General features: G+C 63.6%; 57 protein-coding genes, 3 tRNA genes and 1 pseudogene (2 of these 61 only partly in view). 34 read left to right on the forward strand and 27 right to left on the reverse strand.

Annotated features, from left to right (window positions below):
• From ACKWRH_RS24800 to ACKWRH_RS24825, 6 genes are all read right to left on the reverse strand, one after another.
• Positions 1-235 carry the 5' end (the start) of a NuoB/complex I 20 kDa subunit family protein gene (locus tag ACKWRH_RS24800; protein WP_061847881.1) on the reverse strand. The gene continues 353 nt to the left of window position 1, outside the view, so 235 of the gene's 588 nt are visible here — the first part of the coding sequence; its start codon is at positions 233-235; the stop codon falls past the left edge of the window.
• Entirely contained in the window at positions 226-591 is a 366-nt protein-coding gene (locus tag ACKWRH_RS24805) for an NADH-quinone oxidoreductase subunit A (protein ID WP_007603535.1), read from the reverse strand. The genes ACKWRH_RS24800 and ACKWRH_RS24805 overlap by 10 nt, the downstream gene beginning before the upstream one ends.
• A 248-nt stretch (positions 592-839) precedes the next feature.
• The gene (locus ACKWRH_RS24810) at positions 840-1,070 is read right to left on the reverse strand and encodes a hypothetical protein (RefSeq protein ID WP_445215656.1); all 231 of its coding nucleotides are present in this window, start codon (positions 1,068-1,070) and stop codon (positions 840-842) included.
• Positions 1,070-2,206 carry a PepSY-associated TM helix domain-containing protein gene (locus tag ACKWRH_RS24815; RefSeq protein WP_445215657.1) on the reverse strand — a complete coding sequence of 379 codons (1,137 nt, stop codon included), beginning with the start codon at positions 2,204-2,206 and terminating at the stop codon, positions 1,070-1,072. Before ACKWRH_RS24815 ends, ACKWRH_RS24810 begins: the two co-directional genes overlap by 1 nt.
• A gap of 22 nt (positions 2,207-2,228) precedes the next feature.
• A complete protein-coding gene (locus tag ACKWRH_RS24820; RefSeq protein ID WP_445215658.1) occupies positions 2,229-4,481 on the reverse strand; it encodes a TonB-dependent siderophore receptor in 2,253 nt (750 codons plus the stop codon).
• 175 nt (positions 4,482-4,656) lie between these two features.
• On the reverse strand, positions 4,657-5,172 hold the full coding sequence (locus ACKWRH_RS24825) for a MarR family winged helix-turn-helix transcriptional regulator (RefSeq protein WP_254120056.1): 516 nt from the start codon (positions 5,170-5,172) through the stop codon (positions 4,657-4,659).
• Positions 5,173-5,356: 184 nt separating this feature from the next.
• On the opposite strand from ACKWRH_RS24825, the gene ACKWRH_RS24830 reads away from it, so the two are divergent.
• From ACKWRH_RS24830 to pepT, 6 genes are all read left to right on the forward strand, one after another.
• Positions 5,357-6,547: a Rieske 2Fe-2S domain-containing protein gene (locus ACKWRH_RS24830; RefSeq protein WP_445215659.1), complete on the forward strand. Its 1,191-nt coding sequence runs from the start codon at positions 5,357-5,359 to the stop codon at positions 6,545-6,547.
• 120 nt (positions 6,548-6,667) lie between these two features.
• Complete coding sequence (locus tag ACKWRH_RS24835; RefSeq protein ID WP_445215660.1) at positions 6,668-7,963, forward strand: spinster family MFS transporter; 1,296 nt, start codon at positions 6,668-6,670, stop codon at positions 7,961-7,963.
• Positions 7,964-8,105: 142 nt separating this feature from the next.
• Positions 8,106-8,309: a hypothetical protein gene (locus tag ACKWRH_RS24840; protein ID WP_445215661.1), complete on the forward strand. Its 204-nt coding sequence runs from the start codon at positions 8,106-8,108 to the stop codon at positions 8,307-8,309.
• 157 nt (positions 8,310-8,466) lie between these two features.
• Positions 8,467-8,543, forward strand: a tRNA-Asp gene (locus tag ACKWRH_RS24845).
• Between the two features lie 185 nt (positions 8,544-8,728).
• On the forward strand, positions 8,729-9,043 hold the full coding sequence (locus ACKWRH_RS24850) for an HU family DNA-binding protein (RefSeq protein ID WP_028149043.1): 315 nt from the start codon (positions 8,729-8,731) through the stop codon (positions 9,041-9,043).
• A gap of 120 nt (positions 9,044-9,163) precedes the next feature.
• The gene (pepT, locus tag ACKWRH_RS24855; protein ID WP_445215662.1) at positions 9,164-10,414 is read left to right on the forward strand and encodes a peptidase T; all 1,251 of its coding nucleotides are present in this window, start codon (positions 9,164-9,166) and stop codon (positions 10,412-10,414) included.
• 67 nt (positions 10,415-10,481) lie between these two features.
• Here pepT and ACKWRH_RS24860 read toward each other — a convergent pair.
• Both ACKWRH_RS24860 and ACKWRH_RS24865 read right to left on the reverse strand, forming a co-directional pair.
• Positions 10,482-11,362, reverse strand: a pseudogene (locus ACKWRH_RS24860) (hypothetical protein).
• A 280-nt stretch (positions 11,363-11,642) separates the two neighbouring features.
• The gene (locus tag ACKWRH_RS24865) at positions 11,643-12,359 is read right to left on the reverse strand and encodes a cation transporter (RefSeq protein WP_445215663.1); all 717 of its coding nucleotides are present in this window, start codon (positions 12,357-12,359) and stop codon (positions 11,643-11,645) included.
• Between the two features lie 187 nt (positions 12,360-12,546).
• Here ACKWRH_RS24865 and ACKWRH_RS24870 point away from each other — a divergent pair, with 187 nt between their 5' ends.
• The 5 genes from ACKWRH_RS24870 to ACKWRH_RS24890 are packed head-to-tail and all read left to right on the forward strand — an operon-like array spanning position 12,547 to position 19,401.
• On the forward strand, positions 12,547-12,909 hold the full coding sequence (locus ACKWRH_RS24870; RefSeq protein ID WP_445215664.1) for a hypothetical protein: 363 nt from the start codon (positions 12,547-12,549) through the stop codon (positions 12,907-12,909).
• A 55-nt stretch (positions 12,910-12,964) separates the two neighbouring features.
• The gene (gene ihpA / locus ACKWRH_RS24875) at positions 12,965-14,239 is read left to right on the forward strand and encodes a divalent metal ion exporter subunit IhpA (RefSeq protein WP_445215665.1); all 1,275 of its coding nucleotides are present in this window, start codon (positions 12,965-12,967) and stop codon (positions 14,237-14,239) included.
• Positions 14,236-15,213, forward strand: coding sequence for a divalent metal ion exporter adaptor subunit IhpB (gene ihpB / locus ACKWRH_RS24880; protein WP_445215666.1), 978 nt, complete (start codon positions 14,236-14,238; stop codon positions 15,211-15,213). Before ihpA ends, ihpB begins: the two co-directional genes overlap by 4 nt.
• On the forward strand, positions 15,206-18,424 hold the full coding sequence (locus ACKWRH_RS24885; protein WP_445215667.1) for an efflux RND transporter permease subunit: 3,219 nt from the start codon (positions 15,206-15,208) through the stop codon (positions 18,422-18,424). The genes ihpB and ACKWRH_RS24885 overlap by 8 nt, the downstream gene beginning before the upstream one ends.
• 2 nt (positions 18,425-18,426) lie before the next feature.
• Positions 18,427-19,401 carry a cation diffusion facilitator family transporter gene (locus ACKWRH_RS24890; RefSeq protein ID WP_445215668.1) on the forward strand — a complete coding sequence of 325 codons (975 nt, stop codon included), beginning with the start codon at positions 18,427-18,429 and terminating at the stop codon, positions 19,399-19,401.
• Positions 19,402-19,524: 123 nt separating this feature from the next.
• On the opposite strand, the gene ACKWRH_RS24895 is transcribed toward ACKWRH_RS24890, so the two are convergent.
• Entirely contained in the window at positions 19,525-20,385 is an 861-nt protein-coding gene (locus tag ACKWRH_RS24895) for a methyltransferase domain-containing protein (protein ID WP_445215669.1), read from the reverse strand.
• A gap of 179 nt (positions 20,386-20,564) precedes the next feature.
• Positions 20,565-20,756: a hypothetical protein gene (locus tag ACKWRH_RS24900; protein ID WP_445215670.1), complete on the reverse strand. Its 192-nt coding sequence runs from the start codon at positions 20,754-20,756 to the stop codon at positions 20,565-20,567.
• A 663-nt stretch (positions 20,757-21,419) separates the two neighbouring features.
• Between ACKWRH_RS24900 and ACKWRH_RS24905 the strand changes: the two genes are divergently transcribed.
• From ACKWRH_RS24905 to ACKWRH_RS24980, 16 genes are all read left to right on the forward strand, one after another.
• The gene (locus ACKWRH_RS24905; protein WP_445215671.1) at positions 21,420-22,883 is read left to right on the forward strand and encodes a tyrosine-type recombinase/integrase; all 1,464 of its coding nucleotides are present in this window, start codon (positions 21,420-21,422) and stop codon (positions 22,881-22,883) included.
• Between the two features lie 2 nt (positions 22,884-22,885).
• Positions 22,886-23,314: a hypothetical protein gene (locus tag ACKWRH_RS24910; protein WP_445215672.1), complete on the forward strand. Its 429-nt coding sequence runs from the start codon at positions 22,886-22,888 to the stop codon at positions 23,312-23,314.
• Between the two features lie 87 nt (positions 23,315-23,401).
• Positions 23,402-23,602: a helix-turn-helix transcriptional regulator gene (locus tag ACKWRH_RS24915; RefSeq protein WP_445215673.1), complete on the forward strand. Its 201-nt coding sequence runs from the start codon at positions 23,402-23,404 to the stop codon at positions 23,600-23,602.
• A gap of 38 nt (positions 23,603-23,640) precedes the next feature.
• A complete protein-coding gene (locus ACKWRH_RS24920) occupies positions 23,641-23,988 on the forward strand; it encodes a hypothetical protein (RefSeq protein ID WP_445215674.1) in 348 nt (115 codons plus the stop codon).
• Positions 23,985-24,269, forward strand: a complete 285-nt coding sequence (locus ACKWRH_RS24925; protein ID WP_445215675.1) for a transcriptional coactivator p15/PC4 family protein — start codon at positions 23,985-23,987, stop codon at positions 24,267-24,269. Before ACKWRH_RS24920 ends, ACKWRH_RS24925 begins: the two co-directional genes overlap by 4 nt.
• On the forward strand, positions 24,262-25,152 hold the full coding sequence (locus tag ACKWRH_RS24930; protein ID WP_445215676.1) for a toprim domain-containing protein: 891 nt from the start codon (positions 24,262-24,264) through the stop codon (positions 25,150-25,152). Before ACKWRH_RS24925 ends, ACKWRH_RS24930 begins: the two co-directional genes overlap by 8 nt.
• A complete protein-coding gene (locus tag ACKWRH_RS24935) occupies positions 25,149-26,345 on the forward strand; it encodes an AAA family ATPase (RefSeq protein ID WP_445215677.1) in 1,197 nt (398 codons plus the stop codon). Before ACKWRH_RS24930 ends, ACKWRH_RS24935 begins: the two co-directional genes overlap by 4 nt.
• A gap of 625 nt (positions 26,346-26,970) precedes the next feature.
• On the forward strand, positions 26,971-27,129 hold the full coding sequence (locus ACKWRH_RS24940; RefSeq protein WP_445215678.1) for a hypothetical protein: 159 nt from the start codon (positions 26,971-26,973) through the stop codon (positions 27,127-27,129).
• On the forward strand, positions 27,129-27,749 hold the full coding sequence (locus tag ACKWRH_RS24945) for a hypothetical protein (protein ID WP_445215679.1): 621 nt from the start codon (positions 27,129-27,131) through the stop codon (positions 27,747-27,749). The genes ACKWRH_RS24940 and ACKWRH_RS24945 overlap by 1 nt, the downstream gene beginning before the upstream one ends.
• Positions 27,742-29,268, forward strand: coding sequence for a terminase large subunit domain-containing protein (locus ACKWRH_RS24950; RefSeq protein ID WP_445215680.1), 1,527 nt, complete (start codon positions 27,742-27,744; stop codon positions 29,266-29,268). Before ACKWRH_RS24945 ends, ACKWRH_RS24950 begins: the two co-directional genes overlap by 8 nt.
• Before the next feature lie 9 nt (positions 29,269-29,277).
• Positions 29,278-29,505: a helix-turn-helix domain-containing protein gene (locus tag ACKWRH_RS24955; protein WP_445215681.1), complete on the forward strand. Its 228-nt coding sequence runs from the start codon at positions 29,278-29,280 to the stop codon at positions 29,503-29,505.
• Between the two features lie 80 nt (positions 29,506-29,585).
• Positions 29,586-29,747 carry a hypothetical protein gene (locus ACKWRH_RS24960; RefSeq protein WP_445215682.1) on the forward strand — a complete coding sequence of 54 codons (162 nt, stop codon included), beginning with the start codon at positions 29,586-29,588 and terminating at the stop codon, positions 29,745-29,747.
• A 211-nt stretch (positions 29,748-29,958) separates the two neighbouring features.
• On the forward strand, positions 29,959-30,507 hold the full coding sequence (locus ACKWRH_RS24965; protein ID WP_445215683.1) for a hypothetical protein: 549 nt from the start codon (positions 29,959-29,961) through the stop codon (positions 30,505-30,507).
• The gene (locus ACKWRH_RS24970; protein WP_445215684.1) at positions 30,504-31,154 is read left to right on the forward strand and encodes a hypothetical protein; all 651 of its coding nucleotides are present in this window, start codon (positions 30,504-30,506) and stop codon (positions 31,152-31,154) included. Before ACKWRH_RS24965 ends, ACKWRH_RS24970 begins: the two co-directional genes overlap by 4 nt.
• A 4-nt stretch (positions 31,155-31,158) precedes the next feature.
• Complete coding sequence (locus ACKWRH_RS24975) at positions 31,159-31,629, forward strand: hypothetical protein (RefSeq protein WP_445215685.1); 471 nt, start codon at positions 31,159-31,161, stop codon at positions 31,627-31,629.
• On the forward strand, positions 31,626-31,871 hold the full coding sequence (locus tag ACKWRH_RS24980; RefSeq protein WP_445215686.1) for a hypothetical protein: 246 nt from the start codon (positions 31,626-31,628) through the stop codon (positions 31,869-31,871). The genes ACKWRH_RS24975 and ACKWRH_RS24980 overlap by 4 nt, the downstream gene beginning before the upstream one ends.
• A 147-nt stretch (positions 31,872-32,018) precedes the next feature.
• Here the strand turns inward: ACKWRH_RS24980 and ACKWRH_RS24985 are convergent, their stop codons facing one another.
• Both ACKWRH_RS24985 and ACKWRH_RS24990 read right to left on the reverse strand, forming a co-directional pair.
• Positions 32,019-33,044: a type I restriction endonuclease subunit R gene (locus ACKWRH_RS24985; protein WP_445215687.1), complete on the reverse strand. Its 1,026-nt coding sequence runs from the start codon at positions 33,042-33,044 to the stop codon at positions 32,019-32,021.
• 43 nt (positions 33,045-33,087) lie between these two features.
• On the reverse strand, positions 33,088-33,570 hold the full coding sequence (locus ACKWRH_RS24990) for a hypothetical protein (RefSeq protein WP_445215688.1): 483 nt from the start codon (positions 33,568-33,570) through the stop codon (positions 33,088-33,090).
• 579 nt (positions 33,571-34,149) lie between these two features.
• Between ACKWRH_RS24990 and ACKWRH_RS24995 the strand changes: the two genes are divergently transcribed.
• The 3 genes from ACKWRH_RS24995 to ACKWRH_RS25005 all read left to right on the forward strand — a co-directional run bounded on the left by ACKWRH_RS24995 (position 34,150) and on the right by ACKWRH_RS25005 (position 36,411).
• Complete coding sequence (locus ACKWRH_RS24995) at positions 34,150-34,566, forward strand: hypothetical protein (RefSeq protein ID WP_445215689.1); 417 nt, start codon at positions 34,150-34,152, stop codon at positions 34,564-34,566.
• A complete protein-coding gene (locus ACKWRH_RS25000; protein WP_445215690.1) occupies positions 34,563-34,769 on the forward strand; it encodes a hypothetical protein in 207 nt (68 codons plus the stop codon). The genes ACKWRH_RS24995 and ACKWRH_RS25000 overlap by 4 nt, the downstream gene beginning before the upstream one ends.
• A 1,039-nt stretch (positions 34,770-35,808) precedes the next feature.
• Positions 35,809-36,411 carry a hypothetical protein gene (locus ACKWRH_RS25005; RefSeq protein ID WP_445215691.1) on the forward strand — a complete coding sequence of 201 codons (603 nt, stop codon included), beginning with the start codon at positions 35,809-35,811 and terminating at the stop codon, positions 36,409-36,411.
• A gap of 175 nt (positions 36,412-36,586) precedes the next feature.
• Here ACKWRH_RS25005 and ACKWRH_RS25010 read toward each other — a convergent pair whose 3' ends face one another.
• The 9 genes from ACKWRH_RS25010 to ACKWRH_RS25050 all read right to left on the reverse strand — a co-directional run bounded on the left by ACKWRH_RS25010 (position 36,587) and on the right by ACKWRH_RS25050 (position 44,961).
• The gene (locus ACKWRH_RS25010; protein WP_445215692.1) at positions 36,587-36,832 is read right to left on the reverse strand and encodes a hypothetical protein; all 246 of its coding nucleotides are present in this window, start codon (positions 36,830-36,832) and stop codon (positions 36,587-36,589) included.
• Positions 36,825-36,977, reverse strand: coding sequence for a hypothetical protein (locus tag ACKWRH_RS25015; protein ID WP_445215693.1), 153 nt, complete (start codon positions 36,975-36,977; stop codon positions 36,825-36,827). Before ACKWRH_RS25015 ends, ACKWRH_RS25010 begins: the two co-directional genes overlap by 8 nt.
• Before the next feature lie 232 nt (positions 36,978-37,209).
• A tRNA-Val gene (locus ACKWRH_RS25020) sits at positions 37,210-37,285 on the reverse strand.
• A gap of 165 nt (positions 37,286-37,450) precedes the next feature.
• A complete protein-coding gene (locus tag ACKWRH_RS25025) occupies positions 37,451-37,855 on the reverse strand; it encodes a GFA family protein (RefSeq protein WP_445215694.1) in 405 nt (134 codons plus the stop codon).
• A 70-nt stretch (positions 37,856-37,925) separates the two neighbouring features.
• A complete protein-coding gene (lon, locus tag ACKWRH_RS25030) occupies positions 37,926-40,349 on the reverse strand; it encodes an endopeptidase La (protein WP_445215695.1) in 2,424 nt (807 codons plus the stop codon).
• 324 nt (positions 40,350-40,673) lie between these two features.
• Complete coding sequence (clpX, locus tag ACKWRH_RS25035; protein WP_014494834.1) at positions 40,674-41,945, reverse strand: ATP-dependent Clp protease ATP-binding subunit ClpX; 1,272 nt, start codon at positions 41,943-41,945, stop codon at positions 40,674-40,676.
• A gap of 460 nt (positions 41,946-42,405) precedes the next feature.
• A complete protein-coding gene (locus ACKWRH_RS25040) occupies positions 42,406-43,038 on the reverse strand; it encodes an ATP-dependent Clp protease proteolytic subunit (RefSeq protein WP_014494833.1) in 633 nt (210 codons plus the stop codon).
• A gap of 302 nt (positions 43,039-43,340) precedes the next feature.
• Complete coding sequence (gene tig / locus ACKWRH_RS25045) at positions 43,341-44,702, reverse strand: trigger factor (RefSeq protein WP_445215696.1); 1,362 nt, start codon at positions 44,700-44,702, stop codon at positions 43,341-43,343.
• 174 nt (positions 44,703-44,876) lie between these two features.
• Positions 44,877-44,961 (reverse strand) — tRNA-Leu (locus ACKWRH_RS25050).
• Between the two features lie 154 nt (positions 44,962-45,115).
• Between ACKWRH_RS25050 and ACKWRH_RS25055 the strand changes: the two genes are divergently transcribed.
• Positions 45,116-46,468, forward strand: coding sequence for a multicopper oxidase family protein (locus tag ACKWRH_RS25055; RefSeq protein WP_445215697.1), 1,353 nt, complete (start codon positions 45,116-45,118; stop codon positions 46,466-46,468).
• 4 nt (positions 46,469-46,472) lie between these two features.
• Here the strand turns inward: ACKWRH_RS25055 and ACKWRH_RS25060 are convergent, their stop codons facing one another.
• Both ACKWRH_RS25060 and ACKWRH_RS25065 read right to left on the reverse strand, forming a co-directional pair.
• Entirely contained in the window at positions 46,473-46,910 is a 438-nt protein-coding gene (locus tag ACKWRH_RS25060; protein ID WP_445215698.1) for a GNAT family N-acetyltransferase, read from the reverse strand.
• Entirely contained in the window at positions 46,910-48,409 is a 1,500-nt protein-coding gene (locus ACKWRH_RS25065; protein ID WP_445215699.1) for an NAD(P)H-hydrate dehydratase, read from the reverse strand. The genes ACKWRH_RS25060 and ACKWRH_RS25065 overlap by 1 nt, the downstream gene beginning before the upstream one ends.
• A 383-nt stretch (positions 48,410-48,792) precedes the next feature.
• On the opposite strand from ACKWRH_RS25065, the gene ACKWRH_RS25070 reads away from it, so the two are divergent.
• A complete protein-coding gene (locus ACKWRH_RS25070) occupies positions 48,793-49,131 on the forward strand; it encodes a P-II family nitrogen regulator (RefSeq protein ID WP_007603495.1) in 339 nt (112 codons plus the stop codon).
• Between the two features lie 152 nt (positions 49,132-49,283).
• On the forward strand, positions 49,284-50,693 hold the full coding sequence (gene glnA, locus ACKWRH_RS25075) for a type I glutamate--ammonia ligase (RefSeq protein WP_445215700.1): 1,410 nt from the start codon (positions 49,284-49,286) through the stop codon (positions 50,691-50,693).
• Positions 50,694-50,806: 113 nt separating this feature from the next.
• Here the strand turns inward: glnA and ACKWRH_RS25080 are convergent, their stop codons facing one another.
• From ACKWRH_RS25080 to ACKWRH_RS25095, 4 genes are all read right to left on the reverse strand, one after another.
• On the reverse strand, positions 50,807-51,895 hold the full coding sequence (locus ACKWRH_RS25080; protein WP_445215701.1) for an asparaginase: 1,089 nt from the start codon (positions 51,893-51,895) through the stop codon (positions 50,807-50,809).
• A gap of 131 nt (positions 51,896-52,026) precedes the next feature.
• Entirely contained in the window at positions 52,027-52,788 is a 762-nt protein-coding gene (locus ACKWRH_RS25085) for a slipin family protein (protein ID WP_445215702.1), read from the reverse strand.
• The gene (locus ACKWRH_RS25090) at positions 52,785-54,188 is read right to left on the reverse strand and encodes an NfeD family protein (RefSeq protein ID WP_445215703.1); all 1,404 of its coding nucleotides are present in this window, start codon (positions 54,186-54,188) and stop codon (positions 52,785-52,787) included. The genes ACKWRH_RS25085 and ACKWRH_RS25090 overlap by 4 nt, the downstream gene beginning before the upstream one ends.
• A 173-nt stretch (positions 54,189-54,361) precedes the next feature.
• On the reverse strand, positions 54,362-54,619 hold the full coding sequence (locus tag ACKWRH_RS25095; RefSeq protein WP_212483336.1) for a tautomerase family protein: 258 nt from the start codon (positions 54,617-54,619) through the stop codon (positions 54,362-54,364).
• 152 nt (positions 54,620-54,771) lie between these two features.
• Between ACKWRH_RS25095 and ACKWRH_RS25100 the strand changes: the two genes are divergently transcribed.
• On the forward strand, positions 54,772-55,395 hold the 5' portion of the coding sequence (locus ACKWRH_RS25100; protein WP_445215704.1) for a GlxA family transcriptional regulator. 354 nt of this gene lie beyond the right edge of the window; the window shows 624 of its 978 coding nt (coding positions 1-624); its start codon is at positions 54,772-54,774; its stop codon lies off the right edge, out of view.

The following is a 55,395-nucleotide window of genomic DNA, read 5'->3' on the forward strand; positions in this document are numbered from 1 at the left end:
TCTCAACCGCGCAGCAGGCGAGACCGAAGGTCATCCACATCAGCGAGCCGGTACGGGCCCAGGTGATGAGGTCGTCGGTCGCGGCCACGAAGAAGCCCTTGTCGGACAACTCGGAGTTGACCTCGAGGAAAAACGGATCGTTGGCGCCGACCGGCCTGCCGGTCGACGGATCAAGGATGCCCTTGGGGGCCGGCGCGACGACCGGACCTGTGGACGATGCAGGGTTCAATCCCATTCCAGTGCTCCTTTCTTCCATTCATAGGCGAACCCGACCGTGAGCACGCCGAGGAACACCACCATGGACCAGAAGCCGGTCGCGCCAAGCTTGCCGAACGCCACCGCCCAGGGAAACAGGAACGCCACCTCGAGGTCGAAGATGATGAAGAGGATGGCGACCAGGTAGAAGCGGACGTCGAACTTCATGCGAGCGTCGTCGAACGCGTTGAAACCGCACTCATATGCCGACAGCTTTTCCGGGTCCGGCTGCTGGAACGCCACGATGAAGGGCGCGATCAGCAGCACAAGGCCAATGAGACCCGCTACCCCTATAAAGACGACGAGTGGAAGATAGTTCTGCAGAATGCCGCTCATTGACGAGCCCTTTTTCCCGCAGCCTCGGGACAGCCACGGATTCGTCCAGTTTGGAATTGTTCTGAGCCTTAGCGCAGTGCACCAATGGGCGCAAGACACGCTCTTTTTAGGCCCTTTGCCGCCCCCAGAACGATAGAAATCCCGGAATCACCCCGCGGCTGGTATGGAGCAGATCGCTAATCCCAGCAAGGGCGGCCACAGTTTTGCAGGGCAGCCGTTCGAAGATTGCGGCACACGGGCAGAGGCCGCTATTTGCCGCGTATCGTCCGCGAAAATTGCCCGGTTTTCTGGGTGCGGCAGCGCACCCAAACCCAGACAATGACCAGCACCGGGGCTCCCACCGTCACCCAGGCGACATACTGGCCCAGCGTTCCCCAGAGCAGCGCGGCCAGCAGGCCGGTGATGGTCGCGGCCGCGAGCAGGATGGGTGCCGCAAAGACACGTATCCACAGGCGCGAACGGTCAGAGGAGCCATGCATCACGACGGGACCGGGGTCCGTCTGGCGAATGCGTTGGCTCTGGCCGGCGCACGCTTGCGCCGCCGCGCCAGCCAGAGATAGAGGCCGCTGCCGATCACAACGATCGTGAGAATGTCGAGCACGGCCCAGATCACCTTGAGCGGGATCCCGCCATAGTCGCCGAAATGCAGCGGCTGCGAAATCAGGAGCGCCTGCAGGTAGACCGGCAGCGCCCGGCTGTCGGCGACCTCCCCTGTTTCGCCGTCGAGCAGGACCGGCTTGAGGAGCCGCGCCGTCAGCGCCGTGTCGCCGCGCATGAAGGCGGCGAAGTGGTGCGAGGAGGTGAAGGGCGTGCCCGGGAACGCGATGAAGGCGACCTCCATGCCGGGAGCCGTCTGTCTGGCACGCGCGACGACGTCGTCGAGCGAAGCCAGATGCGATGGCGGCGACTTGCCGGCATAGGGCGCGACCATGCTGGCGAGCTCGGTTGCCTTCCACTGGTTGAGCATCAGCTCGGCCCAGGTGTTGACGACGCCGGTCAGCCCAACCACCAGCGCCCAGGCCACCGTCACGACGCCGATCAGATTGTGCCAGTCGAGCCAGCGCACGCGGCGCGAGGCATGATCGCGAATGGTGGCGAAGCGCTGCCGGCGGGTGAACGGCCAGTACAGCACCACGCCGGAGATGATGGCGATGGCGAACAGCAGGCCCATCCCGCCGAGGAACAGTTTTCCGGGCTGGCCGGCGAACATGTCGGTATGCAGCTTGAGCATGATCAGCATCGGCCCGACGCCGACCGGTCCGAGCAGCTTGGTCGACACCGCATCGAACGCGCGCACGGTCGTGTTGTCAGGCAGCCCGTCGACGGCGCTGTTGGTGAACGCCGTCACGATCCCGGGCTCGTCCTTGTCCCAGGAGATATATTGCAGCACCCGGCCGGGATCGGCGGCGAGCGCGGCGTCGGCGACGGCTTGCGTCGTCGCACGCGCCGCGCCCGCATGAGCTTGGGGCTGGGGGGCATAGCCCATGAGCTCATCGATCTCGTGATGGAAGATCAGCGGCAGGCCGGTCAGGCAGAGCAGCAGCAGGAAGACGGTCGAGATCAGGCTGGTCCAGGTGTGGACCACGGACCACAGCCTGACCGTGCGCGCCTTCACAAAGCCCTCCCCTCGCCTGCGCCTACCACTTGTAGGAGACGCTGGCGGTGACGCGCCGGCGGTCGCCATAGAAGCAGGACGAGGCCGCCGCGCAGCTCGCGACGTAGATCTTGTCGGTCAAATTGATCACGTTGATGGCCGTGCGCCAGTTCTGCCATTCGTAATGGACCGCGAGATCGCCGAGCACCACCCCGGGAACCTCGAGGGTGTTGGCGGGGTCGGCCCAGGAGGAGCCGACATAGCGCACGCCGCCGCCGAAACCAAATCCTTCGAGCGGCCCGTCCTTGAAGGTGTAGTCCGCCCAGCCCGAAACCAGCAGCTCGGGGGTATTGGTCGGCGTCTTGCCGACCAGCGCCGGATTGAGGTCCCTGCTGGTGAAGAGATGGTACGCCGTGAAGGCGCCGATGAACTTCAGCTCCTTCGTGGCATTGGCCACCGCTTCGAGCTCGATGCCGCGCGAGGTCACCTCGCCGGTCTGGTTCTGCAGCGTGGTGATGACCGGATCGGTGGTCGGCACGTTCTGACGCTTCAGATCGAACAATGAGGCGGTGAAGTAGCCGTCAAATCCCTTGGGCGCGACCTTCACGCCGATCTCGGCCTGCTGGCCGGTCTCCGGCTGGAACAGCTGGTTTTGCGCGTTGAGGCCGATGATCGGGTTGAAGCTCGTTGCGTAGGAGATATAGGGCGCGATGCCGTTGTCGAAATTGTAGATCAGGCCGGCGCGACCGCTGAACTGGCTGTCATTGTTGCTGGCGAGCGTCGCCCCCGTGTCGCGGGCGGCCTGCGTCGTCTCGACCCAATCGTTGCGGCCGCTCAGCACCAGCGTGAAGTTGCCGAGCTTCATCTGGTCCTGGAGATAGGTGCCGGCCTGCTTCTGCGTGATCAGGAAGTTGCGGAACGGAGGGCCCGTGAGCGGGATGTTGATGCCATAGACGGGATTCAATACGTTGATCGGAGGAACGGTGCCGAAGTTGAAGGCCTGATAGTCGTCGATCTGATAGCCCTTCAGATCGACCCCGAACAGCATCGTGTGCCTGACAGGACCGGTGTTGAAGCGATATTCCAGCTGGTTGTCGAGATCGGCCTGGTTGGCGGTATCCTTCGCATACCAATTGTAGCGACCGAGAGAGGCCGCATTGATATTGTCCCAGCCGTTGCCGATGTAACCGCGATAGGTCAGGTCGATATGCGCAAATCGCGCATTCTGCCGGAACGTTAGATCGTCGGTGAGATTGCGTTCGAACTGATAGCCGAGCATCTCCTGCTCGCGCGTGAACTTGTCGACGCTGGGATCGCCAGCGAAGAAGCTGGTCGGGATCTTGCCGAACGGCGCGTTCGTCACCGTGCCCTGGTAAGGCAGGAAGTTGATGCCGCGGGTGTCGGTCTTCGACGCCGAAGCAAGCACCGTGAAGGTGGTGTCGGCATCCGGCTTCCAAGTGAAAGACGGCGCGATGAAGTAGTTGTTGTCGGGCGTGAAGTTGACCTGGGTCGGGCCGTTCTGCACCTGGCCGACGACGCGGTAGAACAGCTTGCCGTTTTCGGGCTGCGTCGCGACTGGGCCGCCGACATCGAAGCCGACATAGGCGTTGCCGAAATTGTTGACCCCGGTTTCGACGTAGCGGATCGGCTCCGTCGGCGGCATCTTGCTGATGACGTTGACGATGCCGCTCGGGCTCGATCCGCCGTAAAGCACTGCCGACGGACCGCGCAGCACCTCCACGCGCTCCATGTTGAACGGCGGAAGCCTCCAGCTCGCATACGCCGTGTAGAACAGCTGCATGCCGTCGAGGAACAGTCCGATGTCGTCGGACTTGAAGCCACGGATCAGCCACCAGTCGTTGCGGGTGTCTGCACCAAAGGTCCCGGCGCGCACGCCCGCGGTGTAGCGCAGGACCTCGTCGAGCTTGTTAGGCTTCTGGTCGCGGATCTGGTCTGCGCCGATCACAGAGACCGACTGCGGCGTCTGCATGATCGGCGTGTTGGTCTTGGTGCCGGACGAGCTGCGGTTGGCAACATAGCCGTTCACCGGACCGCGCGGCGTCTCGACAAAGCCGACATTGCGCTGTTGAACCGGCCTGCGGCTGGCGGCGGACTGCACCGACGGCCGCGCCGCGCGGCGCACGGCGGCAGCAGGCGCGCGGCGGCGTGTTTCCGGCGCGTCGACGGTCACCGACGGCAGATTTTGCGCGCCACTTTGCGTCGACGATTGCGCAAGCGATGCCTGCGGCACCAATACGAAAGCGGACGCGGTCGCCAGGACGGCTGTCCGCAGCATATGAAGACTGTTCAACGCGCACCCCAATATGTCTGTTTTGCTGCGTCATGCCGTCGTTCCCCCAACGACAAGCGCTTGCGATGACGCTTAGGTGAGCGCGCGCGAATTCCCTAATTGAAAGGTTCTTAGAAGGACTCTTAGAAGCGATCCAATATTTCTGGAGATCGCTGCGAGATCAGCGCGGAACTTTCTCGGCTTCGAGCATCTTTTCGGCTGTCGCCGTGAGACGGTCGATCTGCGCCAGCAGCGTCTCGAACTCGTCCTTGCTCAACTGTTCCAGCAATTGCCGATTGCGCTCCTGCGCGCCTTCGACGATCGCATCATGCGCGGCGAGCCCTGCCGCGGTCAGCGAGACCAGCACCTCGCGGCTGTCCTTCGGGTTTGCCGATTTCGCGATCAGCTTGCGCGAGACGAGTTCCGCGAGCGCGCGGCTGATCTGGCCCTTGTCCTGCCCGACGGCTTCGGCGAGCCGCGCCACGCTCATCGGCGGACGGCGGCCGAGCGAGGCGACAAGACCGAACTCGACCGAGGACAATCCGGCGAGGCGCTTGTAGCGGAGGATCGCGCCGCGCTTGAGCAAATTGGCGAGCACCATCAGCCGCGACGACAGCATCACGGTGATCGGCGCCGGCGAGTGACTTTCGTCCGCATCGGGCGACGCATGCCCGTCCCTGCTCGATGTCTGGCTCATGATCCACCTCTGCCAAGAAAGCCAGGGCGTGCCAAGTCTTGGTAGCGCAACCTCCCCAACCACTTCCGAATGCGATTAAGAGGCATTTTGAAAGATCGTTGACATTGTCATCGATCTGCCTTTGACTGAGCCAACACGCGAAGATGACCGGGTCACCAAGGCCCGGCGACGCGGGAGGAACCGTATGACCATGACCCAGCGGGATCGCGATCTCGGCACCGGCTATGCAATGAAGCCGGCGCACACGCGCACCGAGCTCACCTCGGTTACGCGCGGCACGCCGATGGGTGAGTTGCTGCGCCGCTACTGGCATCCGGTCGGGCTTGTCAGCGACGCCACCGACACGCCGAAAAAGGTGCGCGCGCTCGGCGAGGATTTGATCCTGTTCCGCGACAAGCACGGCCGCGTCGGCCTCTTGCACGCCCGCTGCTGCCATCGCGGCACCACGCTCTATTATGGCAAGGTCGAGGAAGACGGCATCCGCTGCTGCTATCACGGCTGGAAGTTCGACACCGAGGGCCATTGCCTGGAGCAGCCCTGCGAGCCCGATGGCGGACAGTTCAAGGACAAGGTGCGCCAGCCCTGGTACCCGGTCGAAGAGCGCTACGGGCTGATTTTCGCCTATATGGGCCCTGCCGAGAAACGCCCGGTGCTGCCGGTTTACGAGTGCCTCGAAAACATGGACGACGGCGAGTTCGTCGAGGCCGACGATTCCTCGATCGGCGGTGGCGGGCCTGCGGTCATCCCCTGCAACTGGCTCCAGCATTTCGAGAACGTGGTCGATCCCTATCACGTGCCGGTGCTGCACGGCTCGTTCTCGGGTCCCCAATTCACCAACATGATGGCCTCGATGCCGGAAGTGACGTTCGACAAGACACCGCGCGGCATCGCCGTGCGCTCGATCCGCAAGCAGGACGACGGCAAGGTGTTCTATCGCGTCACCGAGGCCGCCCTCCCCACGCTCCGTGTCGTGCCGAACCCGCGAGTGGCGCAGTTCGCCCGGGTCGAGTCGATCGGCTGGACCCTGCCGATCGACGACACGTCGTTCCGCATCTACGTCGCCGGCCGCGTCAAGACATCAGGCGACATCGGCCGCATGCGCTCAAAATTCAACGGAAAGTTCTGGTGGGACATGACCGAGCAGGAGCACCAGCAATTCCCGGGCGACTACGAGGCCCAGGTCGGCCAGGGCCCGCAGACCATCCACTCCGAGGAGCATTTCGGCCAGAGCGACCGCGGCATCCTGATGATCCGGCGCATGCTCGGCGAGCAACTGGAGGCGATGGAAGCAGACCGCGATCCGATCGGCGTGTCGTTCGACGCAAGTGCTGCGCCAGTCGAATTCGAAGCGGGGAATTACATCCGCGAAGGCTGAGTTTTTGTTTGGCGCGTTTTCTTCACGCGGACCGGTATCCACTTCGCTCGAAAACGCTCTCGACCAGCCTCACGAAGGGCTGTACCGGCAACGATAACAAAGACAAGTTGGGGGGATGCGATGGTCGATGTGACGTCACAAGTGTCGGTGCAAACGACTGCGGCGGCAAAGCCGCCGGCGCGGCGCTATTACGTGCTGGGCCTGCTCACCATCATCTATGCGCTGAACTTCCTCGACCGCACGATCTTCAACGTCCTGATCGAGCCGATCAAGAAGGAGTTTCAGCTCAGCGACACCATGATGGGCCTGCTCGCAGGCTTCGGCTTCGCACTGTTCTATTCCCTGCTCGGCATTCCCATCGCGCGCGTCGCCGACCGGCTCAACCGGCGCAACATCGTTGCCGTGGCCTTCGCGTTCTGGAGCGCGATGACCGCGCTGTGCGGGATGGCCTCGAGCGTGACCTCGCTGGCGCTGGCGCGCATCGGCGTCGGCATCGGCGAATCCGCGGGCTCGCCCGCCTCGCAATCGATCGTCGCCGATCTCTTCACCAAGAACGAACGGCCGCGCGCGCTCGGCATCTACGCCATCGGCACCTATCTCGGTGTCTTCCTCGGCTATTTCATCGGCGGATACGTCAACCAGCACTATGGCTGGCGGATGGCGTTCTATGTCGCCGGCCTGCCCGGCATCGTGCTCGCATTGATCCTGTGGCTGACGATCTCCGAGCCGAAGCGCGGCGCCATGCAGGAGAGTTTCGTCCCCGAGCCGCTCGGGCCGACACTGCGCTTCCTGGCCTCGCAGCAGAGCTTCATCATCGTGCTGGTCGGATTCTGCCTCACCACCTACACGAACTACGCAACGGCGGCCTGGATCCCGCCGTTCCTGGCCCGCGTGCACCATCTGTCGAGCGCCGAGATCGGCACCTATGCCGGCACCTTCAAGGGGCTCGCCGGCATGGCCGGCACCCTGCTCGGCGGCTTCGTGGTGGCGCAAATCAGCCGCCGCGACGACCGTTGGAAGCTGTGGGCCCCGGCGATCACCTCAGGGCTGGCCGGCCCGGTGTTCGCGCTGTGCATGCTGACGCAGGATTTCTCGATGATGGTCGCGATGCTGGCACTGACCTCGTTCCTGGTCGGCTTCCATCTCGGACCGATCTTCGCGATCGCGCAGACGGTCGCGAAGCCGAGCATGCGGGCGCTCGCCTCAGCCCTGATCGCGCTCACCGCCACCTGCTTCGGCCAGGGCGTCGGCCCACTTGCGGTCGGCATGGTCAACGACGCCCTCAAGGGCAGTTATGGCGCGGACGCCGTGCGCTATTCCCTGCTCTCGGCGGCGGTCACGACCACGCTGGGAGCCCTGCTGTTCGTCTGGGCGGCCCGCACGATCCGGGGCGATATCGGCCGGGCGGCCGCCTGAGACCCGTTCCGGCCACCAGCCCGGCGCAACCAAGCGGGCGTATTAATGAAACCATTTTGCGGAACCCGCGAAACCATCCGGAAACAGATGGTCCTTAAGACATGGGCCCATAGACGGCGGCTAAGCCCGTCGGGAGGCTCATATGAACCACTCAATTCACTCGGCTGATCGCGGCACCCACCTGAAGATCGTGGTGGTGGCGCTGGTTGCTGGTATTCTGGTCGCGGGCTTCGGGATCGCAGCCCGCACCAACGGCGATTCCAGCCAGACCGCCCAATCGGCCCACGTGATCAAGGCCGGCAAGCCGGTGGCCGTGACCAGCGCAGGCACGTCAGAGATTCGCTGACACGCCTGTTTCGGGCTGACAGGGCCGCCGCCTGGCGGCCTTTTTCGTTTTCCAGAGCAATGCTTAGCCGATGCGTCCTGACAAAGCGCAACGTCCTTGACTTCACCAAGCCCCGCCTTTAAGTCCCCCCTCGTTCCGCGCGCTTTCAGCGAACCACGCGGGAGTAGCTCAGTTGGTTAGAGCGCCGGCCTGTCACGCCGGAGGTCGCGGGTTCGAGCCCCGTCTCTCGCGCCATTTTGGCAATCCCTTCATAATCTTAGCCCGAACTTCTCGATGCCTTTCGCGGCATTGCCGGCGTCTGCCGGGAACTCGTGGCATAGTCAGCCCGCGCCCGAATCGTCTACGCCTTCCAGGACTTGGAGGGATCCCCACGCTTTACCGGCTTTTCCGGGGCTTCCCTGTCATTGAGGAGGCCAGATATGGCTAAGAAGGATTCGGCGAAGAAGGCAGCCGCTCCTGCCACCATCACGCTCAAGCACCTCGCCGCCGATATCGCGGAGAGCCAGGACCTCTCGAAAAAGCACGCCGAGGCCGTCCTGACCGACATGGTCGATCTGATCGCCAAGCACCTCAAGAAGGGCGACCGTGTCCGCATCGTCGGGCTCGGCATCCTCCAGGTCCGCAAGCGCGCCGCCCGCACCGGCCGCAACCCCACCACCGGCGAGGCGATCCACATCAAGGCCAGCAAGAAGGTCGCCTTCCGCCCGGTCAAAGAGCTGAAAGAGGCGATCTAGACGGCTCACCTTTCGTTAAGCCTGATCCGCATCGTTCCGGCCGCATCACGGCCCGCTTTTCTGATATACCGCCTGCTCCCCCAAGCCTTGCTTCCCCAAGACCCGGCGGTTTGACCAGAAATGTCCTCCCTCTCCTTTTCGCACACCGTGACCGAACGCTTCCTGCGCTACGTCACCATCGACACCCAGTCCGATCCGGAATCCCCGGCCTCGCCCTCGACCGAGAAGCAGAAAGACCTCGGCCGCGTGCTCGCCGCCGAGCTGAAGGCCATGGGCGTCGCCGACGCGCATCTCGACGACTTCGGCTACGTCTACGGAACGATCCCGGCCAACACGACCAAGAAGGTGCCGGTGATCTGCTTCTGCTCGCACATGGACACCTCGCCCGACGTGACCGGCAAGGACGTCAAGCCGCAGCTGGTGAAGGACTATCGCGGCGGCGATATCACGCTGCCGGGCGATACTAGCCAGGTGATCCGCTTCACTGAACATCCCGCGCTGAAGAACCAGATCGGCAACGACATCATCACCACCGACGGCACCACGCTCTTGGGCGCCGACAACAAGGCCGGCGTCGCCGAGATCATGGATGCCGCGCATTTCTTCATCAACAACCCCGATGTGAAGCACGGCACCATCAAGATCCTGTTCACGCCGGACGAGGAGATCGGCCGCGGCGTCGACAATGTCGACCTGAAGAAGCTCGGCGCCGATTTCGGCTACACCATGGACGGCGAGAGCGCCGGCAGCGTCGAGGACGAGACCTTCTCGGCTGACGGCGCCACCATCACCATCAACGGCGTCAGCGCCCATCCAGGCTACGCCAAGGGCAAGATGGAGCACGCGATCAAGATCGCAGCCGCCATCGTCGAGCGGCTGCCGAAGGAAGGCTGCTCGCCCGAGACGACATCAGGCAAGCACGGCTTTCTGCATCCGATCGGCATCGACGGCGCGCTGGAGCAGGCGACGCTGTCCTTCATCGTGCGCGACTTCACCGAGGAAGGGCTGAAGGAGAAAGAAGTCCTGCTCGAGAACATCGTCAAAGACGTGATGAAGGACTATCCGCGCTCGAGCTACAAGTTCGAGGTCAGGGAGCAGTACCGCAACATGAAGCAGGTGATCGACCGTCACCCGCACATCCTCGAATACGCCATCGAGGCGATCCGCCGTGCCGGCCTGCGCCCGATGCGCACCGCGATCCGCGGCGGCACCGACGGCTCGCGCCTGTCCTTCATGGGCCTGCCTTGCCCCAACATCTTTGCCGGCGAGCACGCGTTTCATTCGCGGCTCGAATGGGTCAGCCGGCAGGACATGGAAAAGGCCGTGCAGACGATCGTGCACCTTGCGATGATTTGGGAAGAAAAGGCGTAGGCCCCTCTCGCAGCCCCTCTCTTGGAGGTGATGTGGCCGGGCTTGCTCCCGGCCACCCTCTCGAGAGCTACGGCACCGGCATCGCGCGAGGGCTGCGATGGAAGCGGTCCGAGCTCGCCATCCAGTCCGGCAGCGGCGCTCCATCGCGGTGCCGCCCGCCGGCTACCGCCGCGGCCCAGGCCACCGCGGCTCCGATCAGGGCCGCTGCCGCCACCGAGAAGGCGACGATGACCGAGTTGCGCCGTGCGCGGTTGATCGCAGTCCGCGCGTCCGCGATCAGGGCGTCGACCCGACGCTCGGAATCGGCGGCCGCCAGTCCGGTCAGGTGACCTGCTGCACGAGATAATTGCGATCATCAAGCGCGACGCCACTATGGCTCGATGACGTCATCAGGATGCGTCCGGCTTCGGCTCGGGCTTCCCGCATGTCGGCGGGAGGCCGCCGCGGCGCGCGGAACAGCTTGTCGAGCTCATAGCTCAACAGCGGCTCGGCGGAAGTCGCATTCCCGGACGAGCTGCGCAACGGCGAACGGTCGATCGCGGCAGCACCGATGATCGCCAGCAGCGTCGCGCCGATCAGCACGGCCAGGGCCCAGGACGTCAGCCCGTGAAGCCCGTCCCGCCGCTCAGCGTGGTCCTGGATCGTGGCCAGCGCAGGCGCAGGTCGCGCGGTCCGGCCGGCGATATAACCGCCAAAGCCGAAACTGATCACCGCCTGGATGATCAGGTACAGCCCGGACAGCAGCGCCAACGCGACGGACGCATCACGCCATGTCGGCGAGGCCGAACTGACACCGAGGCCGATGGCGACGCCGAAGCCGACCAGGATGAACGACATCGCGCCGGCGGCGAAAGCGCCTGCGAACACCGAGCTCCATTGAATGGTGCGGCGGTCCTCGGCAGCCGCTACGCCAGCTTCCATCGTGTTCTCCTGTACGAGTGTTTCCATTGCCGTTCTCAACGCAGGCCGAAGAACGACAGGATCGCCATGATCACGACGATCAAGCCGATCAGATAGATCAGTCCGTTCATAGTCCCATCCTCCTCAAATGCTCCGGGGCGCTAATGAGGTCGGCGGACGAACGTTCCTAATTTTCCCAGCCGGCGGGAACGAACCGGCAGGATGCGGATTGTCTGTTCAAGTCCCAAGGATGAAGATCGTGAGCACAAGAGGCCTCAGCCGGTCAGCCCCGGGCTGGGGCCTTTTCGTATCTCGATTGCATCTCCCCTCAGGCAGTCACGGCAGCTTGCCCGCCGCGATACTCCGCCCACGCTTGCCGCAAGATTTGCAGTGATGAGGTGAGGAAGATTCCTGCCATCACGCCGGCGACCGCCAGATCGGGCCATGCCGTCGCGGTTCCAAATACGCCAATGGCAGCGACCATCACGATGACGTTGCCGATCGCGTCATTGCGCGAGCAGAGCCATACCGACCGCACGTTGGCGTCGCCGTCCTTGTAGCGCGCGAGCAGGAGAACCGAGGTCAGGTTCGCTGCCAGCGCGGCCAGGCTCATCGCTCCCATCAGCTCCGCACGCGGGAGCCCCAGGACCAGGGTCTGGTAGACCGTCGATCCGAACACCCAGGCTGCCATGGCGCTGAGCGACAACCCCTTGAACAACGCGGCGGTGGCACGCGTCTTGATGCTCGCGCCGATCACCGAAAGGCTCAGGCCGTAGGTGACCGTGTCGGCGAGGAAGTCGAGAGCGTCGGCCTTGAGAGCCTGGGAGCCGGCCAAATGGCCCGCCGCCATTTCACTCACGAACATCGTCGCGTTGATGGCGATGACGGTCCACAGCACACGCTTGTATCGCGGATCGAGCCCGTCGAAGACCGGAACGCCCGCCGAGCAGCAGTCGGCGCAGCCTGACGCGGCGACGTCCTCCACACGGGGCTTGGCGGCTTCCCTACAGCACGCATCGTGCGAGCAGCAAGACTCTTCCGGCATTCCGAGCTCCCTCTCGTCGCTTCTGTCTTACCATGGGACCGCAACGATGGCGATGAACCGACGTCGCTGCTTGCAATCGCATGGATACACGCGGGTGCGACGTTCAGTTCCCCACACGTAACATTATTGCGGGTCGACACTATTCCGGTCGCCATGCTACGAACCCGGACGTAACCAGAGTGACTTCGTGACTGCGATCCGCCGCCCGATCAGATTGTTTCGCCTGCGCAACTGGCGCGGGCTGTTGGCTGCGTGTCTCGCAATCAGCTATCTGCTGTCGGGCGTGTTGCATACGTGCCAATGCCTGGACGTGACCAATCCGTTCGGCCAGCTGGAAATCGCCGTGTCGCCGGGACCCGATTCCGGAGATACGGATAGCAAGACGCTGGCAGCCCATCACTGTCATGGCTGTTTCTCGGTGGTCTTCGCACAACTGCTGCTGTCTGGCGCAATGTCGGACTTGGTGGCCGCGTCAAATCCGCCTCGTCTGACTGTGCTTGCAGGCGTCGTGCCTGACACCGACTCTCCGCCCCCCAAACATCTGACCTGAACTGATCAGCCGGGCGCCCATGCGCCCACGATACGATTGTTCACAGGTCACCTTCATGTCTTGCAGACGGACTGCCGCGCGCCTTGCCTGCGCGATGGCGATTTTCGTTGGCCCCTGGCTGACGCAGCACACGCACGCCCAGACGCTTACGATGCGGAGCGCGCTGTCGCGCGCACTGGCCGCGAGCCCGCGGCTCACCGCGGCGGAGCGCGATGTCGGCATCGCCACCGGGCAGCGCATCCAAGCCGGCGCGCTGCTCAATCCGGAACTCTCCTATGAGCAGGACAATTCGTTCGGATCGGGCATCTATCGCGGCACAAGATCGGCCGAGACCACGCTCCAGATCAGCCAGGCCTTCGAGCTGTTCGGCAAGCGTGATGCGCGGATCGCCGCGGGCGCCGCCGGCATCGAGGTGGCCGCGATCCAGCGCAAGGCCGTCAGGCTGGAGGTGCTGTCGGAGACCGCGATCGCCTTCCTCAGCGTGCTCGGCGCGCAGCGGCGCATCCAGATCCTCGACGAGCAGATCGCCGCGATCGACCGGCTGACGCCGCTGCTGCGCCGCCGCGTCGAGGCCGGCGCCTCCTCGCCGGCCGAGACCGGCCGCGCCGAGGTTGCGTCCGCCCTGGTGAAGGCCGACCGCGAACGCTTCAAGGCGACGCTGGCGAGCGCCCGGCGCGAGCTTGCGGTGCTGATGGGGGATCCCGCAGCAAAATTCGGCGAGGTCTCCGGCCGGCTCGACACCACGGGAAAGACGCCGACGTTCCAGTCGGTCGTCGCCGCCATCGATGCCAATCCGCAGCTGGTGCGCTGGACGGCGGTGTATGCCCAGCGCAATGCCGAGCTGTTGATGGCGCGCTTAAGGCCCTATCCCGACGTGCGCATCGCGGCGGGATGGCGCCATTTCAACGAGACCAATGACGACGCGGTGCGCCTCACCGTCTCGGTGCCGATTCCCGTGTTCGACCAGAACCAGGGCAACATCCTCTCGGCGCAGGAAAGCCTGGCCAAGACCAGGGCCGAACGCGAGGCCAACCGCAACACGCTGATCGTGGTCGCCGGCCGCGCCTACGACTCGCTCCAGGGCTCGCTGCGCGAGCTCGCCGTTCTGCGCGAGACCGCGATCCCGAAAGCCACGGAAGCGTCGGAGGCGATCGCGCAGGGCTACGGCCAGGGCCGCTTCACCCTGCTCGAAGTGCTCGACGCCCAGGCGAGCGTCACCCAGGCGCGTCTGCGCGAGCAGGAGGCGCTGCAGAACTTCCATGCCGGCGTTGCGACCATCGAGGGCCTCGTCGGCAATCCCTTTGCGCTGGCCCGGGAGAGCGCGCGATGAAGACATCCTCCACCATTCTGGTCGCCATCGTGGCCGCAGCACTCGGCGCCTACGGCTATTCCCTGCTCGCGCCGGCCAGGGTCGCGCCCGCCGACCATGCCGAGCATTCCGAACAGAAGAAGCCGAACGACCATGTCGAGCAGGACGAGCACGGCGCCGACCGCATCCGCATCTCAGACGTCAAGCTGGCCGCCGCCGGCGTGGTGCTGGCGGAAGCTGCGAGTGCGACGCTGACCGATACGCTGTCTTTCAACGGCATTCTGCGCGCCAACCAGGAAGCCGTCGTGCAGGTGACGCCGCGCTTTCCGGGGGTCGCCAAATCGATCCAGAAGCGCATCGGCGACAGGGTCGGCAAGGACGACCTGCTCGCCGCGATCGAGAGCAACCAGAGCCTCACCGTCTACGAGCTGAAGGCGCCGATCGCAGGCACCATCATCGAGCGGCAGATCTCGCTCGGCGAATACGCCTCCGAGCAGAAGCCGGCCTTCGTGGTCGCCGACCTCTCCACCATCTGGGTCGACCTCTCCATTTACCGGCAGGACCTCCGGCGCGTTCGTCTCAATGACGAGGTGCTGATCGATCCCGACGACGGCCGCGGCGAGATCAAGGGCACGATCTCCTACATGGCGCCGATCGGCAGCAGCGAGACCCAGACCGCGCTCGCCCGCGTGGTGCTGCCAAATCCGGACGGGCGCCTGCGTCCTGGCCTGTTCGTCACGGCGCGGCTGATCCTCGCCGCGCGCAACGTCGCTGTCGCCGTACGCCGAAGTGCGATCCAGACGCTGGAGAACAGGACCATCGTGTTCGTCCGCGAGGACGGCGACAAGATCGAGGCGCGCCCCGTGGAGCTCGGGGATTCCGATCCGCGCCATGTCGAGATCAAGGCGGGTCTTTCGGCCGGCGAGCACTACGTCGCGGAGAACAGTTTTGTCGTGAAGGCGGAAATGGGCAAGGGCGAGGCCGAGCATGATTGAGCGTCTCATCGCCGTCTCGCTTCAGCAGCGCTGGCTGGTCCTCCTGCTCGCGCTCGGCGCCGTCGCGTTCGGAGCGTGGAATTTCCAGCGCCTGCCGATCGACGCCGTCCCCGACATCACCAACGTCCAGGTCCAGATCAACACCCGCGCGCCCGGCTACTCGCCACTCGAAACCGAGCAGCGCATCACCTTCCCCGTCGAGACCGCGATGGGCGGCCTGCCGAAGCTCGATTACACCCGCTCGCTGTCGCGCTACGGCCTAAGCCAGGTCACGGTCGTCTTCAAGGACGGCACCGACATCTATTTTGCCCGCCAGCTCGTGGGCGAACGCATCCAGCAGGTGAAGGACCAGCTTCCGGCGGGCGTCGAGGTCGCGATGGGCCCGGTCTCGACCGGCTTAGGCGAAATCTTCATGTACACCGTCGAGGCAAAGGCGGGCGCGAAGACGCAAGGCGGTCACGACTATTCGCTGACCGACCTCCGCACCGTGCAGGACTGGATCATCCGGCCGCAGCTTCGCAACGTGCCCGGAGTGATCGAGGTCAACACCATCGGCGGCTTCGAGCGGCAGTTCCACGTGCTGCCGGACCCCGGCAAGCTGATGGCTTACCGGCTTGGCTTTCGCGACGTCATGACGGCGCTCGCCGCCAACAACGCCAATGTCGGCGCGGGCTATATCGAGCGCAACGGTGAGCAGTATCTCGTGCGCTCCCCCGGCCAGGTCGGCAACATCGGCGAGATCCAGGACATCGTGATCGGCTCGCGGGGCGGCAATCCCGTCAGGATCAGGGATGTCGCCACCGTCACGGAAGGCCGCGACCTGCGCACTGGAGCGGCGACGCGCGACGGCGAGGAAACCGTGCTCGGCACCGCCATGCTGCTGATCGGCGAGAACAGCCGCAGCGTGGCGCGCCGCGTCGCAGCCCGTCTCGACGAGATCGCCAAATCGCTGCCCGACGGCGTCATGACGCGGACCGTCTACGACCGCACCCATCTGGTCGAGGCCACCATCCGCACGGTCAAAAACAACCTCCTCGAAGGTGCGGCCCTGGTCGTGGCCGTGCTGTTCCTGATCCTCGGAAACATCCGCGCCGCGCTCGTGGTGGCCTGCGTCATTCCCCTGTCCATGGCCATGACGATCACCGGCATGGTCGAAACAAAAGTCAGCGCGAACCTGATGAGCCTGGGTGCGATCGATTTCGGCATCATCGTCGACGGCGCCGTTATCATCGTCGAGAACTGCCTGCGCATGCTGGCCGAGGCGCAGCGCCAGAAAGGGGGGCTGCTCTCCACCCCCGAACGGCTGCGCGCGATCCTGCGCGGGTCGCGCGAGGTCATCAAGCCGAGCCTGTTCGGAACGCTGATCATCGCGGTTGTCTACCTGCCCGTGCTGACGCTGACCGGCGTCGAGGGCAAGATGTTCACGCCGATGGCGCTGACCGTGCTGATGGCACTGGGCGCCGCGGTGCTATTCTCCATCACCTTCGTGCCGGCGGCGGTTGCCATCTTCGTCACCGGCAAGGTGTCCGAGCACGAAAACCTGTTCATGCGGGTGGCGAAGCGCATCTATCTCCCCCTGCTCCGCCTCGCGATCGACAATCGGGTCGCGGTCACCGTCATGGCCGCCATCATCGTGGTCGCAAGCGGCATTGCCGCCGCGCGCATGGGCGGCGAGTTCATCCCGAGCCTGGACGAAGGCGACGTCGCACTGGCCTCGATCCGGATTCCCGGCACCAGCCTCACGCAATCGCTGGATCTGCAAAAGGCGCTGGAAAAGCGCATCAAGGAGATTCCCGAGGTGAAGGAATTCTTCACCCGCATCGGCACCGCCGAGATCGCGACCGACCCGATGTCGCCGGCGCAAACAGACGGCTACATCATGCTGAAGCCGCGCGCGGAATGGCCCGACCCGGACAAGCCGAAATCGGAAGTGATCGAGGCCATCGACCACGCCGCCGACGACATTCCCGGCAGCGCCTATGAAATCTCCCAGCCGATCCAGTTCCGTGTCAACGAGCTGATCTCCGGCGTGCGCAGCGACGTCGGCATCAAGGTCTTCGGCGACGACCTCGACATCCTCCAGGGCGCCGCAAAGCAGGTCGAGGCCGCAATCCGCAGCATCCGCGGCGCCAGCGACGTCAAGATCGAGCAGGTCTCGGGCCTGCCGATCCTCACCGTCCGGCTCGACCGCCAGGCGCTCGCCCGCTACGGGCTCAGCATCGGTGAGGTGCAGGGCATCGTCGAGATCGCTGTCGGCGGCAAGTCGGCAGGCAAGCTGTTCGAGGGCGATCGCCGTTTCGACATCGTCGTGCGCCTGCCCGAGCACCTGCGCGGCAATCTCGACGCGATCCGGGCCATCCCGATCCCGCTGCCGCCGAGCGAGGAAGCAGCAAGCGGCCCCGCCGTTCGAACAGCGCTGACCGCCTCTCCCCTTGCCCAGATGCGCTATGTCCCGCTGTCGTCGGTCGCGACCGTCGATGCGACGCCCGGCCCGAACCAGATCAGTCGCGAGAACGGCAAGCGGCGCATCGTCGTCACCGCCAATGTCCGCGCGCGCGATCTCGGTTCCTTCGTGAGCGAGGCGGAAACCGCCGTCGCCGAGAAGGTCAAGCTGCCGCCGGGCTATTGGATCGGCTGGGGCGGCCAGTTCGAGCAGCTGGTGTCGGCGACCAAGCGACTGACGATCGTGGTGCCGGTGGCACTGTTGCTGGTGTTCCTGCTACTGTTCATGGGCATGGGATCGGCGGCGGATGCAGCGCTCGTGTTCTCCGGCGTGCCGCTGGCCCTGACCGGCGGCGTTGCCGCGCTGCTGCTGCGCGGTATTCCCTTATCGATCAGCGCCGGCGTCGGCTTCATCGCGCTGTCGGGCGTCGCCGTACTCAATGGCCTCGTCATCATCGCCTTCATCGAGCGACTGCGCAGCGAAGGGCGGCCGATCGCAGAAGCCGTGCGCGAAGGTGCGCTGACGCGGCTGCGCCCGGTGCTGATGACCGCCCTGGTCGCCTCCCTCGGCTTCGTGCCGATGGCGCTCGCCACCGGCGCAGGCGCCGAGGTGCAGCGTCCGCTGGCGACCGTGGTGATCGGCGGCATCATCTCCTCGACCGTGCTGACGCTGCTGGTGCTGCCGGCGCTCTATGCGCTGTTCCGGCGTGACGGGGCTGCCGAAACGCCTACAATGGCGGCTGATTTGGCGGCGTCCGGGGAGCGCTAGATTTGGGCAGCCACGACCATCACGGTCATCACCACCATGATCATGCCGGGCACGGGCATGATCACGGGCATGACCACGCTCCCGGCCACGCGCATGTCCATGCGCCCGCCAATTTCGGCACGGCATTCGCGATCGGCATTTCGCTCAACACCGCGCTGGTCGTGGCCGAGGCGATCTACGGCTATATCGGCAACTCCACCGCCCTCCTCGCCGATGCCGGCCATAACCTCAGTGACGTGCTCGGCCTGGTCGTGGCCTGGTGCGCGTCGATCGCGGCAAGGCGCGCGCCGAGCGGCCGCTTCACCTACGGTTTTCGTGCCTCCACCATCCTGGCGGCGCTGGCAAATGCAGTGTTCCTGCTGGTCGCAACAGGGGCGATCGGCTGGGAGGCGATCTTGCGGCTGCGCGAGCCGGAGCCGGTCGCAGGCGTCACCGTGATGGTGGTCGCCGGCATCGGCATCCTCATCAACGGTTTTACCGCCATGCTGTTCGCGCGCGGACGCAAGGACGACATCAACATCGAAGGCGCCTATCTGCACATGGCGGCCGATGCCGCGGTCTCGCTCGGCGTCGTGGTCTCGGCGGCGCTGATCATCTGGACCGGCTGGCTCTGGCTCGACCCCGTCACCAGCCTCGTCATCTGCGCCACCATCCTCTGGAGCACCACCAGCCTGCTGCGCGGCTCCATCGATATGTCGATGGCGGCGGCGCCCAGGGGCACCGACATCGCCGCGATCAGGATCTTTCTGCTGGAGCGGCCCGGCGTCTCGGGAATCCACGATCTCCACGTCTGGCCGATCTCGACCACCGAGACGGCACTGACCTGCCATCTCGTCATGCCCACCGGGGCCGGCGATGCATTCCTGATGGAGACGGCGCAGATGCTGAGGGCGTCCTTCCGCATCGGCCACACCACGCTCCAGATCGAGACGCATCCCGACAATGGCTGCGCGCTGGCGCCGGATGATGTGGTGTAGGACTCACAGGCCCATCCACGTCGTCATTGCGAGGAGCAAAGCGACGAAGCAATCCAGACTGTCTCCGAGGACGCATTCTGGATTGCTTCGCTACGCTCGCAACGACGGTGGATAGAGCGCCGCCTACGCCGCCTTCGCCGTCACGATCCAGATCGCGCCCTGGAGCGCCACGCTCTGTCCCTTCATGAACGGCGCGAGCATCTCGCGGATCGAGGCTTTTGCGGCCGCATAGGTCTCCGGCGGATGGCCTTGCAGCGCGCGGCTGGCGGGGCCGATCTGGAGCGCGCCCTCGACGGCGGCGTCAAGCCCGCCGCCGATGGCGACATCCATTGCGAGATTGTGCGACTGCATCGCCACGTCCACGAAACCGGCTCCCTTCAGGATGCGCATCACGCGCTCTTCCGATGCAAAGGCGAACGGGCCCGGCTCTTCCGGCCCGACCGGCGGCATCTTCGGGACATGTTTGTAGACCGCCATCAGCGGCGCCATCATCCACGGGTTTTCCTTCGGCTCGCGCCAGCAGGCAAAGGCGAGCCGTCCGGTCGGCTTCAGCGCGCGGCGGAGGTTGGTGAAGGACGCAATGGGGTCGGCGAAGAACATGACGCCGAAGCGCGACGCCAGCAGGTCAAAGCTCGCCGGCTCGAACGGATGGACCGTCGCATCCGCCAGCACGAAATCGAGCGGCAGGCCTTTCGGCGCAAACGCGCGCGCCTGCGACAGCATCGGGTCGGAGACGTCGAGGCCGAGCGCGAAGCCATCAGGCGCGACAGCCTTCGCGAACGCGAACGTCGTCGCGCCGGAGCCGCAGCCGACGTCGATGACGCGCTCGCCCGGCTTCGGCTTGGCGCGGTCGATCAGGACATCGGCGATCGGCCCCAGCAAATTCTCCTGCGCCGCATGGCGATCGGCCCAGCGCTGTCCGCTCGGGCCGTTCCAATAGGCGATCTGGTCGGCATTCTCGGCGTGTCCGCTTGGCTGTTCCATGGATCCCCTCCCGGCAGCTTGGTCGAAAGACCCCGATGCCGAAAAGCAAGAACGCCGTCAACTGGGGCGGACTTTTCGGTCCACCTGTCAGCGGGACGTTCTTGCGTTCACGCCGCACCGCACGGCGTCAGAGGTTGACGGACGCGGAGGTTTCAACTGCCGACCTGCGCTACGCCGGATCATTCGGCCGCGAGCGAAACTCCGGTTCGCTTGGCAAGGACGCGGCGAAAGTCGGCTGCCAGCTCGTCGTAATAGTTGGCAAGCTCCTCGTAGAAGGCCCGACCGGCCTCGTCAGAAGCTTCTTGAGCCGCTTTCATGCAGTGGGCGGCTTTCGACTCGTACCTTTCCAGCTTGCTGCGAAGATCACTCATCACGGCGATACTCCACGCTGCCACAGGGAGCCGCAACGGTGGTTCGGATGGGGATCAAAAAGATGACCGAAAAATGGCAGTTTTAGACCCTTGGAGGGCCACTTCTGGGCGTCGGATGCCAGCGTAACGAGGCAGGACAGCCGCCAACGGCCAAATCGGCGCGGCGTCAGCCGCGACTACCAAATTGGAATGATCGAGCCGCGGCGGCTCATGCGTCGCGCTTCGCGCAGGCACGCCCGGCAGCAACGTCGATAAATGAGATCCAGCAGAGCGCACATTGGGCCAACCTCCGTTGTGACCTGCGGAGTTGACCTTGGCCCATTCGGGCGCTGGCGCCTGTGACGATCGTCACAAATGGTTCGGCCTTGCCTAGCCGAAAGTGCCCGCCTTCGCTCGCTTCGCGCTAACCTGCTGGGCTGGCCTGCCGAGCCGTAGCTCGCGAAGCGAGCGAAGGCTGGTGGGCGATCACGGATTCGAACCGCGGACCCTCTCGGTGTAAACGAGGGCATAGTCGGTTTCACTCCGTTTCACCCGTAGCATTCCGGTGTGCACAACCGACTAGATTCGTTGCGCTTTCCGCCCTGAAACCTATCATCGCATTTCAGGGGAGCACAACAGTAATCGCGTCAATTTGCTACCCGGTGTTACCCGAAAGGCATCACCATGGCGCGCGCCGCACTCACCGCCCTTTCTGTCCAGAAGATCAAACGCCCGACGTCAAAGGCCTCTCGGGCGGAGAAGTACGACAGCATCGTCCCCGGCTTCGGGTGTCGCGTGACGTCGGAGGGAACGAGGTCCTGGATCTACGTCTACACTTCGCCCACGCAGAACAAGCGGCGCCGCTACACGATCGGCGCAGTCGAGTTCGGGAGGGACGACGTTAGCGGCGAACGGCTGGCCGACGGCATCACGACATTCGACCTTGAGCAGGCCCGAGCCAAGGCCCAGCAGCTCCGCGACATGGTGCGGAAAAAGAAGGACCCGTCCGACGAGTTGAAGAAGGCCGAGGCGTCAGCAGCAGACGAAGCGGCCGCCCAGGCCAAAGAGACCGCGAGGCCGACCTTCGCGATCGTGGCTGAAACCTACAAGGCCCGCGAGCTCGGCCGGAAGCGCCGCGGCGCCGAGCTTGGACGCATCATCGATCGGGAACTCATCGCGCCTTGGGGCAAGAAGGCCGCCGTCGACATCACATCGATCGATGTTGAGGAGCGCATTCTGTCACTGGTCAATGCCGGCAAACCCGAAGCCGCTCGCAAGCTTCTCGAAGTCATCCGCCAGATCTTCGATTGGGCAATAGCTCATCCATCCTATCGGCTGGAGCGCTCGCCTGCGGATCGAATGAACGCCATGAAGCTGATCGGCAAGAAGGTGAAGCGCAAGCGCATCCTCTCGGATGACGAGCTGCGCGCAGCATGGCGCGCCGCCTGCCGCATGGGTTATCCCTTCGGCGACATGGTCAAGGTGCTGATGTTGACAGCACTACGTCGCAACGAAGCAGCAGAAGCACATCGATCTGAATTCGAGATCGGACGCAAGCTCTGGACCATCCCGGCCGAGCGCATGAAGGGCGAGGAGGATGAGAGCGGGCCCCACGTCGTGCCGCTTTGCGCTGATCTGCTGGCCCTCGTCGAGGGATTGCCTCGTTTCAATGGTGGCGACTTCCTGTTCAGCACGGGTGACGGGGCAGAGCCGATTTCCGGCTTCTCAAAGATGAAGCGTCGTTTCGACAAGCTGATGTTGGAGGAGCTTCGCAAGATCGCAACAGAGCGCAGCGACGCTGCGCTACTGGCTCGCATTGTTGAAATCGAAACCGCAATGGGCAAGCTGAGCCGGGTCCAGGGCGAGGAGCGGAAAAAGATCGTCGCAGATCTGAAGCGATTATGGTATGTTTTGCACGACATCCGCAGGACGGTGCGAACTCATCTTTCGGCGTTGCCAGTCCCTGAACTCGTCCGCGAACTCATCCTCGCTCACGCCAAGCCCGAACTCCACAAGATCTATGATCAGTGGGCATACGTCGACGAGAAGCGCGAAGCCTTGGAGCTATGGACGGCGCGGCTTAGGGGCATCATCGAGATGCCGCCGAGCGATGCTCCAGCCGACAACGTCATCGCGCTTCGGGCATAGGCATGAAGCGACCAAAGCCCGGCGACACCTCGGCAGCAGCCTATGACCTCGGGCTAACGGAAGAGGCGCGCCAGGATTACAGGCAACGTCTGTCGCTGATGTTTGCAGAGGCGTGTGCTATTTTCGGACCAGACACAGCTGCGTCGCTTTTCCGCGACGAGATCAAGGCTGGGCCGAAACGGGTCAAGCGTCAGCGGCCGCCGCCGCCGCGCAAGAGTAAGGGCCCGCATGATCCTGAAAGTGATCGCGACCTTGTCATGCTCTGGAAAGCTGGCAGCTGGGAAAGCAAGCGAGCCTTTGCTGAGGCTGCACTTAAAAATCAGTCGGTGAAACATCGAGGGAGGTCACGCGCCCAAGACAAAAATTTGCGTGACAGTCTCGTCCGACGGCTCAATCGTGCGCTTCAGCGCAAGAGTGAGACAAATAGGTAAGCTATAAATCGTGGCCTAACTGTCTCACCATGGCGGGACGAATACGCGATAGATGGGAAGACATTCCACTCAAAGGGATGTCACTCCATGAAAATCCTTCGCCGCCCCGAGATCGTTGAGCGGTCCGGCCTCAGCTATCCTACGATCTGGCGCAAGATCCAAACAGGCACATTTCCCAAGCCCGTCCAGCTTGGCCCCAACTCGGTTGGCTGGGTTGAGGAAGAATTCGAGGCCTGGGCGAAATCGCTCCCGCGCGGGCACATCAAGCTTGAACGGGAAGTCGCCTGAACGAGAAACGCCGCCCCTGACCGGGCGGCGCTCGTGTTTTGGATCAGCAAATCGAGATCAGCAACATGCCCATACAGCAAACCGGAATCCCGCGTCAACGTCTGCCAAATCGAAGGGCATCTGAAACGCTTTCGTTCGAGCATGCGGGCGCCGACTTCACGATGACGGCCGGCCGATATGCAGACGGCCGCCTTGGCGAAATCTTCATCGGCGCCGCTCACGCAAACAGCCTGCTCGACGCGCTCGCATCCGACGCCGCGATCGCGCTTTCCTTTGCCTTGCAACACGGCGCCGACCTCGACGCGCTCAAACTCGCCATGAAGCGAAACAGCCGCGGCGAACCTTCCTCGCCGATCGGGGCCGCGCTCGACCAGGTGACGCCATGAGCGCGAAGCCCGCACCTCTCGCCGAGCCGGTCACGGTAGCAAAGATATCGAAGAACCGACGCCGCACCGAGGCCGTGCACATCGGTTTGAGCGAATACGAGGGGCACAACCTCATCAATGTTCGCGTTTACGCCACCGGGACCGACGGCATCGACCGCCCAACAACCCGCGGCATTTCAATGTCCGTGCGCAAGCTGCCCGAGTTGGCCCGCGCCATCGTCAAGGCGGAAGCTGAGGCGCGCAGATTGGGCCTTCTCGACGGCGGCGCTGACCATGATTGATCATCTCGACCTCGCATCCATCGATGGCCTCACCGGCGGCCGGATCGGCTGCCATGACGTACCATGTCCGCTCTGCGGCCCAACGAAACGCGCGCGGGTAAACCAGCGCCGCAAAGTGCTTCGCGTCTGGCGCCTCGACGGTGGCTTTGCCGGCTATCACTGCGCGCGTTGCGGTGAGAAGGGCTCGACGCGCGACCGCAACGCATCTCCTCCCGATGCTGCTGCGCTTCAGCGCGCCCATGCCGAGGCAACCGAGCGCGAGCGCGTCGCATCAGCCGAGCGCCTGCAGAAGGCGAACTGGCTGTGGTCGCTGCGCGAGCCGATCGCCGGTACGGACGCCGAGACCTACCTGCGCGAGGCCCGCGGCTATGGCGGACCGCTGCCCGGGACCCTGGGATTTTTACGGGGTCGCGGCGACCATCCGGCGGCTATGATCGGGGCCTTCGGCATTCCCTCGGAGCCGGAGCCTGGAGTTATCCACATCCCCGCGCAAGCTCTGCGTGGCGTGCATATCACGCGGCTCGCTCCCGGCGGCCGCGGCAAGGCTGGCACCGCGCAGGACAAGATCATGATCGGCCGCTCGCTGGGCTCGCCGGTCGTGCTGGCGCCCGCGAACGACCTGCTTGGCCTGGTGATTGCCGAGGGCATCGAGGACGCCGTGTCGGTGCACGAAGCCACAGGCCTTGGCGCCTGGGCGGCAGGCGCAGCGTCCAGGCTGCCGGCGCTCGCCGACGTCCTGCCCGGCTATGTCGACTGCATCACCATCATGGTCGACGACGACCCCGACGGGAGGCGGCACGCTGCCGAACTTGCCCGCCAAGTTCAGCGGCGCGGGATCGAGGTGCGGTCAATCCTTCTGCCCCAGCACCGGGAGGCCGCATGAGCACCGACGCGAACGGATATGCGCGCGCAAACGGCAGCGCGGCGTTGCGGCAAGTGATCGACGGCTCATCCTCACCCTCCGCGCGGGGCGGCTGGCGTTTCCTGACCGAGCACAAGGTCACGGCGCCTCAAATGTTAATCAAGGGCATCGCGCCCTATCGCGGGATCCTGTTCATCGGTGGCCAGTCCGGCGCCGGCAAGACGTTCATCGCGTGCCACATGGCCAACTCGCTGGCGAGCGCGTCCCCGTTCTTTGAACGCGCGGTCAAGGAACGCATCGCCTGTGCCATCGTCAGCAAGGAAGGCACCGAGAACATCGGTAACCGCCTGACCGCGGATGCGCAGGCCCGCGGGCTCGACATCCGGCAGCTGCCCATTGCCTGGCGGGGCGACCTGCCCGAGATCAAGACGGCCGAGGACGTCGAGCGCGTCACTCGCGAACTGCTCGAGCTGGCGGACAAGATCAAGGCCCGCTTTGGCGTCCGCACCGGCGCCTCGTTCTTCGACACCATCGCCGCAAATTTCTTCATGGCGGATGAGAACAGCAACGGCGAAATCGCCCAGGTGATCGGCAAGCTCCGGGAGTTCGAGACCAAAACTCAAGGCCTCGTCATTCCGGTGCACCACTACGGCAAGCAGGATGCCGCCGGGCTGCGCGGCGGTTCGCTCTGGCGCGGTGGTGCCGACGTGGTGCTCAGCGTGCTCGCCGATCGCGACGACCGCACCGGCAAGGTCTCAGGTCGAGAGCTGGCGCTCGCCAAGGCCCGCGACGGTTTGGAGGGCCCGATAGCCTCCTTCGAGCTCAAGCCGCACGACCTCGGCATGGACGAGGACGACGAACCGTTCGGCTCGCTAGTGGTCGTCCCGGGAAATCCCGGGGAGACGGTCATTCGTTCCAAGCGTCCGAAGGCGGACAAGCGATCGGTCGTCACACTCCGCGAGGCTGTCATCGAGGCCACCGACGCAGCCGGCAAGGAAATTCGGGTTCGTGCAGACGGTCCGGTGGTCCGCGCGGTCGAGGTGCGCAACGTCCGCACCGAGTTCTATCGCCGCTACGTCACCGACGAAGACGACGTCACGAAGGCCGCCAGCGCCAAGCAGAAGGCCTTCCGGCGCCTGCTCAACGAACTGCCGCCCGACATGGCCACGTCCACGCAGGACGGTTCGGAGTGGCTCTGGAGGGTCGACCAATGATCCGCCGAAGGGCTTTCACGCGGAATGGTGACGATAGACCTCACACTGTTTCAGAAGTTCGGGCGCCTATGTGCGCGCACCCGCGAGGCAGGACCGACGGGACAACCCCGGTCCGGACGGACACCGGACAAGACGGACACACCCTAAAGGGTTGTGTCTGTCCTGTCCGGTTTGTCCGGTCCCACGGACTTGCCAGACATCACCGGACATTGTCCGCAATGTCCCGTCTGTCCGGTCTGTCCGTTTGGGGTGAAGGACGCGAGGAGATGGTCCTCGTCGGTCTCTCAACCAGTAGATATTCCCTCCAGGCATCCCAGCACCGAGAGCACATCGCTGAGCACGATAGCTTCCATGAGTCATATCAAAGGCTTGGCCCTCGTCGCTCATTCGCGGGTAACAGCCGGGTAACAAGCGAAACGTCTGACCTCGCGAACTGTTTGGGAGCGGGCCAGACCACCTTTCCAAATCGACCCCCCACCCCCGGAAAACCCGCACCGGCCTGCATATCGACGTTCCATCTCCCTAGCCGGCGGCCATCCCCCAACCTGTTTCGGATTTTTTCGGTGCGTTGCTGCGGAGGGCCGTCTTTCACACCATGGCGCGGAACAATGAGGAGTGATTTGCGATGAAGCGGCGCGATCGACTGACGTTCGAGATGGAGCCCGACACGAAGACGACGCTGGAGACCTGGGCGCGCGAGGAGGACCGGAGCGTCGGCAGCCTGTTGCGGCGGATCGTTGACAAGGCGGCCCAGGAGCGGCGCGCGGCCGCGGAGGCACGCTGATGGTGAAGGCCAAGCAGAAAACTACACTGCCGGCAGCCAAGCCGGACTGGGGGCAACTAGGGCCGGCGATGCGGGCGCTGCCGAATGATCAGTGGCGCGCGTTCTGCCACGAGCTCGTCACCGGCAAGCCGGGCCATGGCCGCTATGCGCGGGCGGCGCGCGCGGCCGGATTTGGGAAGGCCTCGCCCCCGGTGAACGTCGCCAAGATCGCCTGGAAGATTGCACACGACGACCGGATGATTGCGGCCATCACGGAGGAGAGCCGCAAATACCTGCGCGGCGGCCACCCGGAGGCGGTCGCGGCTTTGCTCGCCATGATCCGCACCCCTGCGCATCGCGACCACGGCCGCGCCGTCCTGAGCCTGCTGGACCGCGTCGACCCGGTTGTGAGCAAGCAGGTCGTCGACGTGACACACCGGATTGTCGACCCCGATCAGGAAGCCCTTGAGGAGCTGCGCGCGCTGCGGCAGCTGGGGGTGTCCCGCGAAAAGATGGTCGAGACCTTCGGGGGCAACGGTCTGGCGCGGCTGGAACGGCTCGAAGCTGCCGAGATCGCCCGCCGCGCGACGGAAGCAAAAATCATCGATGGACACGTGATCGAGGTGCAGAACAATGGCTGACGAAACACCCGATCCGCAGGCATTGATCCGGCTCGCCCGGCAAACGCTTTCGTCCTCCGAGCGGCGCAAGAAATACCGCCGCATCGACTTTCTCGACGAAAGCTATTGGTATCCGAGCCAGAAGGCGTTCTTCATGGCCGGATCCAGCGGAGTGCATCAGCGGCTGATCTACGGCGGCAACCAATCGGGCAAGACGCTGTCCGCCGGCTTCGAGGTCGCGCTGCACATGAGCGGCGATTATCCGTTCTGGTGGACCGGCAAGCGCTTCATGAAGCCAATCCGCTGCTGGGCTGTCGGCGAGTCCGGGCAGCTCGTGCGCGACACTCTGCAGAAGAAGCTCTGCGGTGACGATGAATTCGGCACCGGCCTTATCCCGCTCGAAAGCTACGGCAAGAAGCCCGTTATGGTCCCTGGCGGCACCGGCGCGATCGACACCATGTTCGTCACCCATCAAACCGACGGCATATCAGACGGAACCTCGAGCCTCACGTTCAAATCGTTCGAAATGCGGCGCGAGAAGCTTCAGGGCGAATCAGTCGACTTGATCTGGATCGACGAGCGGCCGAGTGAAGAAATCTATTCCGAGCTTCTGGCCCGCACCAGCGCGACCGACGGCCACCTCATCGTCAGCTTTACGCCTGTCGGCGAAGGCGCCGCGGCCGGCGTGACCTACAAATTCCTGTCCGAACCATCCTCCGATCGCGCGGTGTTTCGCATCCCAAGCGCGGAGGTGAAGCACATCTCGGAATCCCGCCGCGAGGAGCTCTCTTCCGGGTATGCCGAGCACGAGCGCGAAGCCCGGATCGAAGGCACGCCACAGCTCGGCGCCGGCCCCGTGTTTCCGCTGGAGCTATTGCCCACCGTCGTGAAGACTTTCAACCCGGACACCGATATCCCAACCTATGCACGTTGGTGCGTCGGCATCGACTTCGGTTTTGGCCATCCGTTCGCTGCGGCTCTGATCGCGTGGACCCACGACACTGGCCAAGTCTGGGTCGTCGACTCGTTCCGAATGGAGCGCTCCAGCGCGCTCTACCATACGCAGCGTATCCACTCGATGACGCGGGGCCTGCGCGTCCCGATCGCATGGCCCCATGACGGCAATCAGCACGACAAGGGCAGCGGTTTGTCGCTGTCGCTCCAGTACAAGAATTTTGGGGCCAACATGATGTCCAGCCACGCGGTAAACCATCGCACCAAGACCAATGCGGTCGAGCCGGCGCTCGAGGAAATGCGCGAGATGATGTTCGGCGGCAAGTTGGCGATTGCCTCACACAATGGTGAGTTGCTGGAGGAAATGCGCAACTACCACCGGAACGAAGATTTCAAACTCGTCAAACATCGTGACGACCTCGTCTCTGCGCTCCGATACGGCATTATGATGCGGCGCCAAGGTAAGGCGCTGCACGAATGCGACGGCATCGGCTACGGCGCAATGCCATTCGCGGAGCAGCGGCGTCGCGACACCGGCGGCGACATCGCCAAAGGGCTCAACTTCGATGTGTTTACTGGCGAATAGCGCGGGCCGATGACTGGCAGTTCAATCAACTCAGCACCGGATTTGGCTGAACGGTTTCGGCGACGCGCGATCGAGCTCGGTTTGACCCAACGTGAAGTCGATGACTTGGCGCGATTGTCGTCCGGATACTTCGCGACGATTTGCTCGGGCAGCAAGATCCCCGGCGGCGAAATCATCGTGCGCATTTGTGCGGCGTTGCAGATTGAACTGTGGCTCGTGGAAAGAGTTGGCGAGTAATCATTTGCCGTACTTAAGTGCGTTGCTCGCAATTCGTTGTCGTCCGATATTCCCGTCAACAACGGAGACGAAGTATGGCAATGCCACTCATCAGCGTACGGGTTGAAAAAGAACTCGCAGACCGCCTGAAGGACGGGGCCGAAAAGGACCGCAGAACCGTCTCGCAGTTTGCGCGCAACATTCTGGCCGACGCGCTGTCAAAGCAGCCGGAAGCGGCAACCCGGTCCGAGGCCGCCGCATGAGCAAACTCGCGGGATTGAGCCGGGAGACCTGTGCGGCCGAGTGCTCGGAACGCAGTTGCGTGCTCTCAGCCGGCCGACCTTTTTGCGCCCACCCGTGCAAGTCGGGACTGCCGCAGCATCTGAAGAACGACTCCACCCTTCGAAAGCTTGAAGCCGAGGCGCGCGAGATGCTTGGCCTCCGGCCCCCCGCGCTTAACGGAGCCGCATGAGCATGAGTGAATTGCCCACCAGCCCGGATGCACCGCGCGCGCCGGCAGTGATTGAGAAGCGCCCTCAGCTTGAACGGGAGATGGCCGGCCTGAAACTTCAGATGGCCGAGCGGGCGCTTGCCGCCTATGAGGGCGGCGCCAACGAGCGGGAGCGGCTGGCAAACTTGGTTGCCGCCATCAGGACTATCGAGGTTCAGATCGAGTCCAATGCGCTCGCTCACAAGCTGGCGCAAGACCACGATCGGGCAGCGGTGGCGGACTGGCGGCGCCAGATCGAGGCAAACCCGGACGAGGCCACCGAGGGCATCGAGAAACGGACATGCTGCGATCTTTGCAGCGAGGCGCACGGCTGCATCATCACCGGCGACGCCTGCGCGCATCCGGTCTTGGCCGGAAGCGTCGGCCCGCGCCACCAGGGCAACGAAGCGGTGCGCGGTCTTTACCGCGCGGCTGCCAAGCACCTCCGGTTGCCGGGCTTCGGTTTCGACGAGGATGCCGAGGACGAAGACGAGTTCGAAGACGAGGACGAACCAGAGGAAGTCGAAACATGACCGACATTAAGATGGCGCAGACCCCGCCGACACCGACAGAAGCCGCAAGGACGCTCGTCGCCCGAATGAGCGATAAGTCACCCGAGGCGGTCGGCATGAGCGACGTCATGGAGCTGATCGAGGTGACCCCCGACAAGCCGCCGGCGCCGGTGGCCCCCGTCGTGCTGGCGCACCGGAAGCGGCTCGAGATCGAGCGCGACGCGCTGCGCACCGGCGCGGCCGAGCTCGCGCTGCGATCAGCCCGGGGCGACAAGATCGCCCAGACGGAATTGGCCGCGATCCCGGTTCGTCAGGCGGCGCTGCAATTCGAGATCGACCTGAACCACGACGCGCACGACTTGGCCGTGCAGCAGGACGCTGCGGCGGAAGTCGCTTGGCGCGCATCCCTGCAATCGATGGATCCTGAAGTTCTGATCGAAGGGATTGGGCGGGACCGGTGCTGCAATCGATGCATGCCGGGCCTGAGTTGTGTCATTACGGCCGGCTATCCCTATGCTGCCGCGACTTGCGGCCACCCGGTGCGAGAGAAGCAAACCATCTTCGGGCGCGATGCGAACGGCAACCGCCAATTCCTCTACGCCCAGAATCCGCAAGCGGCGCGCGTCTTCGAGGCCGCCCGCAAGAAACTGAACGTCCCGACGAGGTGACAGCATGACCGACCAGACGCCCCCGACCAATGCCACGGAAGCCCGCGCGGTCCTCGATGCCCGTCTTGCCGACAAGGACTGGGGCGCCAAGGTGTGCAGCGGCGATGCCGCCGCAACCCAGGAGCTGCGCGACCTCACGGCCCTGTCCGCCAACACCGGCGACGATGTCGTGGCGGCGGTGCTCGCTGGCAAGGCTGGTTTGCCAGGCCAGCCGGCGACCACCGAACAGCGCCAGATGGCTGCAACGGCGTCCCTGTTCGCCGATCTCGGCATTCGCTCAGAAGTCACCAGCCAGTTTTTGAACGGCCAGCAGGTCACGGCCAAGGAATACGAGCTGGTAAAAAACTGGAAAACCACGGCGATGGGCGACAAGGATTTCGTCGCCAAGTATCTGGCCGGCGGCATCGAGCAGCGCCAAAAGATGATGCTCGCCGACAGCGTCCTTACCAATGGTTTCAAGGAGGAGGCGGCATGAGCAGCGACATTCGCACCGGAAACAAAACTCACGACACGACTTGCGCGGCGTCCGAGATGAACCGGCAGAACGACGTGGCGCAAGCCATCCTGACCGGCGGAGGCAATGCCGCGGTCGCCGCGGCGGTGCGCACGGCAGAAATTGCGCATTACCGCCGCATCATTGCTTCGTGCTTATCCCAGGGCCTGCCGTCGTCGAACTTCACGCAGGCTCTGCGAGATCTCGGTACTGGCGGCTCATAACCATCCGCCAGTTCGCGTTCGAGAGGGCCCCCGGCGCGAACGGATACAACGGCGCGTTTTGACCTCGGCTTTTTTGGTGCCGTGATCAACGCCAATGCGTTTACTCGGCGAGTTAGGCTGTGGAAAGCTCGCAGAGCCGGGAAAACATCAGGATAGATGAAGCTCAAAAGTGCCCCAATGGCGCACAGCGGCAGTACCACCGGCGATGACTTCTTGCTCTGACTTGAACATACCGGAAAAAATTCGATCGGTCAGATAGCCCACCGCTAGGTTGTGATATGTGATTTCGCAGTCAACCTGCACCACGCCACCGCGCATAAGTGGACTTGCAGGCAGCTCCGTTCCTCGAGGTAATGTCACGCTCAAGATGTTGCTCAGTATTGATGGTGCTGCGGGGTCGCTTGATAAGACTTCATCCGCGCACTTGAACACAATCGGGACAAATCCTAAAGCGCGGTTCATGTCGTCGAACATGCTAAATGCTGGCTGCAGCTCTAGGCGCGCTTCTATAAGCCCATCCTGGACGCGGAGCACTTCTTGACCGCGGATTCCGTTTCGCATTCCTAAGATTGGCTTCATCGCGGCCTCAAGGGCCGGATTGTTGGACTCGCTTCCCGAATAAGCCATCGAACCGCCGACAATCCTAGCATAGGAGCCAAGCCCTGGGGCCAAAGGACGCCCGGGGTCAATCACGATCTTTCCCGCCCTCTCGATTGCCTCCGGGCCAAGAAGATTCTTGATTGCGTAGATAGCGCTTTCGGTTTCTTCGAGCTGCCAAGTCAACAATGGTTCGAAGGGGGCGCCGGTCTGGTAAGCTTTGAACTCGCGACCGTTTGTTATGAGATAGTATCTAGCACCAACTTCGGGATGTGCGGCATAAGTATGCGCTTGCTGTGCATCCTCTAAGCAAAGTTCGTTGGCAGGCGATTTGACCTCTACAATCCAGCGACCGAAAGGGATCACCTCGCAAACATAATCCGCACGGCCTTGCAATCTAGGATCTCGACCCGGTGACTTTCTTCCGAGAAATGACTGATCGTAGCGGAGGGTGAGCTCGGTGCGAATGTTGGCGACCGAGCCGTGACGATAGCCGAGTGTCGTGAGCAGAGGTCGAACGATCGCCTCTCTCACATCAGTTTCATTCATTTCCGTGACATTCAGCGACTCGAACATCGTCTATCCAACCGCAACCGGAGGGCGAGCGCAAGCACTTCCCCTAATATGCTGACCAGCTCTTGCCGTCCCAAACAAAGCTCACTGATCCAAAGTCGCCCGCTAGTGTCCACTCGGGCATCCCGTCGATTAGACCGCCGTCCGCGCGAATCTTCACCTCAGACTTAGACGAATTGCCCTTTTTATCCTTTATCGAGACCGTTTTTCCCTTCGGGAAGCCGGAAGGTAATAGCACGATCGGCGAGACATCGGCCGAGAGGTTGAGCTGGATGAGGTCGTCGGAAGGCGTAACCCGATATGGATTTTCCGTGGTGACCTCGGCAATCCGAATTTGATATGGCGAGCGGCCATCTTGAGCCAGACGAAGTCGCTCCTCCAGCACTGAAATGCGACCGCTATAATAGAACGAGGCCGCTCCATATCCGAGGCCGCCTGCGAGAGCGGCCACCAAAAGCGTCCATTTCACACCGGCTCGGGTGGTTGGGAAGCTGTCGACCGCTTTATCGAATTGGTCCGAAAAACCCATTAGCGCGACAGGTCCCCTAGCTCTGACCGATACCGCATCATCGTCGTCACTTCTTCGCCTTCAGCCCGATCTCGACCAGCCGCTTAATGGCGTCAGATCGCGTGGTCTCATTCTTTGCCGCCCATTGATCAATCGCCGCAACAATCTCCACAGGTATCCGGGATGACACCATAGGATCGCGGCCCGTGGCTGGCCGGCCTCGTTTTGATTTTTGGTCTACCTTTATTGACTTCTTCATGATTTTTGGTCTACCATAAATACAGGCTGAGGGGAAGTTGCGAGCTTCCGCCCCAGCCCTAACCTCAACCACGAAGGACACTTATCAACATGATCGAGGCTGATCGCGTGCATAGCACGCCACCCCTAAACACGTCTGTACCTAACCCGGCCGATGCGCGGTCCGCTGGCTCAGCGGACTCGCAGAATTCGATTGCTGCCCAACCAGCCACCGGACAGCCTGAAACGGGAGAACGCACCAGCGACTCTCCTAGCCCCATTGCGAGCCCATCGAACGTCATCGACCTGTCGGCTAGGCGAGCAGCGAGCGCCCTGCCTCCTCAAAACGTCTCCGAAGTCAAGATGGCGCCGCAGACCGAGACCGCCAGAAACGCCCGTTTGCGGGATCAGCGCCGCGTCGCATGGAACGCAGCCGAGGCGCGCACACGCTATTGGTCTGCCCGGATGAAGCTGCACAGTGCAATCGAGAGCGCAGGCCGGTGGGGAGCCTTTCCTAAGGGCATGGTGGAAGAGGAGCACGACCACGACCCGGATGGTTGGATGTCCTTGGTCCGTTGTTTCAGGTCAGCGATCGCGAAACAGCTTCTGACCCCAGCTTGGCGAACAGCCGATGTTACATGGAAGCGAAAGGCCCTCGCGGCACGGGAGCACAGATACACCGACCTCTCGGACGAGCAAGTTGAGACGGCGATCCAGCAGGATGTCGAGTTTTTGACGGCCCATCCTATGCGCCGCAAGTCGGGGGAGCGATCAGCATGAGCAACATCGTTGAATTTCGGCTGCCCGATCGCTTTGAGAACGAGGCGGATATCGAGGACATCGTTACGCTGACTGATTTGCTTTGCGTGATGATGGCGCAACCTGATGCGGATACGGCCCTGGTGGGAATGCACCGTGTCATGCTGATCATTTCGGACCACGCCCACGCGCTTCGGGAACGCCTCTACGGGAGCAAGCCGTGAAGCGCCGGCGCCGATAGCACCGGAAGGCTACCGGCAGCGGCCAGCAGTCGGGTTGTCTTACTGCGGCTGACAAGAGCGACCTAGATCGGTAGGCTGGTCTTCTTTATCCAGCTTACCGGTTCTGATGATGAGGGTATTGGCGGTCGTCGCCGTGCTACTACTGCCAACCAATCCGCTTCGCGCCGGGGCCACCATCGTAGGTGCCGGTTCGCAGTCGTGCTCGGCTTGGACGAACAGAACCAAGAATGCGGTAGTAAAGGGCGCTTTCGAATCCTGGGTTGTAGGCTTCATCAGCGGTCTGAATGTTAGCGGCGATAGAGAAATTGTCGGAGGCGGTGACTTTACAGCGATAATTGCTTGGATGGACCAGCGCTGTCGATCTCGTCCGACCGACCAAATTGGAATCGCAGCCCTAGATCTCGCGATGGAATTAGCTGGCAACGCAGCGAAGCGCTGACCCGCCGGTCCCGGCCGGCTGGCCTTCCTTCAGAACTGCCCAATTTGGGAGTACGATCTGAGGATCGATTCGGGTGGATCTCCGTTAGGCGGGCATGAGCATCCAGGCGATCACGCGGGCGGTAACGGTGGCCCTTCTTGGCCTACTTGTCTCTGCTTGCGTGAGCTCCGACCAGGTCACGTCCAGTTCGACAGTTCGATCAGGCGCACCATGGGCGCGAGACCTTAGTGAGCCGCCCCCAAGCCGACAGCCCGCCGATGCCGCAATCCCTGCGATAAAAGCGGATTTAAATGCCGCGCGCGAGAGAGCGTTGCGATAGTGCGGGCGCCGGTTCACGCTGGCGGGCCCTGTGCTACGACTTGCCCAGCCGCGCCGATCGTGCGGACCGTCGCGGCGCTGGCCGCAGGAGCTGTCCAATAGCAGCGCCTGCGGCCATTCGCGCTTGGAAGCCAAATCTGCGCTCAAGCCGGCGGGCTGATGGCGAACATTCGAGATGACGCCCGCCTGCGATGAAGCTGTGCAATTCCGCTTGCGTTCACGCCTCGGTTGAGGAATCTTCTTCGTTTTTTAGGAGCTCAAAGCGTGCAAAAAAAACCTGAACTGGATCCAGACTTCGTCGACGTCATCATTCAGACCCTGTCGGTCCTATCCAATGTTGCAACGCTCGGTTCAACGTGGCTGATGCTTCGCGGACAATCGCCGAATCCGGCCGCGCCGCCTCAATTTGACGAGTCTCAAAGGGATAATATTCGACACACGCTTCGATTACTGCGGCGCTCGCTGGAAGATACGTTCGAAGCAGCAGAGTCGGTCTTGCGGGTCCTGGAAGAAAGCCGCCGACGCTACCCACAGTCAGGGGACATCCTCGAGGACAGTGTTAGGTTTGGTAAAGCCAGCCTGCTTACGGTCGAGGAGTTCGGCCACCTAAGCGGCCACCTCAGCAATTTGGAGAACAGCGCGATGCAGGCCCGAAATGCAGCTCGCAATCTGCAAATAATGGCGCGACACACCACCTCACTCGCTGGAATCGACATTTCCTTCAATCCAGACGCGTTCAATGCTCAGCTCAACTCAATCCTCTTCGAGAGCCGGAATGTTGGAGAGGCCATGGAAAAGTTGCGATTGGCACAGCAGCAGGCTGAAGATTTTGTAGTTGATGTCGAGAAGGCACTGCGACGCAACTGAGAGCAAGTGGATCTCAGCAGGGGCAGAGCAGAGCAGAGTGCCGGACAAAGCGGCATCGTAACCGCCTCGCAAATTATCGATTCCTCGTGGCTCGGAGCGCGCGCGAGCTACTGCGCGTCGTGGGTGTGGAAAAGCCCCAAGCGACTGCGGGGCTTCGGTCCCGCCTTTCACTTTATCACTCCGGTGCGGAGTCATCGCGCGGGTTGGGCTGGCGGAGATTTTCGATATCGATGTGTCGCACCATCGCCCGCGCCTCGTCACCTGAATTGGGCATGTGCCACAGAGCACGTCGGGCGATCGCGCGCAGGAGCGCAATTTGGTCTGCGGTCGGATGTGGGCCGGACGACCGCTCGCTCGCTGCCAGCGCTCCGTCGACGAAGTGATGGGCCGTCATGCGTGCCCAGCTCTCGCGGTCAGGCATTCTCTGGCGCGCCGTACATCGATCGATACAGCGAGGTCTTTGCGGCCAGAAGCGACTGCATCCGCCCCACGTCACCGGCAAATCGTGCGGCGTCGAGCAGCCGGCCTAGCTCGGCTCGGCGAACTTCGAATTGGGTCGGGCTCATGGTCCTGTTCTCCAGGTGAGCGCGCATCGTGAACGATTCGCCAAGGACCCGCGAGACGGGAACTATACGGATCAATAGCCGTGAGGTGCGCACCCTGGTCAGAACTCTCGATCGAGTTGCTTCATGGTTGTCGCGGTGACGACGGCCAACAGAGCCATTGCAAGCAGGATGTAGCCGATTGCGAGGATGCCCATAGCTCAGCCCTCGCAACGAAGGTCGAGGGTGGATGGGATGGTGGGCAGTGACGGGCTCGAACCGCCGACATCCTGCGTGTAAAGCAGGCGCTCTACCAACTGAGCTAACCGCCCGGGATTTGTTACCCGACAAGTTACCCGAGCGAAGCATACCCGGCATAACCTATTGATTTTACTGGCCTTGACTCTCGGTGTAAACGAGATGCTCTAACCAGCTGAGCTAATCGCCCCTCGCCGCCTCTTTATCCCTACCCGCCCGTGATGGGCAAGTCCGGAACGTCAATCCCCCGGCCTCCCCGGCAGCAGCGGCACTGCGTCGATCCACACCGCCGCTGACTGGCACCAGATCTGCCTGACGGGACGCAGTTTGTCGCGCTGGCGGATTGAGCCCCAGCGGATGCCCCAATCGTCGGCCTGGTCGCTCTCGCCGCTGGTGAACAGTGGGGAACCGCAGTCGGCGCAGAAGTGCTGTAAGCGCATCCGGCCGTTGTCGCCGCGCTTGCCGTAGACCTTTGGCGCGCCGGCGGTCAGCCTGACGTCGGCCTTGGTGCAAATCGCGGTCACCCGGAACGGCGATCCCGTCAGGGTCTGGCAGTCCCGGCAATGGCAGACCGACACAGCCTCGGGGTCGATCTCGGCCTCAAAGGTGATCTGCCCGCAATGGCACTGCCCGTCGATCTGCATCGCCCTGATCCCCTGCCCCTCAAACAAAAACGGCGCCCGAAGGCGCCGTTTTATCATCTTTCGCTGAACCTTAGTGAGCGGTCAGTCCGCCGGCGGCCTCGTCCCCGTCCGGCTTCACCGTCACCTTGGTGTCCTCTTCCCAGACGATCGGCACGGGCTTCTTCACCAGCGCCTTGGCGACGACGTCGTCCAGACGCGACACCGGGATGATCTCCATGCCGCCCTTGATCGCATCGGAAATCTCGGTGAGATCCTTGGCGTTGTCCTCGGGGATCAGCACCGTCTTGATGCCGCCGCGGGCAGCGGCCAGCAGCTTCTCCTTCAGGCCACCGATCGGCAGCACGCGGCCGCGCAGCGTGATCTCGCCGGTCATCGCGACATCGTGGCGGACCGGAATGCCGGTCATGACCGAGATGATCGCGGTGGCCATCGCCACGCCCGCCGACGGACCGTCCTTCGGCGTCGCGCCTTCCGGCACGTGCACGTGGATGTCGCGCCGGTCGAACAGCGGCGGCTCGATGCCGTAGACGATCGCACGCGAGCGCACGTAGGACGCCGCCGCCGAGATCGACTCCTTCATCACGTCGCGCAGATTGCCCGTAACCGTCATCTTGCCCTTGCCGGGCATCATGACGCCTTCGATGGTCAACAGCTCGCCGCCGACATCGGTCCAGGCAAGGCCCGTGACGATACCGACCTGCGGCTCGCTCTCGATCTCGCCGAAGCGGTACTTCGGCACGCCGAGCAACTCTTCCAGAGTCTTCTCGGTGACCTTGACCGACTTCTTCTTGGAGATCATCAGCTCCTTCACCGCCTTGCGGGCGAGTGTGGAGAGCTCACGCTCCAGATTACGCACGCCCGCTTCGCGGGTGTAGCGGCGGATCAACAGCAGCAGCGCGTCGTCGTCGATCGAGAACTCCTTGGAGTCCAGGCCGTGCTTGGACACCGCGTTCGGGATCAGATGCTTGCGCGCGATCTCGACCTTCTCGTTCTCGGTGTAGCCCGCGATCCGGATGATCTCCATGCGGTCCATCAGCGGCCCCGGAATATTGAGCGTATTCGCGGTCGTGATGAACATCACGTTGGACAGATCGTAGTCGACCTCGAGGTAGTGGTCGTTGAAGGTCCCGTTCTGCTCGGGGTCGAGGACCTCGAGCAGCGCCGAAGACGGATCGCCGCGGAAATCGGCGCCCATCTTGTCGATCTCGTCCAGCAGGAACAGCGGATTGGACGACTTCGCCTTCCGCATCGACTGGATGATCTTGCCGGGCATCGAGCCGATATAGGTGCGGCGGTGACCGCGGATCTCGGCCTCGTCGCGCACGCCGCCGAGTGAGACGCGCACGAATTCGCGCCCGGTCGCCTTCGCGATCGACTTGCCGAGCGAGGTCTTGCCGACGCCGGGAGGTCCGACGAGGCACAGGATCGGGCCCGTCAGCTTGTTGGCGCGCGACTGCACCGCGAGATACTCGACGATACGGTCCTTGACCTTCTCGAGCCCGTAATGATCGGCATCCAAGGTGGCTTGCGCCGACTCCAGGTCCTTCTTCACCTTGGACTTCTTGTTCCACGGGATCGACAGCAGCCAATCCAGATAGTTGCGCACGACGGTCGCTTCCGCGGACATCGGCGACATCTGGCGCAGCTTCTTCAATTCGTGCTGCGCCTTCTCGCGCGCTTCCTTGGAGAGCTTGGTCTTGGAGATCTTCTCTTCGAGATCGGCGAGCTCGTCGCGACCGTCGTCGTCGCCGAGCTCCTTCTGGATCGCCTTCATCTGCTCGTTGAGATAATACTCGCGCTGGGTCTTCTCCATCTGGCGCTTGACGCGCGAGCGGATGCGCTTCTCGACCTGCAGCACCGAGATCTCGCTCTCCATCAGGCCCAGCACCTTCTCGAGGCGCGTGGTGACGGACAGCGTCTCCAGGATACCCTGGCGATCCGCGATCTTGACGGCGAGATGCGAGGCAACGGTGTCGGCGAGCTTGGCGAAATCGGTGATCGCCTGCACGACGCCGACGACCTCGGCCGAGATCTTCTTGTTGAGCTTCACGTAGCTCTCGAAATCGGACACGACCGAGCGCGACAGTGCCTCCGCCTCGACCGATTTCGCATCGGTGTCGGCGAGCGCAATCGCGGTCGCTTCGTAATACTCGCTGCGATCGGTGTATTTCTGCACGCGCGCACGCTCGAGCCCTTCGACCAGCACCTTCACGGTGCCGTCGGGAAGCTTCAAGAGCTGAAGCACGCTGGCGAGCGTACCGGTCTCGTAAATGGCATCGGGCGCCGGATCATCGTCGGACGCGTTCTTCTGCGTCGCGAGCATGATCAGCGCGTCGTTCTTCATCACCTCTTCGAGCGCGCGGATCGACTTCTCGCGACCGACGAAGAGCGGAACGATCATGTGCGGGAAGACGACGATGTCGCGCAGCGGCAGCACGGGATAGGCGTGCGTTTCGCCATGGACGATGGTTGGCCGGGGTTTTGGATTAGTCATGGCCTTTTCCTTTTGCTTTGCCCCCTTGCACGCAGCCCGCCATGCTCATGCGCAACCGCCACAAGGTGCCGAGGTGATCCAGAAAACCGGCCTACCACTCTAAGGTTGGACCGGGCTTGCCGAATCGGAACTGAGGCGAATCTTGAAGAGAATTCTCGCTCGCCGCCGACATTAGGTGGCTATCGACCGGGGGGGTGTCAAGTCATTGAAAGACGCGCGCCATCAGGCGCTTACGCACGCGTATAAGCGACGCAACATCGGCTGCGGAGAACCATTCCGCAGCCGCTACTGTCAAAGACGATTGGAGCGTTCCAGCGCCGCAAATCAGGCGCTGGCGTTCTCGACGGCGCGATCAGACCGATCGGCGTAGATGTAGAGCGGACGCGCCGTACCTTCCACGACTTCGCGCGAAATCACGACTTCTTCCACACCTTCCAGGCCCGGCAGGTCGAACATGGTCTCGAGCAGGATCGCCTCGAGGATCGAACGCAGACCACGCGCGCCGGTCTTGCGCTCGATCGCCTTGCGGGCGACCGCGCCAAGCGCCTCGTCGGCGAAGGTCAGCTCGATGTTCTCCATCTCGAACAGCCGCTGGTACTGTTTCACCAGCGCGTTCTTCGGCTCGGTGAGGATCTTCTTCAGCGAAGTCTCGTCGAGATCCTCGAGCGTCGCCACGACCGGCAGACGGCCGACGAATTCGGGGATGAGACCGTACTTCAGGAGGTCCTCAGGCTCGACGTGACGGAAGATCTCGCCGGTACGGCGATCCTCCGGCGCGAGCACCTGGGCAGCGAAGCCGATCGAGGTCGACCGCCCGCGCGCCGAGATGATCTTCTCGAGGCCGGCGAACGCACCGCCGCAGATGAACAGGATGTTGGTGGTATCCACCTGCAGGAACTCCTGCTGCGGATGCTTGCGGCCGCCCTGCGGCGGGACCGAAGCCACCGTGCCTTCCATGATCTTGAGCAGCGCCTGCTGCACGCCCTCACCCGACACGTCGCGCGTGATCGAGGGGTTGTCGGACTTGCGGCTGATCTTGTCGATTTCGTCGATGTAGACGATGCCGCGCTGGGCGCGCTCGACATTGTAGTCGGCGGCCTGGAGCAGCTTCAGGATGATGTTCTCGACGTCCTCGCCGACATAGCCGGCTTCGGTCAGCGTCGTTGCATCGGCCATCGTGAACGGCACGTCCAGGATGCGGGCGAGCGTCTGCGCGAGCAGCGTCTTGCCCGAACCGGTCGGACCGATCAGCAGGATGTTCGACTTCGCGAGTTCGACGTCGTTGTGCTTGGTCTGGTGGTTGAGGCGCTTGTAGTGGTTGTGCACCGCGACCGACAGGACCTTCTTCGCATGGCTCTGGCCGATGACGTAATCGTCCAGGACCTTGCAGATTTCCTTCGGCGTCGGAATGCCGTCGCGCGACTTCACGAGCGAGGATTTGTTCTCCTCGCGGATGATGTCCATGCAGAGCTCAACGCACTCGTCGCAGATGAAGACCGTGGGACCCGCGATCAGTTTGCGGACTTCGTGCTGGCTCTTGCCGCAGAACGAGCAATACAGTGTGTTCTTGGAGTCGCTCGTGCCGACCTTACTCATTCATGTCTCCGTCCGCGGTTCGATCCCGCTCCGCTCGATCGCTCCATTCCGGCACGCAGGCCGTATGAAGTTCAAATAGAGCAAATTCCGTACCAAAAAAGACCCTACGCGCTACATCCCGTGCGAATCACGGTCACTCGATTCTCCGCGATCATAGCCGATCAATCGTAGCCAACCATGCTGTCACCCGACTATCAAGAATTCGCTAATCGAGGGGGTGCTGGCTACCCGTGACAATACCGTGATTTCACGTCTTGGCACGGACGAAGTGATCGAAATCGCCCCGGAGTTGCTGGATTGCCACGAAAAACAAGCACGAAAGCGGAACTTTCTGCCTGTCGCGGGGCGCAAGACTGCTTTTTGCGCCCTTGCGCAGTACGCCGTTAACGTCAACGTCGCCCTGACGATCCCGGGAAATCCCATAGGTATTCCAGGGATCGATGTTGCAGCCCCGTTCGCGTTACTGCGGTTTCGCCGCCGGCTCCTCGGCGCGCTTGTCGATGACCTTGTCGACCAGGCCGAACTCCTTGGCGTCGTTCGCGGTCAGGAACTTGTCGCGTTCCAGCGCGTCCTCGATCGTCTTGTAGGTCTGACCGGTGTGCTTCACGTAGATCTCGTTGAGCCGCTTCTTCAGGTTCAGGATTTCCTGCGCGTGCAGCATGATGTCGGTGGCCTGGCCCTGGAAGCCGCCGGAGGGCTGATGCACCATGATGCGCGCGTTCGGCAGCGAGAAGCGCATGTCCTTCTCGCCGGCGGCGAGCAGCAGCGAGCCCATCGAGGCGGCCTGGCCCGTGCACAGCGTCGAGACCGGCGGGCGGATGAATTGCATGGTGTCGTAAATCGCAAGGCCCGACGTCACCACGCCGCCCGGCGAGTTGATGTACATCGAGATTTCCTTCTTCGGATTTTCCGCCTCAAGGAACAGGAGCTGCGCGACCACCAGCGTCGACATGCCGTCCTCGACCGGCCCGGTCAGGAAAATGATGCGCTCCTTCAACAGGCGCGAGAAGATGTCGTAGGCGCGCTCGCCACGGTTGGTCTGCTCGACCACCATGGGCACGAGGTTCATGTAGGTTTCAACCGGATCGCGCATGAGTCACCTAGGGTTTTAGGAGGCGGACATTGCCAGTCCTGGCTGCCAGTTTGGCAGATTTGCCGGAAGGCCGATGGACGCCAGTGATGCAGGAAGTGGGTAGAGGTAGAACGCTTGGTATAAGACTTGGGTACAGGGCGTACCGACAGATATAGCCCAATTCGCGCCAGACAAGTGCGGAGCGAATTAAGGCTTAATCCACGGGGCACTTGAAGCTGATTCTCGCAAACAGGCCCAGCCAGCCAGATGGCTAGCCGGGCCCCTTCGCTGATCATCCTTAATGGAAGGCTTTCTCAAAGCCTTCAGGCTGCGGTCTTTTCCGCGTCCTCGTCCTTGTAGAGGTCCTCGCGCGAGACCTTCTTCTCGGTCACGTTGGCGAGCTCGAGGATGAAGTCCACGACCTTGTCCTCGTAGATCGGTGCACGAAGCTGGGCCAACGCCTGGGCGTTGCTGCGGTAATAGTCCCAGACTTCCTTCTCGCGGCCCGGCATCGAGCGCGCGCGCTCGATCACGGCACGGCCGACCTCGTCGTCGGTCACGGTGATCTTGTTCTTCTCGCCGATCTCGGACAGCACGAGGCCGAGCCGCACGCGGCGGTCGGCGATCTTGCGGTACTCGTCCTTGGCCTTGTCTTCTGTGGTATCCTCGTCCGCGAAGGTCTTGCCGGCCGAATCCATCTCGGCCTTGACCGAGTTCCACATCAGATTGAACTCCTCGTCGACGAGCGACGGCGGCGCTTCGAAGCGATGCGCCTCGTCGAGGCGGTCGAGCAGCGCACGCTTGACGCGCTGGCGCGTCGCGCCGGCGAACTCGGCAGCCAGACGCTCGCGCGCGGCTTCCTTCAGCTTGTCCAGCGATTCGAGGCCAAGCGTCTTGGCGAACTCGTCGTCGATCGCGACGTCCTGCGGCGCCTCGATCGAGGTCGCGGTGGTCTCGAACTCGGCCGGCTGGCCGGCGAGCTTGTCGTTCATGTAGTTCTTGGGGAACGGCACTTTCAGCGTACGCGTCTCGTTCGCGCCGATGCCGGTGAGCTGCTCCTCGAAGCCCGGGATGAAGGTGTTCGAGCCGATCACGACCTGGATGCCCTCGCCGGTGCCGCCCTCGAAGACTTCGCCGTTGATGGTGCCCTTGAAGCTGATGGTGACGCGGTCGCCCGACTCGGCCTTGGCGCCGTCGGCCTTCGCGGCATAGCCACGGTTGGTGTCGGCGATGCGCTTGATCGCCTCGTCGACATCGGTGTCGGACACGTCAGCGACGGGCTTCTCGACCTGGAAGCTCTTGAAATCGGCGAGCGCAATCGCGGGCACCACTTCGATCGCGACCGTATAGGTCAGATCGGTCTTGCCGTTGAGCAGCTCCTCGACCTCGGCCTGCTCGCTCGGCATGGTGATCTTCGGCTCGGTCGCAAGCTTGAAGCCACGGTCGGAGAACAGCTGCGTGTTGGTGTCGCGGATGGTCTGGTCGATGGTCTCGGCCATCACCGAGCGGCCATAGACCTTCTTCAGGTGAGCGACCGGCACCTTGCCGGGACGGAAGCCGTTGATGCGGACCTTGTCCTTGAGATCGACGAGTTTGGCACCGGCCTTGGCGTCGAGATCAGACGCGGGAACGCTGATCTTGAACTCGTGCTTCAAACCTTCCGAGAGGGTTTCTGTGACCTGCATGGCGTCCAATCTTCTTCTCGCTCGGCCCCGGCACGCATGCGTCGGGACGCTGTCATTAATCGAACCGGCGCGAGGCAAGACGCCTCAACGCCGGTGGTTCATCGGACCACTTCCGCCGGAAACACTCCGTGAGGAAGCAGCCCTTCGGTAATCCGTGCAAACGCTGAAAGCGCTTGGTGCGGGCGGAGGGACTCGAACCCCCACAACTTTCGTCACTGGAACCTAAATCCAGCGCGTCTACCAGTTCCGCCACGCCCGCGTGAATTTGCATCAAGACCGGCCGCGATGCCGCGGGCGGCCGGGCTTATAGCATGTGCCTGACTGTTCGCAGCAAAAAAATGGTCCGATAGAGGCAGGCTTTAAGTAGGCGCGACGGCTGGACTTATCCAGCGCTTCATGGTCCGCATCGAGCCATGAAAACGCGGATCGCTGACCCGACCCGGCGCGAGGTTTTGGCCGGACTTGGAGCTGGACTTGGAGCTGGACTTCGAGCCGGATTTGGAGCCGGACTCGGAGCCTCCGCGGCCGGGCTGATCGCCGGCGGTGCGGCCCCCGCTGTCACCGCCCAGCTCGCCCTGCAGGCAAGGCCGGCAACCCTGGCGCTCAGGCCGGGTCAGCCGGCGACACCGATCTGGGAGCTGGCCGCCGCAAGTCATATCGGGAACGTCCGTCTCAAGCGAGGCGACCGCTGCGAGGTGGTCTTTCGGAACGACCTGCCTGTCCCGCTTGCGCCAGTCTGGTACGGCCTGAATGGCCCGGCCGCGGCCGACCCGTTGCGAGGGCGTACGCCGACCGCGCCGGACGCGACTGAAACCTCAATTGTTTCAATACCAAATGCAGGAACTCTGGCAGCCGACTTCCGCCTCTTCGAAGACGGTCTGAAGCTGCCCGCGCGCCCGCTTCCGATCATCGCCGGCGAGACCAACCCCGTCGCCGTCGACCGCGACGAGGTCCTGTTGATCGAGGAATGGCGGCTGCGGCCGGATGGGACCGCGCTTCCGCCCGGCCGCGCCCCCGGGGATACGACACCGCTCTTTACCCTCAATGGCCGGACTTCATTCGAACTCTCAGCGGCGGCCGGCGAGCGGCTGCGGCTGCGCTTTATCAACGGCTCGCAACGTTCTGTTCTGGCGATCAAATTGGAAGGCCACGACGTCCAGGTGATGGCCCTGGACGGACAGCCGGCCGAGCCGTTCCCGGCCCGCAACGGCGCCCTGGTGCTCGCCCCCGGCGCACGCGCCGACGCCTTCGTGGATGCGGCCACATCGGCCTCATTCCTGTTGCATGACGGCAAGGAGGCGCGCCGGGTCGGGAGCCTCTCGATATCAGGCAAGCTCGAGCGGCGCGCGCCGCTGTTGCCGCCACAGCCGCTCCCCCTGAACGACCTCCCCGAGAAGCTCGACCTCAAAGGCGCCCTGCGGTTCGATGTCGCGCTCGGCGCGTCCGAGGCCGGCTGGGCACGGCCTGCAAGCTTCTCCGTCTCCTCCAATCCCGCCTTCCGCGCCAGGACCGGCCGCACCGTCGTGCTGGCCCTCAAGAACCCCGGACCGGTCACGACCGTATTTCACCTGCACGGCCATCATTTCCGCCTGCTCGACAAGCTCGACGACGGCTGGAAGCCCTACTGGCTCGACACGCTCGCAATCGAGCCCGGCCAGACCCAGCGCATCGCGTTCGCGGCGACCTCACCCGGACGCTGGCTGATCGAATCCGTCGTGACCGACTGGGCCGCGCCGCGGCTGGTGCGCTGGTACGCGGTCGAGTGAGCGACTACCGGCGCGTCCAGAGGTAGCGAGCGTCGGGCTCCCGCTCCTCGTTCCGCGCCCCGTCGGTCTGCTCGACCAGTGCGAACCCGCGCGCCTCATAGAAGCGCCGCGCCGGCGCGTTGCGCTGGAAGGTCCAGAGCTCCAGCCGGTCGCTGGCCCGCTTGGCGACGTCGAGGAGTTCTGTGCCGACGCCGCGCCCCTGGGCGACGGGAAGCACATAGAGCTGCTCGACCCAACCTTCGCGGAAGGCAATCATCCCGCTCAGGACGTCATCATCGAACCGTCCCCACACACGGCACGTCGTGAAAACGCGCTCGCGGTAGAACCAGCGGTCCTCATCGGGCGTGTGCAGCCCAACGAGCCACGGCATCGCCTGATCAAAAGCAATTCGATGGACCTGCGCGGCCTCACCCATATCGGTGAGCGCGAGCTGCCTGAGCACTAGTACTCCACCCCGAGCGCATTATAGATCCGCCGGTGCACGGCCGGCAGCGTCTCGGTGAGGTCCTCCGCGATCAGGCCCGGGCCCGCCTCGCTTCCCGCCTCGCCATGCATCCAGACGCCGATGCTGGCGGCCTCGAAGGCCGGCACGCCCTGCGCCAGAAGTCCTGCGATGATGCCGGCGAGCACGTCGCCCGCGCCCGCCGTGGCGAGCCAGGGCGGCGCGTTGGCGGCGATGGTGGCGCGGCCGTCGGGGGCGGCGATCGTCGTGTCCGGCCCCTTCAGCAGCACCACCGCACCACAGCGTTCGGCCGCGGCGCGGACGCGCTCCAGCTTAGAGCGGCCTGGATATTTGTTGCTGAGGTCGGAGAACAGGCGCGGAAACTCACCCTCGTGCGGCGTCAGCACCACCGCATTGTCCTGCGAGGACTTGATCGATTCAAACAGCCGCTCGGGGTTTGCGGCAAAGCTCGTCAGCGCATCCGCGTCCAGCACCAGATGCCGCTGCGCGTGAAGCGCCGTGTGGACCAGATCGCAGGTGCGATCGCCGACGCCCGCGCCGGGGCCGATCAGGCAGGTGTTGTAGCGCTTGTCGCCGAGCAACGCGCCAAACTCGATCGCGGTGTCGCAGGCGCGAACCATCACCGCAGTCAGCGCGCTGGCATTGATCGCGAGCGCATCGCGCGGGGTCGCCAGCGTCACGAGGCCCGCTCCTGCCCGCAAAGCGCCACGGGCGGCGAGCCGCGCCGCGCCGGTCGCGGCGGCATCGCCCGAGACCGCCAGCACGTGGCCCCGTGCGTATTTGTGGCCGTCGATGCGCGGCACCGGAAAGGCAGCGCCCCAGAAATCCGGATCGTTCTCGAAGGTCTGTGGCGCGATCTCGTCCAGCACCTGCGCGTCGATGCCGATGTCGGCGACGCGCACGTGGCCGCAATGCATCCGGCCGGGCAGCAGCAAATGCGCCGGCTTCTTGCGGAAGAAGGTGACGGTCTCGACCGCGTTCACCGCCGCGCCCATCACGGATGCGCTGGTGCCGTTGATGCCGCTCGGCAGGTCGACCGCGAGCACCAAGGCGCCGTTGGCGTTGATCGCTTCGATCATCGCGTGCGCCTCGCCGTCGACCGGGCGACTGAGGCCCGCGCCGAACAGCGCATCGATGATCAAGGCGGGCTTTCCGATCGCCTGCGGATTGAACGGCAGCACCGGGTGCTTCCAGCCGCGCGCGGCGGAGGCCGCGTCACCCTGGAGCTGGTCGCGCTCGCACATCAGGATCACCGAGACGTCGCGGCCTTGCGCGGCGAGCTCGGCGGCCGCGACAAAACCGTCGCCGCCATTGTTGCCGGGGCCGGCCACGATCAGGATCGGCCCCTCCTCCACCAGCGCATTGGCGGCCTCGGCGACCGCCTGGCCCGCGCTGAGCATCAGCTTGAAGCCGGGCGTGCCTGCCGCAATACTGAGCTGGTCAGCGCGCTGCATTTCGGCGGTGGTCAGAACTTCCATGCCACTTCCCTGGTCCAAACGCCTTTTCAACAGGCATCTTCCGTGCCGACCCACCCGACAGAACAACGATTTGCACAGATATTGAACTGTTTGCCTATTTCGTAGTCTGCGGTATTTTGGGCCGGTCGGCTCCACCTATCAGAGATGCACGTTAAAAGGCTGATAACGCTCCAATAATCAGGGCATTTGCAACTTGGCATAGACCCTGCTTTCGAGGAAGCCGCTTCGGTTCGTCGTGCTCACTGGCAATCTATCAGGGTGTGGCCGGCCGTTGTTGCCGGGCTGGTCAGGCATCCCGGCATAGCGAAGACAAGATCGTGCGTTAAGAAAAGCGCATCCTGACGAAGACGTTGCTATTTGATCGAAAGGCCGGGAGGCGCGCAGTGAAGAAAATCGAAGCCATCATCAAGCCATTCAAGCTCGACGAGGTGAAGGAAGCGCTTCAGGAAGTCGGCCTTCAAGGCATCACCGTGACCGAGGCCAAGGGCTTTGGCCGGCAGAAGGGCCACGCCGAGCTTTACCGCGGCGCAGAATACATCGTCGACTTCCTTCCCAAGGTGAAGATCGAGATCGTGATCGGCGACGATCTGGTCGAGCGCGCCATCGACGCGATCCGCCGCGCCGCGCAGACCGGGCGCATCGGTGACGGCAAGATTTTCGTCTCCAATATCGAAGAGGCGATCCGCATCCGGACCGGCGAATCCGGGCTGGACGCTATCTGAGCCGGGTGCTATCCCGCATTTTGCGACACTCCGACAAGAAAAAGGCTGCTTCGGCGGCCTGATTTTGTTTGTGCGCTCGCGCGCGAACTCGCCAAAAGCGAGAACAATCCTGCTCACCTGGAAACCGACCCGCAGAGCCAAAAGGGGTATGCATGAAGACCGCCAAAGACGTCCTGAAATCGATCAAGGACAACGACGTCAAATACGTCGACCTGCGCTTCACCGATCCGCGCGGCAAGTGGCAGCATGTGACGTTCGACGTCAGCATGATCGATGACGACATTTTCGCCGAAGGGACGATGTTCGACGGCTCCTCGATCGCCGGCTGGAAGGCGATCAACGAGTCCGACATGTGCCTGATGCCGGATCCGGTGACCGCGACGATCGACCCGTTCTTCGCCGAGACCACCATGGTCATCACCTGCGACGTGCTCGAGCCGACCACCGGCGAGCCCTACAACCGCGACCCCCGCGGCATCGCCAAGAAGGCCGAGGCCATGGTGAAGTCGATGGGCGTGGGCGACAGCGTGTTCGTCGGCCCCGAGGCCGAGTTCTTCGTGTTCGACGACGTGCGCTTCTCCGCCAACCCCTACAGCACCGGCTTCCGTCTCGACTCCTCGGAGCTGCCGACCAACTCCGACACCGAATATGAAGGCGGCAATCTCGGCCACCGCGTCCGCACCAAGGGCGGCTACTTCCCGGTGCCGCCGCAGGACTCCGTGCAGGACATGCGCTCCGAAATGCTCGGCGCCATGGCCAAGATGGGCGTCAAGGTCGAGAAGCATCACCACGAAGTCGCGTCCGCCCAGCACGAGCTCGGCATGAAGTTCGACACGCTGACGCTGATGGCCGACCACATGCAGATCTACAAGTACTGCATCCACCAGGTCGCGCACATCTACGGCAAGACCGCCACCTTCATGCCGAAGCCGGTCTATGGCGACAACGGCTCGGGCATGCACGTGCACCAGTCGATCTGGAAGGACGGCAAGCCGGTGTTCGCCGGCAACAAGTACGCCGACCTGTCGGAGACCTGCCTCCACTACATCGGCGGCATCATCAAGCATGCCAAGGCGATCAACGCCTTCACCAACCCGTCGACCAACTCCTACAAGCGTCTGGTCCCGGGCTATGAGGCGCCCGTGCTGCTCGCCTACTCCGCGCGCAACCGCTCGGCCTCCTGCCGCATCCCCTACACCGCTTCGCCGAAGGCCAAGCGTGTCGAGGTGCGCTTCCCCGATCCGCTCGCCAATCCCTATCTCGGCTTCGCCGCGATGCTGATGGCCGGCCTCGACGGCATCAAGAACAAGATCGATCCGGGTCCGGCGATGGACAAGGACCTCTACGACCTGCCGAAGGAAGAGCTGAAGCAGATCCCGACGGTATGCGGCTCGCTCCGCGAGGCGCTCGAAAACCTCGACAAGGACCGCGGCTTCCTCAAGAACGGCGGCGTGTTCGACGACGACTTCATCGACGCCTATATCGAGCTGAAGATGACCGAAGTCGCCCGCTTCGAGATGACCCCGCACCCGGTCGAGTTCGATATGTACTATTCGGGCTAAGCAGCCCAAACTCTCTGCGACAAGCAAAAGGCGCTCCGCGAGGAGCGCCTTTTCGTTTTGGGCCGCCGCAGGTGGATTACGCTAACCCACCCTGCAGGACACGACGCGCCCAATCACCACGTCGCCGTGAAGGCGCGCTGGAGCTCGGCAGGCGCCGTCACGCCGCGCGCGATCAGCAATTGGGTGAGGACGCGGGCCTTCTGCGGATTGAGGTCCTCGGACACGACGAACCCGTTCTTGTCGTCGTCGACCTCGACATTCCGAGTGACGAAGCCGGATCGAACCCGCGTCGAGCGAACGACGATGATGCCCTTCTTCGCCGCCGCTTCGAGCGCATCGAGGGCCTGCTTCGACGTGTTGCCGTCGCCGACGCCGGCCAGCACGATGCCCTTGGCGCCGTGGGAAATAGCATCCTCGATCGGAACGGCGTCCATGTTGGCATGCGAGTAGACGATCTCGACGCGCGGCAATTGCTCGCCTGCCGGGAGCGGATAGGTCGTGCGCTTGAAGCCGGCGGCCTGGGTCATGAAACGGATGCCGCCGGCGGTGTCGACATAGCCGATCGGGCCGTCATTGGGGGAGCTGAACGTCTCAATGCTCGTGGTGTTGGTCTTGGTGATGGAGCGGGCGCTTTGGATCTTGTCGTTCAGCACGGCCATCACGCCACGGCCGCGAGAGCGCGGATCGGCCGCCACCTGCACCGCTTCGTACAGATTGCCGGGGCCGTCCGCACTCACCGCCGTGGCCGGACGCATCGACCCGACGATCACCACCGGCTTGTCGCCGCGTACGACATTGTCGAGAAAGAACGCGGTCTCCTCGAGCGTATCGGTGCCGTGGGTGATGAGGATTCCATCGGCTTCATTCTTGTCGAAGGCGTCCTGGATGCGACGGGCCAGCGCGAACCAGACCTTGTCGTTCATGTCCTGGGACCCGATCGACGAAATCTGTTCGGCGTTGATCTTGGCGAGCTTGTCCAGGCCCGGCACCGACTGCATCAGCTGTTCGCCCGTGATCTGGCCGGATTTGTACGCGCCCGCTGCGCGCGCGTCGGCCTGGCCTGCGATGGTGCCTCCCGTCGCAAGCACGAGGATGCGCGGCAGGCTGCCGGCCGCCGCGTCCTTGCCCGGCTCTGCGGCCTGAGCCACCACGCCGATCCCGCACGTCCAGAGCGCGAATGCGACCAGGGGAATGGTGAACATGGATGTTCGACGTTGGCGAGGGCTGGCTGGTCTGGCGGTAGACTTCGTCATCGAATTGTCCTCCCGTTTAAGTAGGGATCGACATTCGACACCTCCATTTGGGCCGAAGATGGGTCATCTGCCGCTTATGGCTACGGGTTGTCACGACGCGGCAAAAAATGGTCGAGCAGGCCCATCGGCAGCGGAAAGACGACGGTCGAGGACCGCTCGCCCGCGATGTCGTGCAGGGCCGCGAAGTAACGTAGCTGCATCGCCTGAGGCTCCTGCGCGAGAATCCGGCCGGCTTCGACGAGCTTTTCGGCAGCCTGCTGCTCGCCCATCGCATTGATCACCTTGGCCCGCCGCAACCGCTCCGCCTCGGCCTGCTTGGCAATCGCGCGCACCATGGTTTCATTGAGATCGACGTCCTTGATCTCGATGCCGGTGACCTTGATGCCCCAGACGTCGGTTTGCTTGTCGAGAATCTCCTGGATGTCCGCGTTCAACCTGTCGCGCTCGGCAAGCATCTCGTCGAGCTCGTGCTTGCCGAGCACCGAGCGCAACGTGGTCTGGGCCAGCTGGCTGGTGGCGGCCATGTAATCGCCGACCTTGATGATGGCCCGTTCGGGGTCGACGATGCGGAAGTACAGAACGGCGTTGACCTTGACGGAGACGTTGTCCCGCGAAATCACATCCTGCGGCGGCACGACCTGCACCATCACCCGCAGATCCACCTTCACGAGTTGCTGCACGATCGGAATGAGGATGATGAGGCCCGGGCCCTTCACGCCGGTAAAGCGGCCGAGCGTGAAGATGACGCCACGCTCGTATTCGCGCAGGATTCGAATAGCCTGGGACAGGAACATGATGACAAGCAACGCGAGCGCCGCATAGGTCAGATATTCCAGCATCATGATGTACCTCCCTCGCCTGTTGGTGCGCGCCGTATCAGCAGCGTCAGGTCGACGACGTTGGCGACTTCGGCCGTCTCTCCGGGCTTGAACGTTTCGGCGCCGCGCGCCTGCCAGCGCTCACCATGGGCGAAGACATGACCTTCGTTCCCATTCCAGTCGAGAACCTCGGCGGGCAAGCCTCGCATGGCCTGCGCGCCGACCAGTGCAGGGGCCCTGCCGACGCGCCGAAGCGAACCGAGCACGACGAGCGCAAAGCCGACGAACACTGCCGCGGTGATGCCGATCACCCACCACGACAGGTGGTAGCCCGGCGCCTCGCCCCTGAAAAGCATCAGCGCTCCCAGCACGAAAGCGATGATCCCTCCGAGCCCGATCACCACGGTCGGGTTGAAGGCTTCGATGGTGAGAAGCACGAGTCCAACCAGCATCAGGGCGAGGCCGGCATAATTGATCGGCAGCAGATTGAGCGCATAGAGGCCGATCAGCAGGCAGATCGCGCCGACGACTCCGGGGGCGACGGCACCGGGAGACATGAATTCGAAGATCAAGCCGTAGATGCCGACCATCAGCAGAATGAACGCCACGTTCGGATCGGTGATCACCGCCAGGAAGCGGGATATCGGTCCGGGATCGATGGCTTCGACGACCGCATCCTTCGTCACCAGGCGTTGCGTCTTGCCGCCTGCGACCTCGACCACGCGACCATCGATCTGCCTCAGCAATTCAGCCTGATCGCGCGCGACGAGATCGATGGCATGAGCCTGTAGCGCGGCGTTGGCAGAGAGTGTGGCGGCCTCACGGACCGCCTTCTCTCCCCAGTCCGCATTGCGGTTGCGCAGCTCCGCAAGGCTGCGGATGAAGGCAACCGCATCATTGGTCGCCTTGGCCGTCATCGCATCCTTGGGCTGATCCTTGGGCTCGCTCTGCTGGTCGCCGTCCTTCTTGTCCTTGCCGCCCTTGTCCGCTGGTCCGCTCGGAAGACCCGGCAGCGGCCCGCCGATCTGCACCGGCGTCGCGGCGCCAATATTGGTGCCCGGCGCCATCACCGCGATGTGGGTCGCATAAAGGATATAGGTCCCCGCGCTCGCCGCGTGGGCGCCGGAGGGCGCGACGTAACCAACCACAGGGATCGGCGAGGCCAGCACATCCGCGATGATCTCGCGCATGCTGGAATTGAGGCCGCCGGGCGTGTTCAGTCTCAGAAGCACCACCTCGGCGCGCCGTTCGCTTGCCTTGGCCAAAGCCTCCTTCACGTAGCCGGCCGACGCAGGGCCAATGGCTCCGTCGATCGAAACGATCAATGCAAGACGGCCGTTCTCCTCCGCTGAGCTGGGAAGGAGGCAGCAGATCAAAGCCACGACGCCAATCGCCGCAACGAGGGCCGCCTTCATGGTCTGCACGGCAGGGCTCCCTTGCAGAACATATGGTGCGCGTCTTGCGAACCTCAATGCGGCTGCGTGCCGGCCATGGCCGTGATTGTGCGATGCAATGGAAAATCGCCCAGCAGATCGGTTGAGCACAGGGCGGTGGCGAACCATGCCCTTTGGCTGGTCCGCCCGCGCACGCTGCGCTGCTACGGCCGTGGGACCCGCACGCCATCCGCGCCGATCGTGCCGAACATGCCGGCGATGATCTCAGGCGTCGGCTGCATGCCGCCCAGCGACCAGTGCGCCGGCTCCTGCTCCTCGATCCTGACCCAGACGTTGCGGCGGAAATCGGGATTGCCCTGCCCTTCGACCTCGACCAGGAGATCGGTGACGCGTTCGAGCAGGGTCTTCTTTTGCGCGGCATCCAGGATGCCGCGGACGGTGGAAATGGTGACGTAAGGCATGTCGCTCTCCAATCATTGTCGTGTGACGACGGCACGAGACTGGACCTGACGGCGCGGGCAAGGCAGTGGCGGATGAGACAGAGATCGGGCAATTTCCGCCACGCAGCCCCGCGCCGATCGGCTAGGATCGCCGCGCCTGTCCTGGAGGTCTCATGAAGCTCGCAATTCTCGCGCTGGAAGGCTGCATGCATTCGGCGATCGCCGGGATCGCCGACATCCTGTCGCTCGCCAATCACGTGATGCAGCAGAGCGGTGCGAAAACGCGCTTCGCCTGGGAGGTGCTTTCGCTCGACGGCAAGCCGGTGCGCGCCGGCGGCGGCCAGATGGTCGCGGTCGATGGCGCGGTCGGCAAACGCGGCCGCATTGATGCGATCCTCGTCCCCGGCAACCTCGTCGACCACGTCACGGCGGAACGCCTGCAACCGCAATATGCCCGCGCCGGCGCCTGGCTTCGGCAGCAGCATGCGAGCGGCCGGCTGATCGGCGCGTTCTGCAGCGGCGTGTTCCTGCTTGCAGGCAGCGGCCTGCTCGACCACCGCCGCGCCACCATCACCTGGTGGCTGCAAGGCGAGTTGCGGCAGCGCCACCCTACCATCGACCTCGCTGCCGACGCCGTCATCACCGTCGCGGACCGCATCGTCTGCGCGGCCGGACCGATGTCGTGGGTCGACCTCCTGCTCAGGCTGATCGAGATGGTCGACGGCAAGGCGATCGCAAAGCTCTGCGCGGACTACGTCGTCATCGACACCGCGCAACGCACCCAGTCGATCTTCATG

Source organism: Bradyrhizobium sp. Pa8 (assembly GCF_052588265.1).

Excerpts from the sequence above, each read along its gene's own strand:
- ACKWRH_RS24885 (WP_445215667.1), top strand. The coding sequence starts at position 15,206 with ATGATTGAGCGTCTCATCGCCGTCTCGCTTCAGCAGCGCTGGCTGGTC.
- ACKWRH_RS24895 (WP_445215669.1), bottom strand. The coding sequence starts at position 20,385 with ATGGAACAGCCAAGCGGACACGCCGAGAATGCCGACCAGATCGCCTAT.
- ACKWRH_RS24940 (WP_445215678.1), top strand. The coding sequence starts at position 26,971 with ATGAAGCGGCGCGATCGACTGACGTTCGAGATGGAGCCCGACACGAAG.
- ACKWRH_RS24910 (WP_445215672.1), top strand. The coding sequence starts at position 22,886 with ATGAAGCGACCAAAGCCCGGCGACACCTCGGCAGCAGCCTATGACCTC.
- ACKWRH_RS24945 (WP_445215679.1), top strand. The coding sequence starts at position 27,129 with ATGGTGAAGGCCAAGCAGAAAACTACACTGCCGGCAGCCAAGCCGGAC.
- ACKWRH_RS24925 (WP_445215675.1), top strand. The coding sequence starts at position 23,985 with ATGAGCGCGAAGCCCGCACCTCTCGCCGAGCCGGTCACGGTAGCAAAG.
- ACKWRH_RS24820 (WP_445215658.1), bottom strand. The coding sequence starts at position 4,481 with ATGCTGCGGACAGCCGTCCTGGCGACCGCGTCCGCTTTCGTATTGGTG.
- ACKWRH_RS24970 (WP_445215684.1), top strand. The coding sequence starts at position 30,504 with ATGACCGACATTAAGATGGCGCAGACCCCGCCGACACCGACAGAAGCC.
- ACKWRH_RS24835 (WP_445215660.1), top strand. The coding sequence starts at position 6,668 with ATGGTCGATGTGACGTCACAAGTGTCGGTGCAAACGACTGCGGCGGCA.
- pepT (WP_445215662.1), top strand. The coding sequence starts at position 9,164 with ATGTCCTCCCTCTCCTTTTCGCACACCGTGACCGAACGCTTCCTGCGC.
- glnA (WP_445215700.1), top strand. The coding sequence starts at position 49,284 with ATGAAGACCGCCAAAGACGTCCTGAAATCGATCAAGGACAACGACGTC.
- ACKWRH_RS24990 (WP_445215688.1), bottom strand. The coding sequence starts at position 33,570 with ATGGGTTTTTCGGACCAATTCGATAAAGCGGTCGACAGCTTCCCAACC.
- ACKWRH_RS24825 (WP_254120056.1), bottom strand. The coding sequence starts at position 5,172 with ATGAGCCAGACATCGAGCAGGGACGGGCATGCGTCGCCCGATGCGGAC.
- ACKWRH_RS24865 (WP_445215663.1), bottom strand. The coding sequence starts at position 12,359 with ATGCCGGAAGAGTCTTGCTGCTCGCACGATGCGTGCTGTAGGGAAGCC.
- ACKWRH_RS24975 (WP_445215685.1), top strand. The coding sequence starts at position 31,159 with ATGACCGACCAGACGCCCCCGACCAATGCCACGGAAGCCCGCGCGGTC.
- ihpA (WP_445215665.1), top strand. The coding sequence starts at position 12,965 with ATGTCTTGCAGACGGACTGCCGCGCGCCTTGCCTGCGCGATGGCGATT.
- ACKWRH_RS24930 (WP_445215676.1), top strand. The coding sequence starts at position 24,262 with ATGATTGATCATCTCGACCTCGCATCCATCGATGGCCTCACCGGCGGC.
- ACKWRH_RS24915 (WP_445215673.1), top strand. The coding sequence starts at position 23,402 with ATGAAAATCCTTCGCCGCCCCGAGATCGTTGAGCGGTCCGGCCTCAGC.
- ACKWRH_RS25040 (WP_014494833.1), bottom strand. The coding sequence starts at position 43,038 with ATGCGCGATCCGGTTGAAACCTACATGAACCTCGTGCCCATGGTGGTC.
- ACKWRH_RS24960 (WP_445215682.1), top strand. The coding sequence starts at position 29,586 with ATGCCACTCATCAGCGTACGGGTTGAAAAAGAACTCGCAGACCGCCTG.
- ACKWRH_RS25025 (WP_445215694.1), bottom strand. The coding sequence starts at position 37,855 with ATGCAGATCGACGGGCAGTGCCATTGCGGGCAGATCACCTTTGAGGCC.
- ACKWRH_RS24900 (WP_445215670.1), bottom strand. The coding sequence starts at position 20,756 with ATGAGTGATCTTCGCAGCAAGCTGGAAAGGTACGAGTCGAAAGCCGCC.
- lon (WP_445215695.1), bottom strand. The coding sequence starts at position 40,349 with ATGACTAATCCAAAACCCCGGCCAACCATCGTCCATGGCGAAACGCAC.
- ACKWRH_RS25065 (WP_445215699.1), bottom strand. The coding sequence starts at position 48,409 with ATGGAAGTTCTGACCACCGCCGAAATGCAGCGCGCTGACCAGCTCAGT.
- ACKWRH_RS24995 (WP_445215689.1), top strand. The coding sequence starts at position 34,150 with ATGGCGCCGCAGACCGAGACCGCCAGAAACGCCCGTTTGCGGGATCAG.
- clpX (WP_014494834.1), bottom strand. The coding sequence starts at position 41,945 with ATGAGTAAGGTCGGCACGAGCGACTCCAAGAACACACTGTATTGCTCG.
- ACKWRH_RS24950 (WP_445215680.1), top strand. The coding sequence starts at position 27,742 with ATGGCTGACGAAACACCCGATCCGCAGGCATTGATCCGGCTCGCCCGG.
- ACKWRH_RS25000 (WP_445215690.1), top strand. The coding sequence starts at position 34,563 with ATGAGCAACATCGTTGAATTTCGGCTGCCCGATCGCTTTGAGAACGAG.
- ACKWRH_RS25055 (WP_445215697.1), top strand. The coding sequence starts at position 45,116 with ATGAAAACGCGGATCGCTGACCCGACCCGGCGCGAGGTTTTGGCCGGA.
- ACKWRH_RS24935 (WP_445215677.1), top strand. The coding sequence starts at position 25,149 with ATGAGCACCGACGCGAACGGATATGCGCGCGCAAACGGCAGCGCGGCG.
- ACKWRH_RS24965 (WP_445215683.1), top strand. The coding sequence starts at position 29,959 with ATGAGTGAATTGCCCACCAGCCCGGATGCACCGCGCGCGCCGGCAGTG.
- ACKWRH_RS25015 (WP_445215693.1), bottom strand. The coding sequence starts at position 36,977 with ATGAGCCCGACCCAATTCGAAGTTCGCCGAGCCGAGCTAGGCCGGCTG.
- ACKWRH_RS25085 (WP_445215702.1), bottom strand. The coding sequence starts at position 52,788 with ATGATGCTGGAATATCTGACCTATGCGGCGCTCGCGTTGCTTGTCATC.
- ACKWRH_RS24905 (WP_445215671.1), top strand. The coding sequence starts at position 21,420 with ATGGCGCGCGCCGCACTCACCGCCCTTTCTGTCCAGAAGATCAAACGC.
- ACKWRH_RS24980 (WP_445215686.1), top strand. The coding sequence starts at position 31,626 with ATGAGCAGCGACATTCGCACCGGAAACAAAACTCACGACACGACTTGC.
- ACKWRH_RS24805 (WP_007603535.1), bottom strand. The coding sequence starts at position 591 with ATGAGCGGCATTCTGCAGAACTATCTTCCACTCGTCGTCTTTATAGGG.
- ACKWRH_RS25010 (WP_445215692.1), bottom strand. The coding sequence starts at position 36,832 with ATGCCTGACCGCGAGAGCTGGGCACGCATGACGGCCCATCACTTCGTC.
- ACKWRH_RS24840 (WP_445215661.1), top strand. The coding sequence starts at position 8,106 with ATGAACCACTCAATTCACTCGGCTGATCGCGGCACCCACCTGAAGATC.
- ACKWRH_RS24830 (WP_445215659.1), top strand. The coding sequence starts at position 5,357 with ATGACCATGACCCAGCGGGATCGCGATCTCGGCACCGGCTATGCAATG.
- ACKWRH_RS24850 (WP_028149043.1), top strand. The coding sequence starts at position 8,729 with ATGGCTAAGAAGGATTCGGCGAAGAAGGCAGCCGCTCCTGCCACCATC.
- ihpB (WP_445215666.1), top strand. The coding sequence starts at position 14,236 with ATGAAGACATCCTCCACCATTCTGGTCGCCATCGTGGCCGCAGCACTC.
- ACKWRH_RS24810 (WP_445215656.1), bottom strand. The coding sequence starts at position 1,070 with ATGCATGGCTCCTCTGACCGTTCGCGCCTGTGGATACGTGTCTTTGCG.
- tig (WP_445215696.1), bottom strand. The coding sequence starts at position 44,702 with ATGCAGGTCACAGAAACCCTCTCGGAAGGTTTGAAGCACGAGTTCAAG.
- ACKWRH_RS25080 (WP_445215701.1), bottom strand. The coding sequence starts at position 51,895 with ATGTTCACCATTCCCCTGGTCGCATTCGCGCTCTGGACGTGCGGGATC.
- ACKWRH_RS24955 (WP_445215681.1), top strand. The coding sequence starts at position 29,278 with ATGACTGGCAGTTCAATCAACTCAGCACCGGATTTGGCTGAACGGTTT.
- ACKWRH_RS24985 (WP_445215687.1), bottom strand. The coding sequence starts at position 33,044 with ATGTTCGAGTCGCTGAATGTCACGGAAATGAATGAAACTGATGTGAGA.
- ACKWRH_RS25095 (WP_212483336.1), bottom strand. The coding sequence starts at position 54,619 with ATGCCTTACGTCACCATTTCCACCGTCCGCGGCATCCTGGATGCCGCG.